This is a genomic window from Streptomyces sp. NPDC050658, assembly GCF_044457025.1.
In the GTDB taxonomy this organism is placed as follows: domain Bacteria; phylum Actinomycetota; class Actinomycetes; order Streptomycetales; family Streptomycetaceae; genus Streptomyces.
Genome location: NZ_JBITGM010000013.1, coordinates 1 through 55,829, shown reverse-complemented (window position 1 = coordinate 55,829; position 55,829 = coordinate 1). Strand labels below are relative to the sequence as shown.

At 71.9% G+C, this 55,829-nt stretch carries 54 protein-coding genes and 2 pseudogenes (1 of these 56 running past the window's edge); 40 read left to right on the top strand and 16 right to left on the bottom strand.

Annotated features, from left to right (window positions below; translation table 11 throughout):
- The 6 genes from ACIBKX_RS34285 to ACIBKX_RS34260 all read left to right on the top strand — a co-directional run.
- A protein-coding gene (locus ACIBKX_RS34285; protein WP_363274473.1) for a M20 family metallopeptidase crosses the window boundary here: on the top strand, window positions 1-959 show its 3' portion. Its footprint begins 334 nt before the window's first position; only the last 959 of its 1,293 coding nucleotides appear in the window; the start codon falls outside the window, past its left edge; its stop codon occupies window positions 957-959.
- Window positions 956-2,410: an aldehyde dehydrogenase family protein gene (locus tag ACIBKX_RS34280; protein ID WP_363274472.1), complete on the top strand. Its 1,455-nt coding sequence runs from the start codon at window positions 956-958 to the stop codon at window positions 2,408-2,410. The genes ACIBKX_RS34285 and ACIBKX_RS34280 overlap by 4 nt, the downstream gene beginning before the upstream one ends.
- A 305-nt stretch (window positions 2,411-2,715) precedes the next feature.
- Complete coding sequence (locus ACIBKX_RS34275; RefSeq protein ID WP_363274471.1) at window positions 2,716-3,492, top strand: SDR family oxidoreductase; 777 nt, start codon at window positions 2,716-2,718, stop codon at window positions 3,490-3,492.
- 75 nt (window positions 3,493-3,567) lie between these two features.
- Window positions 3,568-3,909, top strand: a complete 342-nt coding sequence (locus ACIBKX_RS34270) for a DUF3311 domain-containing protein (protein WP_363274470.1) — start codon at window positions 3,568-3,570, stop codon at window positions 3,907-3,909.
- Window positions 3,906-5,447: a sodium:solute symporter family protein gene (locus tag ACIBKX_RS34265; RefSeq protein WP_363274469.1), complete on the top strand. Its 1,542-nt coding sequence runs from the start codon at window positions 3,906-3,908 to the stop codon at window positions 5,445-5,447. The genes ACIBKX_RS34270 and ACIBKX_RS34265 overlap by 4 nt, the downstream gene beginning before the upstream one ends.
- Window positions 5,444-7,762, top strand: a complete 2,319-nt coding sequence (locus ACIBKX_RS34260; RefSeq protein ID WP_363274468.1) for a penicillin acylase family protein — start codon at window positions 5,444-5,446, stop codon at window positions 7,760-7,762. Before ACIBKX_RS34265 ends, ACIBKX_RS34260 begins: the two co-directional genes overlap by 4 nt.
- Here the strand turns inward: ACIBKX_RS34260 and ACIBKX_RS34255 are convergent.
- The 4 genes from ACIBKX_RS34255 to ACIBKX_RS34240 all read right to left on the bottom strand — a co-directional run bounded on the left by ACIBKX_RS34255 (window position 7,735) and on the right by ACIBKX_RS34240 (window position 12,502).
- Window positions 7,735-8,811 carry a DUF917 domain-containing protein gene (locus tag ACIBKX_RS34255; protein WP_363274467.1) on the bottom strand — a complete coding sequence of 359 codons (1,077 nt, stop codon included), beginning with the start codon at window positions 8,809-8,811 and terminating at the stop codon, window positions 7,735-7,737. The genes ACIBKX_RS34260 and ACIBKX_RS34255 overlap by 28 nt on opposite strands.
- Window positions 8,804-10,399, bottom strand: a complete 1,596-nt coding sequence (locus tag ACIBKX_RS34250; protein WP_363274466.1) for a hydantoinase/oxoprolinase family protein — start codon at window positions 10,397-10,399, stop codon at window positions 8,804-8,806. Before ACIBKX_RS34250 ends, ACIBKX_RS34255 begins: the two co-directional genes overlap by 8 nt.
- A 238-nt stretch (window positions 10,400-10,637) precedes the next feature.
- Window positions 10,638-12,026 (bottom strand): NAD(P)/FAD-dependent oxidoreductase, encoded by a 1,389-nt coding sequence (locus tag ACIBKX_RS34245; protein WP_363274465.1) that lies wholly within the window; start codon window positions 12,024-12,026, stop codon window positions 10,638-10,640.
- Window positions 12,027-12,109: 83 nt separating this feature from the next.
- Complete coding sequence (locus tag ACIBKX_RS34240; RefSeq protein WP_363274464.1) at window positions 12,110-12,502, bottom strand: VOC family protein; 393 nt, start codon at window positions 12,500-12,502, stop codon at window positions 12,110-12,112.
- A 109-nt stretch (window positions 12,503-12,611) separates the two neighbouring features.
- Between ACIBKX_RS34240 and ACIBKX_RS34235 the strand changes: the two genes are divergently transcribed.
- Complete coding sequence (locus ACIBKX_RS34235; RefSeq protein ID WP_363274463.1) at window positions 12,612-13,163, top strand: GNAT family N-acetyltransferase; 552 nt, start codon at window positions 12,612-12,614, stop codon at window positions 13,161-13,163.
- On the opposite strand, the gene ACIBKX_RS34230 is transcribed toward ACIBKX_RS34235, so the two are convergent.
- The 3 genes from ACIBKX_RS34230 to ACIBKX_RS34220 form a co-directional block, all read right to left on the bottom strand.
- Complete coding sequence (locus ACIBKX_RS34230; protein ID WP_363274462.1) at window positions 13,164-13,847, bottom strand: glycerophosphodiester phosphodiesterase family protein; 684 nt, start codon at window positions 13,845-13,847, stop codon at window positions 13,164-13,166.
- Between the two features lie 78 nt (window positions 13,848-13,925).
- Complete coding sequence (locus ACIBKX_RS34225) at window positions 13,926-14,060, bottom strand: hypothetical protein (protein WP_363274461.1); 135 nt, start codon at window positions 14,058-14,060, stop codon at window positions 13,926-13,928.
- A 77-nt stretch (window positions 14,061-14,137) separates the two neighbouring features.
- The gene (locus ACIBKX_RS34220) at window positions 14,138-14,785 is read right to left on the bottom strand and encodes a PadR family transcriptional regulator (RefSeq protein ID WP_363274459.1); all 648 of its coding nucleotides are present in this window, start codon (window positions 14,783-14,785) and stop codon (window positions 14,138-14,140) included.
- A 79-nt stretch (window positions 14,786-14,864) separates the two neighbouring features.
- On the opposite strand from ACIBKX_RS34220, the gene ACIBKX_RS34215 reads away from it, so the two are divergent.
- Window positions 14,865-16,388, top strand: a complete 1,524-nt coding sequence (locus ACIBKX_RS34215) for a phosphatase PAP2 family protein (RefSeq protein WP_363274458.1) — start codon at window positions 14,865-14,867, stop codon at window positions 16,386-16,388.
- Between the two features lie 72 nt (window positions 16,389-16,460).
- The gene (locus tag ACIBKX_RS34210) at window positions 16,461-17,147 is read left to right on the top strand and encodes a M23 family metallopeptidase (RefSeq protein ID WP_363274456.1); all 687 of its coding nucleotides are present in this window, start codon (window positions 16,461-16,463) and stop codon (window positions 17,145-17,147) included.
- A 12-nt stretch (window positions 17,148-17,159) separates the two neighbouring features.
- Here the strand turns inward: ACIBKX_RS34210 and ACIBKX_RS34205 are convergent, their stop codons facing one another.
- Window positions 17,160-18,365 carry a metallophosphoesterase gene (locus ACIBKX_RS34205; protein WP_363274455.1) on the bottom strand — a complete coding sequence of 402 codons (1,206 nt, stop codon included), beginning with the start codon at window positions 18,363-18,365 and terminating at the stop codon, window positions 17,160-17,162.
- A gap of 170 nt (window positions 18,366-18,535) precedes the next feature.
- Here ACIBKX_RS34205 and ACIBKX_RS34200 point away from each other — a divergent pair, with 170 nt between their 5' ends.
- The 8 genes from ACIBKX_RS34200 to ACIBKX_RS34165 all read left to right on the top strand — a co-directional run bounded on the left by ACIBKX_RS34200 (window position 18,536) and on the right by ACIBKX_RS34165 (window position 26,968).
- The gene (locus ACIBKX_RS34200) at window positions 18,536-19,447 is read left to right on the top strand and encodes a LysR family transcriptional regulator (protein WP_363274454.1); all 912 of its coding nucleotides are present in this window, start codon (window positions 18,536-18,538) and stop codon (window positions 19,445-19,447) included.
- Between the two features lie 112 nt (window positions 19,448-19,559).
- Complete coding sequence (locus ACIBKX_RS34195) at window positions 19,560-21,236, top strand: acyl-CoA dehydrogenase family protein (RefSeq protein ID WP_363274453.1); 1,677 nt, start codon at window positions 19,560-19,562, stop codon at window positions 21,234-21,236.
- On the top strand, window positions 21,226-22,452 hold the full coding sequence (locus ACIBKX_RS34190) for a CoA transferase (protein WP_363274452.1): 1,227 nt from the start codon (window positions 21,226-21,228) through the stop codon (window positions 22,450-22,452). Before ACIBKX_RS34195 ends, ACIBKX_RS34190 begins: the two co-directional genes overlap by 11 nt.
- Before the next feature lie 3 nt (window positions 22,453-22,455).
- Window positions 22,456-23,637, top strand: coding sequence for an acyl-CoA dehydrogenase family protein (locus tag ACIBKX_RS34185; protein WP_363274450.1), 1,182 nt, complete (start codon window positions 22,456-22,458; stop codon window positions 23,635-23,637).
- A 145-nt stretch (window positions 23,638-23,782) separates the two neighbouring features.
- The gene (locus ACIBKX_RS34180) at window positions 23,783-24,229 is read left to right on the top strand and encodes an SRPBCC family protein (RefSeq protein ID WP_363274449.1); all 447 of its coding nucleotides are present in this window, start codon (window positions 23,783-23,785) and stop codon (window positions 24,227-24,229) included.
- 47 nt (window positions 24,230-24,276) lie between these two features.
- A complete protein-coding gene (locus tag ACIBKX_RS34175; RefSeq protein ID WP_363274448.1) occupies window positions 24,277-24,711 on the top strand; it encodes a VOC family protein in 435 nt (144 codons plus the stop codon).
- Window positions 24,712-24,816: 105 nt separating this feature from the next.
- A complete protein-coding gene (locus ACIBKX_RS34170) occupies window positions 24,817-25,974 on the top strand; it encodes an MFS transporter (protein ID WP_363274567.1) in 1,158 nt (385 codons plus the stop codon).
- A gap of 82 nt (window positions 25,975-26,056) precedes the next feature.
- A complete protein-coding gene (locus ACIBKX_RS34165; RefSeq protein ID WP_363274447.1) occupies window positions 26,057-26,968 on the top strand; it encodes an N-acetyltransferase in 912 nt (303 codons plus the stop codon).
- Between the two features lie 154 nt (window positions 26,969-27,122).
- Here ACIBKX_RS34165 and ACIBKX_RS34160 read toward each other — a convergent pair whose 3' ends face one another.
- Together ACIBKX_RS34160 and ACIBKX_RS34155 are read right to left on the bottom strand one after the other, a co-directional pair.
- A complete protein-coding gene (locus ACIBKX_RS34160; protein WP_363274446.1) occupies window positions 27,123-28,568 on the bottom strand; it encodes an SPFH domain-containing protein in 1,446 nt (481 codons plus the stop codon).
- 118 nt (window positions 28,569-28,686) lie between these two features.
- The gene (locus ACIBKX_RS34155; RefSeq protein ID WP_363274445.1) at window positions 28,687-29,172 is read right to left on the bottom strand and encodes a hypothetical protein; all 486 of its coding nucleotides are present in this window, start codon (window positions 29,170-29,172) and stop codon (window positions 28,687-28,689) included.
- A gap of 216 nt (window positions 29,173-29,388) precedes the next feature.
- On the opposite strand from ACIBKX_RS34155, the gene ACIBKX_RS34150 reads away from it, so the two are divergent.
- Window positions 29,389-30,453 carry a helix-turn-helix domain-containing protein gene (locus ACIBKX_RS34150; protein WP_363274444.1) on the top strand — a complete coding sequence of 355 codons (1,065 nt, stop codon included), beginning with the start codon at window positions 29,389-29,391 and terminating at the stop codon, window positions 30,451-30,453.
- A gap of 101 nt (window positions 30,454-30,554) precedes the next feature.
- On the opposite strand, the gene ACIBKX_RS34145 is transcribed toward ACIBKX_RS34150, so the two are convergent.
- The gene (locus tag ACIBKX_RS34145; protein ID WP_363274443.1) at window positions 30,555-31,322 is read right to left on the bottom strand and encodes a hypothetical protein; all 768 of its coding nucleotides are present in this window, start codon (window positions 31,320-31,322) and stop codon (window positions 30,555-30,557) included.
- A 341-nt stretch (window positions 31,323-31,663) separates the two neighbouring features.
- Between ACIBKX_RS34145 and ACIBKX_RS34140 the strand changes: the two genes are divergently transcribed.
- Window positions 31,664-32,275 carry a hypothetical protein gene (locus ACIBKX_RS34140; protein WP_363274442.1) on the top strand — a complete coding sequence of 204 codons (612 nt, stop codon included), beginning with the start codon at window positions 31,664-31,666 and terminating at the stop codon, window positions 32,273-32,275.
- A 137-nt stretch (window positions 32,276-32,412) separates the two neighbouring features.
- Window positions 32,413-33,591 carry an acyl-CoA dehydrogenase family protein gene (locus ACIBKX_RS34135; protein WP_363274441.1) on the top strand — a complete coding sequence of 393 codons (1,179 nt, stop codon included), beginning with the start codon at window positions 32,413-32,415 and terminating at the stop codon, window positions 33,589-33,591.
- Between the two features lie 34 nt (window positions 33,592-33,625).
- On the opposite strand, the gene ACIBKX_RS34130 is transcribed toward ACIBKX_RS34135, so the two are convergent.
- From ACIBKX_RS34130 to ACIBKX_RS34120, 3 genes are all read right to left on the bottom strand, one after another.
- On the bottom strand, window positions 33,626-34,675 hold the full coding sequence (locus tag ACIBKX_RS34130) for a universal stress protein (protein ID WP_363274440.1): 1,050 nt from the start codon (window positions 34,673-34,675) through the stop codon (window positions 33,626-33,628).
- Window positions 34,672-35,457 (bottom strand): polyphosphate kinase 2, encoded by a 786-nt coding sequence (ppk2, locus tag ACIBKX_RS34125; protein WP_363274439.1) that lies wholly within the window; start codon window positions 35,455-35,457, stop codon window positions 34,672-34,674. The genes ACIBKX_RS34130 and ppk2 overlap by 4 nt, the downstream gene beginning before the upstream one ends.
- Before the next feature lie 94 nt (window positions 35,458-35,551).
- The gene (locus ACIBKX_RS34120; RefSeq protein WP_363274438.1) at window positions 35,552-36,406 is read right to left on the bottom strand and encodes a universal stress protein; all 855 of its coding nucleotides are present in this window, start codon (window positions 36,404-36,406) and stop codon (window positions 35,552-35,554) included.
- A gap of 466 nt (window positions 36,407-36,872) precedes the next feature.
- Here ACIBKX_RS34120 and ACIBKX_RS34115 point away from each other — a divergent pair, with 466 nt between their 5' ends.
- From ACIBKX_RS34115 to ACIBKX_RS34100, 4 genes are all read left to right on the top strand, one after another.
- On the top strand, window positions 36,873-37,604 hold the full coding sequence (locus ACIBKX_RS34115) for a CBS domain-containing protein (RefSeq protein WP_363274437.1): 732 nt from the start codon (window positions 36,873-36,875) through the stop codon (window positions 37,602-37,604).
- Window positions 37,605-37,620: 16 nt separating this feature from the next.
- Window positions 37,621-38,139 (top strand): flavodoxin domain-containing protein, encoded by a 519-nt coding sequence (locus tag ACIBKX_RS34110; protein ID WP_363274436.1) that lies wholly within the window; start codon window positions 37,621-37,623, stop codon window positions 38,137-38,139.
- A 100-nt stretch (window positions 38,140-38,239) separates the two neighbouring features.
- Window positions 38,240-41,656 (top strand): NACHT domain-containing protein, encoded by a 3,417-nt coding sequence (locus ACIBKX_RS34105; protein ID WP_363274435.1) that lies wholly within the window; start codon window positions 38,240-38,242, stop codon window positions 41,654-41,656.
- A gap of 6 nt (window positions 41,657-41,662) precedes the next feature.
- Window positions 41,663-41,815: a hypothetical protein gene (locus tag ACIBKX_RS34100; protein ID WP_363274434.1), complete on the top strand. Its 153-nt coding sequence runs from the start codon at window positions 41,663-41,665 to the stop codon at window positions 41,813-41,815.
- A 9-nt stretch (window positions 41,816-41,824) separates the two neighbouring features.
- On the opposite strand, the gene ACIBKX_RS34095 is transcribed toward ACIBKX_RS34100, so the two are convergent.
- Window positions 41,825-42,289, bottom strand: coding sequence for a pyridoxamine 5'-phosphate oxidase family protein (locus tag ACIBKX_RS34095; RefSeq protein WP_363274433.1), 465 nt, complete (start codon window positions 42,287-42,289; stop codon window positions 41,825-41,827).
- A 224-nt stretch (window positions 42,290-42,513) separates the two neighbouring features.
- Here ACIBKX_RS34095 and ACIBKX_RS34090 point away from each other — a divergent pair, with 224 nt between their 5' ends.
- The 12 genes and pseudogenes from ACIBKX_RS34090 (at window position 42,514) to ACIBKX_RS34035 (ending at window position 53,517) form a co-directional block, all read left to right on the top strand.
- Window positions 42,514-43,206, top strand: coding sequence for a response regulator transcription factor (locus ACIBKX_RS34090; RefSeq protein WP_363274566.1), 693 nt, complete (start codon window positions 42,514-42,516; stop codon window positions 43,204-43,206).
- Window positions 43,207-43,410: 204 nt separating this feature from the next.
- Entirely contained in the window at window positions 43,411-45,132 is a 1,722-nt protein-coding gene (locus ACIBKX_RS34085) for a GAF domain-containing protein (RefSeq protein WP_363274432.1), read from the top strand.
- A 230-nt stretch (window positions 45,133-45,362) separates the two neighbouring features.
- Window positions 45,363-45,827, top strand: a complete 465-nt coding sequence (locus tag ACIBKX_RS34080; protein ID WP_363274430.1) for a cyclic nucleotide-binding domain-containing protein — start codon at window positions 45,363-45,365, stop codon at window positions 45,825-45,827.
- A gap of 51 nt (window positions 45,828-45,878) precedes the next feature.
- Window positions 45,879-46,100, top strand: a complete 222-nt coding sequence (locus tag ACIBKX_RS34075; RefSeq protein WP_399376841.1) for a CBS domain-containing protein — start codon at window positions 45,879-45,881, stop codon at window positions 46,098-46,100.
- A pseudogene (locus ACIBKX_RS34070) lies at window positions 46,049-46,477 on the top strand (putative PEP-binding protein); the annotation flags it as partial. The gene ACIBKX_RS34075 and the pseudogene ACIBKX_RS34070, both read left to right, overlap by 52 nt.
- Window positions 46,478-46,637: 160 nt before the next feature.
- Entirely contained in the window at window positions 46,638-47,768 is a 1,131-nt protein-coding gene (locus tag ACIBKX_RS34065; RefSeq protein WP_363274429.1) for an LLM class flavin-dependent oxidoreductase, read from the top strand.
- 4 nt (window positions 47,769-47,772) lie between these two features.
- Window positions 47,773-48,765 (top strand): alpha/beta hydrolase, encoded by a 993-nt coding sequence (locus ACIBKX_RS34060; RefSeq protein WP_363274427.1) that lies wholly within the window; start codon window positions 47,773-47,775, stop codon window positions 48,763-48,765.
- An 81-nt stretch (window positions 48,766-48,846) separates the two neighbouring features.
- Complete coding sequence (locus ACIBKX_RS34055) at window positions 48,847-50,262, top strand: DUF6421 family protein (RefSeq protein WP_363274426.1); 1,416 nt, start codon at window positions 48,847-48,849, stop codon at window positions 50,260-50,262.
- Window positions 50,259-51,029, top strand: coding sequence for an SDR family oxidoreductase (locus tag ACIBKX_RS34050; protein ID WP_363274425.1), 771 nt, complete (start codon window positions 50,259-50,261; stop codon window positions 51,027-51,029). The genes ACIBKX_RS34055 and ACIBKX_RS34050 overlap by 4 nt, the downstream gene beginning before the upstream one ends.
- Before the next feature lie 20 nt (window positions 51,030-51,049).
- Window positions 51,050-52,120: a low specificity L-threonine aldolase gene (locus ACIBKX_RS34045; protein ID WP_363274565.1), complete on the top strand. Its 1,071-nt coding sequence runs from the start codon at window positions 51,050-51,052 to the stop codon at window positions 52,118-52,120.
- 87 nt (window positions 52,121-52,207) lie between these two features.
- Window positions 52,208-52,801 carry a transglutaminase family protein gene (locus ACIBKX_RS34040; protein ID WP_363274424.1) on the top strand — a complete coding sequence of 198 codons (594 nt, stop codon included), beginning with the start codon at window positions 52,208-52,210 and terminating at the stop codon, window positions 52,799-52,801.
- A gap of 29 nt (window positions 52,802-52,830) precedes the next feature.
- A complete protein-coding gene (locus tag ACIBKX_RS34035; RefSeq protein ID WP_363274423.1) occupies window positions 52,831-53,517 on the top strand; it encodes a phenylalanine--tRNA ligase beta subunit-related protein in 687 nt (228 codons plus the stop codon).
- Window positions 53,518-53,522: 5 nt separating this feature from the next.
- On the opposite strand, the gene ACIBKX_RS34030 is transcribed toward ACIBKX_RS34035, so the two are convergent.
- Window positions 53,523-54,251, bottom strand: coding sequence for a lysophospholipid acyltransferase family protein (locus tag ACIBKX_RS34030; protein ID WP_363274422.1), 729 nt, complete (start codon window positions 54,249-54,251; stop codon window positions 53,523-53,525).
- A gap of 197 nt (window positions 54,252-54,448) precedes the next feature.
- On the opposite strand from ACIBKX_RS34030, the gene ACIBKX_RS34025 reads away from it, so the two are divergent.
- The 4 genes and pseudogenes from ACIBKX_RS34025 to ACIBKX_RS34010 form a co-directional block, all read left to right on the top strand.
- The gene (locus ACIBKX_RS34025; protein ID WP_399376933.1) at window positions 54,449-54,790 is read left to right on the top strand and encodes a TlpA family protein disulfide reductase; all 342 of its coding nucleotides are present in this window, start codon (window positions 54,449-54,451) and stop codon (window positions 54,788-54,790) included.
- An 81-nt stretch (window positions 54,791-54,871) separates the two neighbouring features.
- Window positions 54,872-54,952 carry a putative leader peptide gene (locus ACIBKX_RS34020; RefSeq protein ID WP_363274564.1) on the top strand — a complete coding sequence of 27 codons (81 nt, stop codon included), beginning with the start codon at window positions 54,872-54,874 and terminating at the stop codon, window positions 54,950-54,952.
- Window positions 54,953-54,995: 43 nt separating this feature from the next.
- Window positions 54,996-55,505: a flavin reductase family protein gene (locus ACIBKX_RS34015; RefSeq protein WP_363274420.1), complete on the top strand. Its 510-nt coding sequence runs from the start codon at window positions 54,996-54,998 to the stop codon at window positions 55,503-55,505.
- 230 nt (window positions 55,506-55,735) lie between these two features.
- Window positions 55,736-55,829 (top strand): annotated as a pseudogene (locus ACIBKX_RS34010) (electron transfer flavoprotein subunit beta); the annotation flags it as partial.

Sequence of the window (55,829 nt, the reverse complement as noted above, 5' to 3'; positions counted from 1 at the left end):
ACGTCGTCACCGAAGGCGACCCGGCGGACTGGAGCGTCGATCCGTACGGCGCCGAGATCCGCGACGGGAAGCTGTGGGGGCGCGGCTCGGCCGACATGAAGTCCGGGGTCGCCGCGATGATCCACGGCGTACGGGCGCTCCAGCTCGCCGGTCCCTTCCCCGGCCGGATCGTCGTCGGTGTGCTGTGCGACGAGGAAGGCCTGATGCTCGGTGCGAAGGCGTTCGCGGCCACCCCGCTGGCGCGCGAGGTCGACGGCGTCATCGTCTGCGAGCCCGAGGGGTACGAGGTCTGCACGTCGGCCCGCGGCGGCATCCGGCTCCGCCTCGACCTGAACGGCGTGATGGCGCACGGCGCCATGCCGCAGGAGGCGAAGAGCCCCATCGTCGCCGGCGCGCGCGTCGTCGACGCCCTCGCCCGCGTCCAGTCCTGGGCCGAGGAGCGGTACGGCACCCATCCGCACGCGGGCAGCGTCACGGTCACGCCGACGGTGCTGCTCGGCGGCGACCCGGACCAGCTGAACGTCATCCCCGCGCGGGGTGTCGTCGGCATCGACGTACGGACGATTCCCGGCACCGACCATGCCGAACTCATCGACAGGATCAAGGAGTTCGCCGTCGAGGCGGCCTCGCGGGTGGGCGTGGGCGTCGATCTCGCCGTCGTCGACGACCGGCCCGCCATCGAGATCCCCGAGGACCACCCGGTGGTCACCGCCCTCGTCGCGGGCCACCGCCAAGTACACGGCTCCGCGCCGCCCTTCGGGGCCGTGCCCGGCACCACGGACGGCACCATCCTCACCCGCGACGCGGGCCTGCCGACGGTCGTGTACGGGCCGGGCGGCAAGTGGATCGCCCACCAGAAGGACGAGTTCGTGGAGGTGTGCGAGATCGTCGAGTACACCCAGGTGTACGCCTCCGCTGCCCGCGCCTTCCTCGAAGGGTCCGCCGGGGGCGCGCGATGACGACGTACCCCGTGGGACTGCCCGAGGGATTGCCCGTGGGCGACGGCTGGGTGGCCGCGCCCGCCGCCCGCGCCGTGCGATTCCCGTACGACGGCGGTGAGATCGGCACGGCGCCCGTCGGCGACGAGGCGCTCGCGGCGCGGGCGGTCGAGCACGCCACGGCGATCCGCGGCCGGGTCGGAAAGCTGACCGCCGGGGTGCGGCGCCAGGTGCTCGCCTCGGTCGCCGTCGAACTGGCCGAAACCGAGCAGGAGTTGGTGGACCTGCTCGTCCTGGAGACCGGAAAGCCGCGGGTCGACTGCGAGGTCGAGGCGCGGCGGACCGTGGCGACGTGGCAGTCCGCCGCCGACGAGGTGGCCCAACTGCACGGCGAGACCGTGCCGTTGGACCTGCATCCTGCCGGGGAAGGCCTCTTCGGCTTCTGGACACGGCGGCCGATCGGGGTCGTCGTCGGCATCGCGGGCTTCAACTACCCGCTCCTGCTGGCCTCCCACAAGATCGCCCCCGCGCTCGCCGCGGGCTGCCCCGTGATCGTCAAACCGGCCCCCGCGACACCGCTCGCCACGCTCCGGCTCGTCCGTCTCGTACGGGAGCGGCTCGTCGCGGCGGGTGCGCCCGCCGGGGCGGTACAACTCGTCACGGGGGACACCGAGGTCGGCCGGACGCTCACCACGCATCCGGAGGTCGCCGCGGTCTCCTTCACCGGGTCCGCGGCCGTCGGCCACCGCATCGCGCGGGACGCGGCGCCCCGCAAGGTGGTGCTCGAACTCGGCTCCAACGCCGCGCTCGTGGTCGCCCCGGACGCCGACCTGGACGCCGCCGCCGACGCGGTGGTGCGGGGCGGCTTCTACGCGTCGGGGCAGGCCTGCATCTCCGTACAGCGGGTGGTGGTGGTCGACGCGGTCGCTGAGGAGTTCGAGAAGAAGCTGGCCGAGCGCGTGCCCGAGGTGGTCGTCGGCGACCCGCGCGAGCCCGGCACCCGTGTCTCGGCGCTCATCGACGAGGCGGCGACGGAGCGAGTGCTCGACTGGGTCGAGCGGGCACGGGCGGCCGGGGCCCGGCTGGTGGCGGGAGGCGGGCGCGCGCCGGACGGCCGGTGCCTCGTCCCGACCCTGCTCGCCGACGTGCCGGACGGCGAACCCGCCTGGGACGAGGAGATCTTCGGCCCGGTCGTCTGCCTGCGCCGCGTACCCGATCTCGACACCGCGTACGACGTGGTCAACGCGAGCCGCTACGGCCTGCACGCCGCCGTCTACACCCGCGACCTGCGGTCCGCGCTGCGTGCGGTGGAGTCCCTGGAGGTCGGCGGCGTCGTCGTGAACGAGGTCCCCGGCTACCGCAGCGACATCGCCCCGTACGGCGGCGTAAAGGACTCGGGCATCGGCCGCGAGGGCCCGCGCTTCGCGATGGAGGAACTGACGGTGACGCGGATGGCGGTGATCCGCCCATGAGCCCCGCGCGCCCTGAGGCCCGCGCGCCGCGCGGGCCTTGAGGTCAGCACGCCGGGAGGCACGGGTGCCCTGACGGTCCGTCGGTCCGGAGTCCCAGGCGCCGCGTGTCCCGCGCGCCGCACCTCCCTTGCACCGGGCAACGCACGTTGCCTGTGCGCGACGTCGCCGGGCCCGTGGCGCCCGCGCCTGTGGGCGTCCAAGCCCAAGGTCTCCGTGCCCACGGCCCCGAGCCCATCGTGCCCCGCCCCCACCCGCTTTCATCCGGGCCCACCCGCCCCACGCCCATCCGAGAAAGGCCCCACCCCATGGATTACGCCAACCTCTTCAGGCTCGACGGGCGTCGTGTCGCCGTCGTCGGTGGTGGCAGCGGCATCGGTCGTGAGTCCGTTCGCGCGCTCGTCGCCCAGGGCGCGCACGTCGTCGTCGCCGACCGGGACGTGGCCGGGGCCGAGCGGACGGCCGCGCTCGCGGGGGACGCCGGTGCGGCCGTCCCGTACGCCCTGGACGTACTCGATCCCGAGGCCGTTCGCGCCGCGAGCGCCGAGTGGGGACCGCTGGACGGTCTGGTCGTCACCGTCGGGGCCAACGTCCGCAAGCGTGTCGCCGACTACACCCTGGAGGACTTCGACCGGGTCATCGCGCTGAATCTGCGGTCCTATCTGACGCTCCTCCAGACCGTGGCGCCCGGCATGGCCGAGCGGGGCCGCGGCAGTGTCGTGGGGTTCGCCTCGATGCGGGCCCTCCAGGTGGAGCCGGGGCAGGGGCCCTACGCCGCGTCGAAGGCCGGCCTCGTCCAGCTGCTGCGGACCGCTGCCGCAGAATGGGGGCCGCAGGGCGTGCGCTTCAACGCGGTCGCGCCCGGCGTCGTCCGTACTCCGCTCACCGACCAGATCGCCGCCGACCCCGCATGGTTCGATGCCTACGCCCAGGCCTCCGCGCTCAAGCGCTGGGCCCGCGCCGACGAGATCGCCGGGGCCGTGGCCTATCTCGTCTCGGACGCGTCCACCTTCGTCACCGGCAGCGTGCTGACCGTCGACGGCGGCTGGACGGCGGTCGACGGCCGTTACGACCCCTCTGTGTGACCACGCACGCCCGCTTGTGTGACCACGCACGCCCGCTCCCTCCCAGTACCCCGCATTCGCTCAAGGAGCCCCCTCATGCCCCCGACCGCCGAAGACAGCGGCGAGCAGGGACCGCCGGCCTCGCCCCTGGACGGTCTGCCCACCCTGCGGGGCGTCGCCCGCCCCTCCCTCTGGCTGCTGCTCGTCCCCGTCCTGCTCTACGGCTCCGCCCCGTTCGTCGCCAACCGCATCGAGCCCCGCGTCCTGGGCGTCCCCTTCCTGCTCGCCTGGGTCATCGCCGCCACCGTGATCAGCCCCCTGGTCATCTGGCTCGCGGCCCGGCTCGACCCCGCCTACCGCACCGGCGCCGTCGAGCCCGTCCCCGCCGATGAACCCGTCGACGCACCCGCCGACGACCGTGAAGGAGACCGCCGGTGAACGGCTCCGCAGCCGTCGCGACCACGATCTTCGCGCTCGCCATGGTCGCCACGATCCTCATCGGCGTCTGGAGCGCCCGCGGCCGATCCAAGGGCCTCGCGGAGTGGTCCGTCTCCAGCCGGGGCCTCGGCGTGCTCTTCATCTGGCTGCTGATGGCGGGGGAGACGTACACGAGCTTCTCGTTCCTCGGGACGGCCGGCTGGTCGTACTCCTTCGGCGCGCCGATCCTCTATCTCGTCGCCTACCTCACCGTCGGCTTCGCCGTCGCCTATGTTGTGGGCCCGGCGCTGTGGACGTACGCGACCCGGCACGGACTCATCTCCATCGCGGACATCGCCGAATTCCGGTTCCGCTCACGGCCGGTGGGCATCCTCGTCGCCGTCGTCGCGACCGTCTTCATCGTCCCCTACATCCAGGTGCAGATTCAGGGCATGGGCGTCGTCGTGAACGCGATGACGTACGACGCCGTCGACCTGAAGGTCGCCGCCGTCATCTCCTTCGTCGTCGCCGAGGTGTTCATCCTCGTGTCCGGCCTGCGCGGTTCCGCGTGGGTCAGCGCGCTCAAGGACATGCTGGTGATCGTCGCCGTCGTGTTCCTCGCCGTGTACATCCCGATGCACTACCTCGGCGGGCTCGGCGACTTCATGCAGCGCATGGTGACGGAGAAGCCCGAGTGGCTGACCTTCCCCGGCCACGCGTCCGGCGGGCGCGACGCCATGTGGTTCCTCAGCACCGTCGTCCTGAACGCCGTGACCATCACCATCTTCCCGACCACCGTGGCCGGTTATCTCAGCGCGAAGAGCCCCAACGCCCTGCGTCGCAACGCGCTGCTCCTGCCCTGGTACCAACTGCTCCTGTTCGTCCCGATGGTGGTCGGCGCCACGGCCCTGTTCGTCATGCCGGCCCTCGGCAACCCCGATCTGGCCCTCTTCGGCCTCGTCACCGATTCGCTGCCCTCACCGGTCGTCGCCCTCATCGGCGTCGCGGGCGCGCTCTCCGCGATCGTGCCGATGAGCGTCTTCATGCTCTCCATCGGTACGTTGTGGGGCCGCACCGTCCTCGGCGGCGGCAACGGAGCCGACCCGCGCGCACGCCGCCGGACGCTCGGCACGTCCGGCGACGCCAGCGACATGCGGAGCAAGCACCTCTCGCAACTGGTGTGTGTCGTCGCCGGGTTGATCGCCCTCGCGGGCAGCCTGTTCTATCCGAACACCCTGGTGGAGCTGTCGGTCCTGTCGTACGAGGGTCTGGCACAGCTCGTTCCCGTGGTGCTCCTCGCGCTGTTCTGGCGGAGGCTGACAGCGCGCGCCGCCGTCGCGGGCATGCTGACCGGGCTCGCGGTGATGACCCTGCTCTGGGCCACCGAGAACGACCCCTTCCACGGCGTGAACGGCGGCATCGTCGCGCTCGCCGCCAACCTCGCCGTGCTGCTCGCGGTCGTCTGGCTGGCACCGGGGCCCGGCCCGGCCGTGAGGGCCACCGATCCGTCCGTACCCGACGAGAGCGCGGAAGCATCCGCCGTCCAGGAGGCCCGATGAACGACGACGTCTTCGAAGTGCCGGGCCTCGCCGAGCCCGTGGAGATACGCGTCGACCAGTGGGGCGTCCCGCACCTGTACGCCGCCTCCCAGGACGACCTCTTCCTCGCCCAGGGGTTCAACGCCGCCCGCGACCGCCTCTTCCAGCTCGACCTGTGGCGACGGCGCGGACTCGGTCTGCTCGCCGAGGTGCTGGGCCCCGCGTACGTCGAACACGACCGCGCGGCACGGCTGTTCCTCTACCGGGGCGACATGGCCGAGGAGTGGCGGGCGTACGGAGCGGACACGGAACGGGTGACGACCGCGTTCGTGCGCGGCATCAACGCCTACGTGCGCCTGTGCCGCAGCGACACCGGTCATCTCCCGGTGGAATTCCGTGAGTTGGGGTACGACCCCGCCTACTGGGACCCCTCCGACGTCGCCCGCATCCGCAGCCATGGCCTCCAGTACAACCTCCGCGACGAGGTCGCCCGCGCCCTCACCCTGCGCGACCACGGACCGGCGGCGGAGGAACTGCGCCGCCGCCGCGAGCCCGCCCCGCACACCCTGCGCGTCCCCGAGGGCCTCGACCTCTCCGTCATCCCGGACGACGTCCTTCGGGTGTACGAGATGGCCACCACGCCCCCATGGGCGGCGGACGCGGCGCCCCGCCAGGGCCTCGACGGATCCAACAACTGGGTCATCGCCCCGTCCCGCACGGCCACCGGACGCCCGCTGCTCGCCAACGACCCGCACCGCGCCATCACCCTGCCCGCGCTGCGCTACCTCGCCCACCTCTCCGCGCCCGGCATCGACGTCATCGGGGCGGGCGAACCGGCCCTGCCCGGCATCTCCATCGGCCACAACGGCCGGATCGCGTTCGGCCTGACCATCTTCCCGATCGACCAGGAGGACCTGTACGTCTACCGCACCGATCCGGCCGACCCGCACGCGTACGAGTACGGGGCCGGCCGGGAGCGGATGACGCGGGTGACGGAGGAGATCCCGGTGCGCGGCGGCGACCCCGTCACCGCCGACCTGTGGTTCACCCGGCACGGCCCGGTGATCCGCGAACTCCCGGAGAAGAACGCCGCGTTCGCGGTCCGCGCCGCCTGGCTCGGCCCCGGCATGGCACCGTACCTGGGCAGCATGGACTACATGCGCGCGGCGGGCCCCGACGCCTTCGTCGCGGCGATGCGCCGCTGGGGAGCGCCCGGCGAGAACCAGGTCTACGCCGCCCCGGACGGCACCATCGGCTGGCGCCCGGCGGGCCGCGTCCCCGTCCGCCGCGGCTGGGACGGCACGCTGCCGGTGCCGGGCGACGGCCGCTACGAGTGGGACGGCTTCCTGGACGTCGACGAACTCCCGGCGGAACGCGACCCGCAGCAGGGCTGGTTCGCCACGGCCAACCAGTTGAACCTGCCGCCCGACTATCCGAACGCCGAGAAGACGGTGACGTACGACTGGTACGCGGGAACCCGCCACGACCGGATCGCCGAGGAACTCGGCTCGCGCACCGGCTGGACGGTCGAGGAGTGCGTCCGCCTGCAGACGGACTACGTGAGCCTGCCGGCGCGCCGTGTCCTGCGGCTGCTCACCGGCATCACGAGCACCGAACCCGCCGTCACCGCCGCGCTCGGCCTCCTCCGCGACTGGGACGCCCGGCTCACCGCCGAGTCACCTGCCGCCGCGCTCTTCGAGCTCTGGTACCGCAGGCACCTGCGCCCCGCCCTCCTGGAGCGGGCGCTGCGCGGTGTCGCGGGGGAGGAGCGGGCCCTCGCCCGGGTGCTGCCGGTGGAGGACGCGGCGGCCGACCCCCGCGTCGACCTCGAACTCCTGGAGGCCGACCCGGACCCCGCACTGCTCCTTCGGACCCTCGCCGCCGCCCTCGACGAGCTCTCCGCGCTGCTCGGACCCGACCCCGCCGCCTGGACCTGGGGCGCGCTCCACCACGCCCACCCGCACCACCCCGTCGCGGCGCTGCTCGACCGCCCCGCCCCGCGGTGGGCCTCCGTGGGGCCCGTGCCGCGCGGTGGCAGCGGGGACACCGTCGGGGCCGCCGCCTATGGGCCCGGCTTCCGGCAGACCGCGGGGGCCACCTTCCGGATCGTCGTCGACGTCGGCTCCTGGGACGAGTCCGTGGCGATGAACTCGCCCGGCCAGTCCGGAGCTCCGGACAGCCCGCACTACGCCGACCTGTTCGGGGCCTGGGCCGCCGACGGCTCCTTCCCGCTCCTCTACTCCCGTACGGCGGTGGAGAAGCACACGCGGCGGACGATCACCCTGCGACCGCCCGCCGCGCCGCGGACTCAGCCGGCCGAACCGAACGGCACGTAGTCCACCTCGTACCCGAAATAGCGCGGACCGGCCAGTGCGAGCCCGCCCGGAGTGATCCAGCGCGGATCGCACCGGGCGGCCAGCACACTGACCCGCAGCCCGTAGCGCAGCCCCTCCGTGGTGACCGGATCGCCCGTACCGCTGTCCAGGACACAGATCAGGTCCGGTGTCGTCACCACCGTCACGCCGTCGCGCACGGCGGCCAAGTGCTCGTTCTGGAAGTGCAGTTCGAGCCCCCGGCCGGAGTCCTTGCCGCTGCCCTCGATGCGGGCCACACCCCGGGCGAAGCCTCGCTCGGTCCGTCTGTGCACGTCCACGACCTTGCCCGTCAGGAGCGCCCTGCCGTCGAGCACGCCCCGCGCCGCCGCCACCGGGTCGGTGTGCGCGGTACGTGCCCCGCGGACCGCCGCGCCGAGCCGCGCGGCGAGCGTGAGCGTCGCGGGGACCAGACCGGCGGCGAGCTGGTCGCCGCGCAGCACGGTGTCCGCGCAGGCGATCTGACAGCCCAGCTCCACACAGACCGCGCGCCCGATCCGCTCGGCCGTGTGGTTGTCGACGGCCTCGACGACGATCGTGTTGCCCTTGTCGTCGGCCAGTGCCATCGGCGAGTTGGGCACCCCGATCAGCCCCGGCAGCACCATCTGCGCCTCGGGGAACGCCCGCCCCATCGCGTCCCCGTCCACGATCGGCAGACCGGCCCGAGCGGCGCACGCGATCGGCAGCATCGAGTTGACCCCGCCGATCTCGATCGGCGCGACATGCGTCGCCCGGCGCCCGATGTGCCGCTCCAGGGCGCGCAGCGCGGTCAGTTCCTCCCGGCCGTTCGGGATGCGCTCCAGGAGCACGGTCGGCGCGCCCATCCCGGAGACGGGGACGACGGTCGCATCGGCGGGCACCTCGTCGATGCCGACGACCCGCACCGGGCCGTGCGCGCGGATGGCCTCGCGGGCCAGCAGCTTCCCGATGTACGGGTCGCCGCCACCGCCGGTGCCGAGTATGCCCGCGCCGCGCGCGATGTCGTCGAGGTTGTCGAGCGTGACCTCACGCATCCGCGCCCGCCCCGCCGCCGATCCGCACCGATCCGGGGATCGCCGCGCGGGTGATGCCCGCCGGATCGAGATCGCCGACCGCCTTCACCCGGATACGGGTCGCGCCGCCGGGCAGATAGGCGAGCGGCACCTCCTCGATGTCGACGACACGGACGCTGCCGGGGCGCGCCCCCGCGTCCAGCGCCCGCCCCACGGCCTCCTCGCGGGCCCCGGCGAGCACCGCGTCCCTGCGCCCTTCCGGCACCTGGAAGACCCGGTCGACCTCACCGCCGACCTGCGTGATCGCCGCCCCCACGGCATTGGCCACATCGAAGTGGCGGGGCCTGCGCACATCGCTGAAGCCCGGCAGCGCGTCCGGCACGAGTACGGAGCCGCCGCCGACGGCCACCACCGGCAGCGCGGCGGCCGAGGTCCGCATCCGGTCGACGCCCTCGGCGAGCCGCCCCGCGATCCGGTCCAGGGCACGCGCGGTGAACTCCCGCCGCAGCTGCGCCACATGACGGCGATCCCCGACCTCCGCACGCCCCGCGGCGACCGCGAGATCCGTCGCCGTGAGGGTCGTGCCGCCGAAGACGAGGGCCTCCTCGGTGAGCCGGTGGCCCACCGAGCGCGGCCCCGTCGCCCCGTCGGACGAGACGAGCGAGCCGCCCCCGATGCCCAGCGAGAGCACGTCGGGCACCCGGAAGTTGGTGCGGATCCCGGCGGCCATGCTCTCGCCGGCCGCCTCGCGCGGAAAGCCACCGCCGAGGACGCCGATGTCGGCCGTCGTGCCGCCCACGTCCAGGACCGCGCAGTCCGCGAGCCCGGAGAGGAACGCCGCGCCCCGCATGGAGTTGGTCGGCCCGGACGCGAACGTCGCCACCGGGTACTCGCGAGCGAAGGCGACGTCCATCAGCGTCCCGTCGTTCTGCGAGAGAAAGAACGGCGCCGTCACCCCCACCTCCGCGAGCGCCTTGCCGAGCGACTCGACCACGACGACCGCGAGGTCCCGCAGCGCCGCGTTGATGATCGTGGCGTTCTCCCGTGCGAGCAGACCGACCCGGCCCAGCTCGTGGGAGAGCGAGAAGTGCGTGCCGTGGCCCAGCTCGGCCCGCAGGATCTGCGCCGCGCGCCGCTCGTCCTCCTCGGCGACCGGCGAGAACACCGACGACACGGCGACCGAGGTGAGCCCGCGCGCCGCGATGTCCGCCGCGGCCCGTTTCAGCTCGTCCGGGTCGAGCGGCGACAGCGGCCGACCGTCGAACTCCCGCCCGCCGTGGCAGAGATAGCCCCGCCCGCCGACGGCGGCGCGCTGCCGCTGGGGCCAGTCCGTCATCGGCGGCAGCGCCGCCGTGGCGGGCAGCCCGAGCCGTACGGCCGCGACGGGAGCGAGCCTGGCGCCCTCGACGAGCGCGTTGAGGAACTGCGTGGTGCCGATCATCACCGCCGAGACGGACTCGACGGGCGGATCGAGCGCCCGGACCGCGGCGCTGACGCCGGAGGTGATGTCGGGCGTGGTGGGCGACTTGGCCGCGGTGAGCACACGGTCGTCGTCCCCGAGGAGAGCGGCGTCGGTGTTGGTCCCCCCGACGTCGATGCCGATACGCATGGTGGTGGTGTCCTTCGTGTGAGGGCAGCTGACGCGTAGTACGGACGTGACGCTCGCCGTGATCAATCGGCCGGAACCAGGCGCCTGCGGACGGCGGTCATCTCCCCTCGGACGTCCACCGCCGCTGTCCGGAGCCCCTCGCACCCCGTCGCACGGGGCGCGGGAAGCCTGAGCGGCGCTACCCCACCACTGGTAGTCGCCGCCCGTGCGCCGGACCAGACGGAATCCCGCTGGTCTGTCAGTGGAACCGGGGCTTCTGAGGAGCCATCGACCGCCCCGCGCCCTCCGCCGTGACCCGCGCGTGGATCTCGTCCGGTGTCAGATAGACGTCGGTCCGCTCGAAGTCCGCGAGCGTGGCGGGCCGCGTGGCCTGGAATCCGGTGCGTACGTAGTCATTGCCGGCGACCGCGTTCAGGCCCCAGTTCGCCGCCGTGCGGAAGCGGGCCGTGAGGGTGCGCAGGGCGCCCAAGTGGTAGCCGCGCGCCACGACTTGCGCGGGCAGCCCCGTCAACTGCACGCCCAGCGGCTTCGACACGGCCTGGATGCCGCCGAGGTCGACGACCAGGCCCATGTCCTTGTGCCGGTAATCGGTCAGCGGCCCGCCGCGCAGCGCGGCCGTGATGTTCCCCGCGGCGGCCCAGCCCTGCCGCATCGCGTGCTGGGCGGTCGGCGGGCAGATCGCGTCGCCGCCCTTGACGACGTCCGGCACGGCCGCCGCGTCGCCCAGCGCGAACACCCCGTCGAGGCCCGGCACCGTCAGATCGGGACGCACCACGAGCCGCCCCCGGTTGGTCTCGGCGCCCAGCGTCGCGATGAGCGGGCTCGGCGCGACGCCCGCCGTCCAGATCAGCGTGCGGCACGGCAGCACGCGTCCGTCGGTGAGCGTGACGGTGTCCTCGGTCGCCTTCGCCACGGAGACCCCCAGCGACACATGGAGGCCGAGGCGCCGGACGATGGCCAGGGCCTTCTCGCCGAGCCGGTCGCCCAGCTCGGGCATCAACTTCGGGGCGACGTCGACCAGATGCCACTTGATCAGCGACGGGTCGAGCCCCGGATACCGCTTGACCGCGCCGCTCGTCAGCCGCTGCAGATAGGCCGCCGTCTCCGTCCCGGCATAGCCGCCGCCCACCACGACGAACTGCAGCCGTGACTCGCGCTCCGCCCGGTCCGATGTCGTCGCCGCCAGATCGAGCTGCGCGATCACGTGGTCACGGATCCACGCGGCCTCGGCGAGCGTCTTCACGCCCACGGCGTGCTGGTCGACGCCGGGGATGTCGAACTGCCGCGTGACACTGCCCGGCGTGAGCACCAGATGGTCGTAACGCTCCACCGTCTCCTCGCCGTTGATCTTCCGTACGACCACGGCCTTGGCGTGCGGGTCCACGCCGATCGCCCCGCCCGGCACGATCGTCGTACGCCGCAGCATCCGGCGCAGCGGCACCGCCACCGACTGCGGGGTGAGCACGCCCGACGCGACGTGCGGGAGCAGCGGCAGATACAGCTGATGGTCCTGCGGGCTGACGAGCCGCAGCTCGGCGTCGGCCGCCTTGAGCGTCCGCTCCAGCTTGTGCGCGCACTCCATGCCGGCGAATCCGCCGCCGACGATCAGGATCCGGGGAGGTTGCATGGGATCTCTCCAGGGGTGGGCAGAGGGGTCCGGTTCATCCTCTGACGGACCGCGCGGCCCCGCATGCCGAATGCGCCGGGCGGTCAGATCCCCGGCCGGTACCGGATCGGATGGTCCGCGGGCACCTCGACCACCACGATCGCCACCCCGTCCGGATCCGCGATCCACATCTCGATCAGCCCCCACGGCTCCTTGACCGGCGGTCGCACCACCGCCACCCCCCGCTCCAGGAACTCCGCGTGCGCCGCCGCCACGTCCGGCACCTGCAGCCAGAGCTGGAGGCCGGGGGCGGGGGACGTCTCGGACCGGCCGGAGACCTCCAGGAAGCCGCCGCCGAGGAAGTAGACGGTGCCGCGCTCGGGGCCCGTGCCGAACTCGCGGTAGACGGCGAGGCCGAGCGCCTCCCCGTAGAAGGCGCGGGAACGCTCGGGGTCGGTCGGGCGGAGAAGGGTCCTGCTGCTCAGTACATGCACCATGCAGCCGCACCTTAGCGGCGGGTTACCCTCGGCGGTGCGTCGCGCGCGCCGCAGCAGAGCCGTACGCGAGCCGCACCAGAGCCGTGTCAGAGAACGGAGAACTCGCCCCATGGACACCGCCCCGCGCACCACCAGCAGCGATCTCACCTTCCGGGACGCCACCGACGCGGACGTGGACACCCTCGTCGCGCTCATCGAATCGGCGTACCGGGGTGACTCCAGCCGGACCGGGTGGACCACTGAGGCGGACATCCTGGAGGGGCAGCGCACCGACCCGCAAGGCGTCGCCGACGTCATCACGTCGCCGTCCAGCAGGCTGCTCACGGTCGAGCGGGACGGCCGGGTGGTGGCCTGCTGCCAGCTCGAACACCGAGGTGAGTACGCCTACTTCGGGATGTTCGCGGTGAGCCCGGAGCTCCAGGGCGCGGGCCTCGGCAAGGTCATCATCGCGGAGGCCGAGCGGACCGTCCGCGAGACCTGGGGCGCCCGCGAGATGCACATGACCGTGATCTCCGTACGCGAGGACCTCATCGCCTGGTACGAGCGGCGCGGCTACCGCCGTACGGGAAAGATGACGCCCTTCCCGTACGGCGACGAGCGCTTCGGCATTCCGCAGCGCGCCGACCTGCAGTTCGAGCTGCTGGTCAAGGAACTGGCCTGATCACGCGGTGAAGCGGCCCGTCCGCTTGATCTCCGGATAGTCGGTGGTCGCGCCGTCCAGCTGGAGCGCGCGCACCAGGCGCAGATCGTCCTGGGTGTTCACGACCCAGCCGATGATCCGCAGGTCGGCCTTCTTGGCGTGCTCGACGATCTCCAGCGTCAGGCGCCGGATGTTGAGTACGAGGGTGGTGGCGCCGACGGCCGTGGCGCGCTCCACGACGTCCGTGCCGTAGCGGCTCGCGACGAGCGCGGTGCGGACGCCGGGGACCAGGCGGGAGATCTCGGCGATCGCGTCGTCGTGGAAGGAGATCACCTCGACGCGGGCCACCAGGTCCCTGCGGTGCATCACCTCGGCCAGGGCGCGGGCGGCGGCCACGTCCTTGATCTCGGCCTGCAGCGGCGCCTTCACGGCGTCCAGGACCTCCTCGAAGACGGGGATGCGCTCACCGCGGCCCGCGTCCAGCTCCCGCAGTTCGGCCAGGGTCTTCTCGGCGATCGGTCCCTTGCCGTCGGTCGTACGTGCCACGTCGGCGTCGTGCATGACGACGAGGGCGCCGTCCTTGCTCAGATGCAGATCGAGCTCGATGAGATCGAGGCCCGCGGCTTGCGCGGCGATGAAGGAGCGGAGGGTGTTCTCGGGTTCGACACCCATCACCCCGCGATGACCGATGGTGAGGAAGTTCAAGGTTCACTCGCTTCCGTCGACGGCGGCTCTGCGGCCGCGGGGCTGAGGACGGAGTGAAGCCCGCGGCAAGGTCGCAGCCTAATGGCCCGCCTCCACGATGGAACCGCCCGTGCGCGGCTGTGGCGAAGAATCGGAATCGTCCGCTCTGCTTCCCACGATGCCGAGGATGAGCCCGGTGATGACGGCGGCGACAAGGACTGCGCGGGTACTCACGGGTGCACTGCTCCAGACGGCGGTGGCGGCTGACCCGTCCCGTCCTACCGGCCGGAGGCCCGGCGCCGCGAGCCGCTTCACCCGTGGGTGGGCGAGTCCTCCAGACGTTGACCGGACGGTGCCGGAGCCGTCCGCTCCGCGAGCTCGCCGAGGCCTTCGAGGTCGTCGAGCATCGCCTCGGCCAGGCCGATCTCCGCCTCCAGGCGCCGCTCGCTCCAGCGCAGCGCGATCTGCGGATGCGTCCACGCCTCGACCCCGCAGGACCGGCCGAGCGCGGCGCGCACCTCGGCCAGCTCGTCCCGCGTCCTGGCGATGTGCTCGCCCACCAGCGCCCGCAGCCCGTCCGGCGCCGCGAGATGCCCGAGCCAGACCCGCAGCAGCAGCGGATGCTTGAGCACCGGCGGCCCCGCGTCCTCGCCGGCCCCCGCCCAGCGGGCCAGCGCGGCACGGCCCTCCTCCGTGATGGAGTACGCCCGCCTGGTGCGCGGCGCCCCGGGCGCCGAGAGACTCGACGTGGCGTACCCGAGGTTCTCCAGGCGGCGCAGCTCGGCGTAGATCTGACTGATGGCGGGCGACCAGTAGAAGAAGCGGAGCGAGGCGTCCGCCCACTTCTTGAGTTCGTAGCCGGTGCGCTCGCCGGGGAAGGAGAGCAGGCCGAGCACGGCCCAGGCGGTCTGCGGCAGCGCTTCGGGCCGCTGGGACGAGGAGGAACCACGGGCTGGCATATGACTGATTGAAGTGAACTCCTGGGCGTCGGCGCAAGAGGTGCGCGGTAGCCGAGGCGTGCCGGGGTAGGAGGGTGACATGAACGAACAGCCCCGGCGGCGCGTCCGCCGACTGCTCGGCGGCACCGACCGCGCCGTCTTCCACCATGTGGCCGCCCGCTCCTGGCCGGCCGCGGAGCCGGTGCTTCCACGGCTCAGCCGGAGCGCCGACCACGGACTGCTGTGGGGCGGGATCGCCCTCGGGATGTGGGCGTTCGGCGGCGCGCGGGGCAGAAGGGCCGCGGTGCGCGGCATCACCTCGCTCGCCCTCGCCTCCGCCACGGTCAACACGCTGGGCAAGAACGCGGTGCGCCGCGCCAGGCCCGTCCTCGACGCCGTCCCGGTGATACGGCATCTGTCCCGGCAGCCGGTGACCAGTTCCTTCCCCTCCGGGCACGCGGCGTCGGCGGCGGCCTTCGCCACGGGCGCGGCGCTCGAGTCGCGCGCGCTCGGCGCGGCCGTCGCGCCGGTCGCCGCCTCCGTGGCGTTCTCCCGCGTCTACACCGGGGTGCACTACCCCAGCGACGTCCTGGTCGGCGCCGCCCTCGGCGCGGGCGCCGCCTACGCGGTGCGCGGCCTCGTGCCCTCGCGCGCGCAACTGCCGTCGCCCGCACGGCCCCGCACGGACGCGCCCGCCCTGCCGGACGGCGACGGACTCGTCGTCGTGGTGAACCCGTCCTCCGGGGCACAGCCCCAACTCGTCGATCCCGTACGTCAGTTGAAAAGCTCCCTGCCGCGTGCCGAGGTGATCCTGTACGAGCCCGACGCGGGACCGCTGCCCAAGGTGCTCGCGGCGGCCGCGGGGGAGGCGGCCCGGCGCGGCGGCGTCCTCGGCGTGTGCGGCGGCGACGGCACTGTGAACGCCGCCGTCGCCCCGGCACTGCACGCCGATGTGCCGCTCCTGGTGCTGCCCGGCGGCACCTTCAACCACTTCGCCGCGGACCTCGGCGTCGACACCGTCGCGGACGCCTGCGCCGCGCTGGCCGAGGGCACCGCCGTGCGGGCCGACGTCGGCCGGGTCCGGCCGCTGACCGCCGCGGGCCCGGACGGCGCGGCGTACGCCGACCCGGTGTACTTCCTCAACACGTTCAGTCTGGGCGCCTACCCCGATCTCGTACGCATCAGGGAGCACTGGTCGCCGCGGATCGGCGGACCGGCCGCCGCGCTGCTCGGCGTCGCCCGGATCGTGCGCACGGGGCGACCGCTGCGCGCGGTGGTCAACGGGCGCCGCCGCTCGCTGTGGCTGCTCTTCGCGGGCAACGGCGCCTACCGCACCACCGGCATCGCACCCGTCCGCCGCTACGACCTGGCCGACGGCCTGCTCGACGTCCGCGTCGCGCACGGCGGCCACTTCGCGCGCGGCCGTCTCCTCACCGCCGCGCTGGCCGGACAGCTGGCCCGCACCCGGTTCTACGCCTCCGCGCGGCCCCAGCGGCTCGTGGTCTCCGGGCTGCCCGACGACACACCGATGGCGTACGACGGCGAAGTCGCCCCCGCTCCCTCGGCGCTGCTCCTCGACAAGCTCCCCGAGGCGCTCACCGTGTACCGGCCGGTGCCCGACTGACCGGACGCGGCCGTTAACCCATGCGGCGCACTCGGCGTGCGCGCGCGGCCCGCCACCGTTGTGCTGTCGGGCATGGGCTACGACATAGACGGCCCGCGAGAAGCGGGCAGCACACGACGTGACGTACTGAGCGTCGCCGCGGTCCTCCTGGCCGGCGGCGCCTTCACCGCGGCGGGTCCCGCGCCGCACGCCGCCGCGGAGCCGGTGGAACCGGTTGAGCCATCGGAGCCGGTTGAGCCGGACGGCGGCTGCGGCGTCGGCGCGTACGACGAGGAGTTCGAGGCGGCGCTGGCCGAGGCCGACGAGGCGATCCCGGAGGACCGGGCCCTCGCCCCGCAGGGCCCGCCCGGAAAGTTCGCGCTGCCGCTGCGCAGGCGCTACCGCGTCACCGCCCGCTACGGCATCCGCGGCAACTGGCTCGCAGGCCACCACACGGGTATCGACCTCGCGGTCCCGCAGGGCTCCGCGGTGCACGCCGTCGGCGCGGGCACCGTCGTCCTCGCGCGCTGGTCGGGCGCGTACGGGAAAGCGGTGACGGTACGGCTGCGGGACGGGCACTACGCGGTGTACGCGCATCTCTCCCGCATCGCGGTGCGCCAAGGGGCCCGCATCGGCACCGGCGACCGGCTCGGCAGCAGCGGCGCCACCGGCCGTGCGACGGGCCCGCACCTCCATCTGGAGATCCGGGCCCGGCGCGGCTACGGGTCGGACATCAACCCGGTCACCTATCTGGCGCGGCGGGGGGCCCGGCTGCTGTGAGGGCCCCCGCGGTCACTGGCCCGCGGCCACGGCCGCCGAGGTCGTCGTGGAGTGGGCCAGGCGGGCGGTGCGGGTGGCGACGTCGACCGTGTAGGCGTCCACTGTCATCTTCTGCCCGGAGACCTTCAGGACCATGAAGCCAGCCGAGGAGAAGTCCTGCCAGACGGCGGGGTGGCCGAAGTGCGCCTTGCCGTCACCGGACTTGGCCGCCGCGCCGCAGACGATCTGCCGGGTGCCGCCGGTGCGGGTGGTGGGCTCCAGGATCTGCAGGGTGTGGTCGTGCCCGGACAGGATCAGGTCCGCCCGGCCGCACACCACCTCCTCGTACAGCTCCTTGAGGTGGATCCCGCTGGTGTAGTTGCCGATGATGAACCCGTCGTACGAACCGGCGCTGCCGTGCTTGCCGTTGTTCAGGTACGGGTGGTGCCCGAGGACCACCTTCCAGCGTGCCCGCGACGCGGCGAGCGCGGAGTCGAGCCACTCCCGCTGGGCGCGCATGTAGGGGCCGTCCCACTTGTAGTGCGGCTGCGTCTGGGCGACCGTCGAGGCCACGGGGTTGGTGTCGAGGGCGAAGAACTCGACCACCGGGTCGCCGCCGCCCGCGGACGGCAGGGCGACGTTGTAGTAGCGGCTCGGCATGTACCAGCGGGGCGAGGTGGCCGCGTAGGCGACCTCGCGGTCGCCGCGCGAGGGGTCGCCGCCGCTGCCCGGTATCAGGCCGGAGCAGTCGTGGTTGCCGAGCACCATCAGCCAGGGGACGTCGATGCCCGTGTTGGGCGTCTCGAACTTCGTGACGAACTCGGAGTCGTGGTCGGACTCGGGCCCGTTCTCGTAGATGTTGTCGCCGAGGCCCACGGCCACCGAGACGCCCTCGCTCCGGCACACCTGCCGGGCGGCCTCGGCGACGGCCAGCTGCGCCTCGCCGCCGGTGCCGGCGTCGCCGGTCAGCAGGACGGCGAACTCGCCGTTCGCGTTCGGGCTGCGGGGGAAGGGGAACTTCTCCACGGTCTGCGCGGCCGCGGCGGCGCCCTGCGCGCCGAACGGCAGCACGGCGAGCGCGGCTCCGGCGGCCGCGCCGCCGAGGAGGGTGCGGCGGTGCAGTGTGAGGGGCGGCCTGCCCTGCCTTTCGGCGAGGTCATCGGCCAGTGGGGGGTCGGTCCGCAGCCACTGCCGCTCGGTCAAGTCGGCGTGGGGAGGGATCAGTTCGTCATCGCACATCAGAGCGTTCTCCCACATCAGGGCGGACAGCGGAAGACGCTCAGGCAAATTGCCGGGGGCAATTTCGGGGGCGGTTCCGGCGAAGGGTGCATACCTCTCGGCGGCGGGGCGCGGGCAGCGCGCTCGGGCCGTGTCCCGGGCCCCGGCCGCCCGCGACGTATCGTCACCGCGTGGAGCTCAGACACCTCTCCGGATTCGTCGCCGTCGCCGAGGAACTGCACTTCGGCCGCGCCGCCGACCGCCTGCACATCGCCCAGTCGCCCCTGAGCCAGCAGATCAAGCTCCTGGAGCGGGACCTCGGCGTCAAGCTGTTCGACCGCACCACCCGCACCGTCCGCCTCACCCCCGCGGGCCGGGCGCTCCTGGAACCGGCCCGGCGGCTGCTCGCCGACGCATCGGCGGTACGCCGCACGGTGCGGGCCGCGCACCTGGGCGAGATCGGCCGGGTCAGCCTGGGCTTCGCCGGGGCCAGCAGCTACTCGGTCCTGCCGCTGCTCACCCGCGCCGTCAACTCCCGGCTCCCCGGCATCGAACTCGTCCTCGAGGGCCAGATGTACACGGGCGAGGCGCTGCGCCGCCTCGCCGACGGCACGCTCGACCTCGGCTTCGTCGCGCTGCCGGTGCGGCGCGGCATCACCGCCCACGTCGTCCGCATGGAGCGGCTCGTGCTCGCCCTGCCGGACAGCCATCCGCTGGCCGCGCGCTCCGAGGTCCCGGTGCGTGAGCTGGCCGGCGAGCCGATCGTGACGTTCCCGCTGTCCCGCGAGTCCGCCGTGCGCGAGGCGATGGTGCAGGCCTGCCACGACGCGGGCTTCGCGCCCCGCATCGCGCAGGAGGCGCCGGACTCGTACAACATGCTGGCCCTGGTCGGCGCGGGCGTGGGCCTCGCGGTCGTCGTCGATTCGGCCCGCGACATCCACCTGGAGCACGTCGTCTTCCGCCCCCTCGCGGGCGACGACGTCCCGGTCCTGCCCATCGCCCTCGGCTGGCGCACCGGCAACCGCTCGGCGGCCCTGGAGGCGGTGCTGCGGGTGGTCGAGGAGGTACTCCCGGTACCGGACGACGCACCGGGACAGGATTGAGCTGGATGGCGTCTCAATAGCCTCGGCCATTGGTCTTGGACAGCTCCTAATGGCGGCGGGCAGAGTGATCCACGGATCCGCCGCCACGCAGTGCGTCCTTCAGGAGCCGTCCGTGCCCACCGTGCCGCCCATGAACTTCGCCGACCGCGACCCCGTCCTGCGTCCCCTCCTCGACCGTCTCCTCTCCGCCGACGACCGCGCCCGCGTGGAGCCGCTGCTCGCCGAGCTCGGCGAGCTGGCCGCGGGCGAACTCGACCGGCAGGCCGCGCTCGCCGACGCCCACCCGCCACGGCTGATCCCGTACGCCCCCGACGGCACCCGTGTCGACGCCATCGAGTACCACCCGGCCCACGACCGCGCCGCCGCCATCGCCTACGAACGCCTCGGGCTCGCCGCGATGTCCCACCGGAGCGGCGTCCACGGCTGGCCCACCAAGATCCCGCACACCGTCAAGTACGCCCTCTCCTACCTCTACGTACAGTCCGAGTTCGGCATGGCCTGCCCGCTGTCGATGACCGACTCGGCCGCCCGCGTCCTGCGCCTCTTCGACCCCGGGCGGTACGCCGCCGAGATCGCCGCACTGACCTCCACGGACCCCGGACTGCGGTCCACCGGCGCGATGTTCATGACGGAGAAGCAGGGCGGTACGGACGTCGGCCTGACGGAGACCGTCGCCACCGACCGGGGCCCGCACTGGACGCTCAGCGGCAAGAAGTGGTTCGCGTCCAACCCCGCCGCCGACGTCATCCTCACCCTGGCCCGCGTCCCCGGACAGGGCGACGGCACCCGCGGCCTCGGCATGTTCCTCGTCCCGAGGCTGCGCCCCGACGGCACCCGCAACGCGATCCGTGTCGACCGTCTCAAGGACAAGCTCGGCTCGCGCTCCATCGCCAGCGGTGAGGTGACACTGGAGGAGGCGTACGCGACCCCCGTCGGTCAACTCACCGACGGATTCCGGCAGATGGCCGAGATGCTCAACGTCTCCCGGCTCTCCAACGCCATGCGCGCCACCGCCCTGATGCGCCGAGCCGTCCGCGAGTCCGTCGACCACACCCGCGTACGCCACGTCTTCGGTCAACCCCTCTTCGACCAGCCCCTGATGCGCGCCACGCTCCTGCCGCTGATCCTCGACACGGAAGGCGCCCTGCACCTGGTGCTCGAATCCGCGGCGCGGCTCACCGCCGCCGACGAGGGGGACGCCGGGGCCCGCGCGCTGGTCCGTGTCCTCACCCCGCTCGCCAAACACACGCTCTGCAAGCGCGCCCGCACCGTCACCGGCGAGGCCATGGAGATCAGGGGCGGCAACGGCTACATCGAGGACTGGGTCAACCCGCGGCTCGTGCGCGACGCCCACCTCGGTTCGATCTGGGAGGGCTCCTCCAACGTCATCGCCCTCGACGTGCTGCGCTGCATGCGCCGACACGGCGCACACCGCACCCTCGCCGACACCTACGGCGGCCGGGGCCCGACGAAGGACCGCTGGGAGACCCTCCGCAAGCGGGGCGAAGCCCTCCTCCAACTCCCCGCCGACGAACAGGAGATGACGATCGCCCGGTACGCCGACACCCTCACCCGCACCGTCATGGCGACGCTCCTGTACGACCAGGCCGAGTACGCGGAGCGGACCACCGGCGACGGCCGCGCGCTGCTCGTCGCCCGCGCCTACACCGCGCTCCTCGACGACCCCGACGCGCTGCCCCGCACCGCCCTGGACCACCTGAACGAACTGGCCGACGGTGGCAGCATCCCGCTCGCCACGGCCAAGGAGGCCCCCGCACATGCCCGTTGAGCCCCGCCCCGCGTCCCCGCTGGCCGGAATGAAGGTCGTCGACCTCTCCAAGATCCTCGCCGGCCCCTACGTCACGATGTCCCTCGCCGACCTCGGCGCCGACGTCATCAAGGTCGAGCACCCGCGCGGCGGCGACCCCACCCGCGCCTGGGGCCCGCCCTTCAACGGCCCCGACGCCACCTACTACTTGGCGGCCAACCGCAACAAGCGCTCGGTGACCCTGGACCTCAAGTCCCCCGGGGGACAGGAGGCCGTCCACCGGATGCTCGCCGACGCCGACGTACTCGTGGAGAACTTCCGCCCCGGCAGCTCCCTGGCCGATGTCTTCGACTACCGTGTGCTCAGCGAGCGCTACCCCCGCCTGGTCCTGCTGCACATCTCGGCGTTCGGCGACACGGGCCCCCTGCGCGACGAACCCGGTTACGACATGGTCGCCCAGGCCAGTGCAGGCCTGATGTCCCTCACCGGCGAACCGGACGGGCCGCCCGTCAAGGCCGGTTACGCGATGGGCGACCTCGGCGCCGCCCTGTTCGGCCTCATCGGCGTCACCTCGGCCCTCGTCGAGCGGGAGCGCACGGGACGCGGCCAGTACGTCACGACCTCCCTGTACGAGTCGCAGCTCGCCCTGCACATCAACTGGGCCACCGGCTACTTCGCCACGGGGGAGCGGCCGTCCCGCCTCGGCTCCGGCCACCCGAGCCTCGTCCCGTACCAGGCCTACCCGGCATCCGACGGCCACTTCGTGATCGCGGTCGGCAGCGACGCGCTGTTCCGCCGGCTGAGCGACTCCCTCGGCCACCCCGAGTGGGCCGACGACCCCCGCTTCGCCACCAACCGCGCCCGCGTCACGCACCGCACGGCCCTCAACGCCAAGCTGGAGGCGGTCCTCGTCGACGAGACCGTGGCCCACTGGTGCGCGCTGCTCAAGCCGCGCGGCGTCCCCGTCGCCCCCATCCGCTCGCTCGACGAGGTCTACGACTGCCCGCAGACCGAGGCGCTCGGCATGGTCCAGAAGGTCGACCACCCGGACGTGGGCCCGCTCCGGCAGGTCGCCTTCCCCGTCAGCTTCCGCGGCGAGCGCCCCGCCATGCGCACCGCACCGCCCACCCTCGGCCTGCACAGCCGCGACGTCCTGGCCGAACTCGGCTACGACGACGCCGAGATCGACCGACTGCTCGACCACCCGCAGCACCCGCATGACGCACAAGGAGCCTGAACCATGCCGTTCCCCGCCCTCGACGCCGTCGACCCGCTGAACCTGGAGGCGCTGCTCACCGACGAGGAGCGCGCCGTGCGCGACACGGTCCGCCGGTACCTCGACGACAAGGTGGAGCCGCACATCGCCGACTGGTTCGAGTCCGGCGAACTGCCCGGCCTGCCCGAACTGGCCCGCGAACTCGGCAAGATGGGCCTGCTCGGCATGCACCTGGAGGGCTACGGCTGCGCCGGGATGTCGGCCCGCGCGTACGGAATCGCCTGCCGCGAACTGGAGGCGACCGACTCGGGTCTGCGCTCCTTCGTGTCCGTACAGGGATCGCTCGCCATGTTCGCGATCCACCGCTTCGGCTCCGAGGAGCAGAAGCGGGAGTGGCTGCCGCGGATGGCGGAGGGCACGGCGATCGGCTGCTTCGGCCTGACCGAGCCCGACCACGGCTCCGACCCGGCGTCGATGACCACGCGGGCCCGCCGCGACGGCGACGACTGGATCCTCGACGGCCGCAAGATGTGGATCACGAACGGTTCGGTGGCCGCCGTCGCGGTCGTCTGGGCCCGCACGGAGGACGGCGTACGCGGCTTCGTCGTACCGACCGACACCCCCGGGTTCTCGGCCCCCGTCATCAAGCACAAGATGTCCCTGCGCGCCTCCGTCACCAGCGAACTGGTCCTGGACGGCGTCCGGTTGCCCGCCGCCGCCCTGCTCCCCGGGGCACGCGGCGTCGGCGCCCCGCTGACCTGTCTGAACGAGGCGCGGTACGGAATCGTCTGGGGTGTCACGGGCGCCGCGCGTTCGGCGTGGCGCTCGGCGCGCGACTACGCCCTGCAGCGCGAGCAGTTCGGCAGGCCGATCGCGGGCTTCCAGCTGACCCAGCAGAAGCTGGTGGACATGGCCCTCGAACTCCACAAGGCGACGCTGACCGCCCTGCACCTGGCCGCCCTGAAGGACTCGCCGACCGGTGTCCACCCGGCACAGATCAGCTTCGGCAAGCTGAACAACGTACGCGAGGCCATCGAGATCTGCCGCACGGCCCGCACGATCCTCGGCGCGAACGGCATCTCCCTCGAGTACCCGGTGATCCGGCACGCCAACAACCTGGAGTCCGTGCTGACCTACGAGGGCACGAGCGAGATGCACACCCTCGCCCTGGGCCAGGCCCTGACCGGCCACGCGGCGTTCCGCTGACGGCGGGGGCGGTCGGGGGCGGTCGGGGGCGGTCGGCGGCGGTCGGGGGCGGCTGAGGGCGGCCGGGGTCACTCGATCCACCGTCCCGGAGGGCGGCTCGGGCGGCGCGGTGGTAAATATCGGGACCGGAAGGAGCGTGGTCGCCGTGTCCCGGAACCGCAGCCTGATCCTGAGCCCGCCCTCCGAGGTGTGGGGCCTGCTCTCCGACGGCCACCGGTACGGGGAGTGGGTGACGGGCACCCAGGAAGTCCTCGCCGTGGACCCGCACTGGCCGGCGGTGGGCGCCCGGCTGCGGGTCCGCGTGGGCGTCGGCCGGCTCACCCTCGACGACACCTGTGTCGTCCGCATCTGCGAGCCGGGGCGCCGCCTCGAACTGGAGGCGAAGGCGGGCTCGCTCGGCGCGGCCCGGATCGCCATGACGCTGATCCCCTGGGGCGGGCACACCCTCTTTCTTCTGGAGTGGCATCCCCTGCGCGGCCCCGGCACCAGGATGCACGGGCTCCCCGTCGACTACTTGGTCGCGATCCGCAACGGCATGATGCTGACGAAGCTGGCGCGGATCGCGGTACGGGAGCACGGCGAGCGGCTCTGAGCACCCCGGAGTTCCGCCGGGCGGCAGCCGTCCCCTACGGTGACCCGATGACTGCGACGAAGATCAAGAAGTTCCAGGTCACCTTCGACTGCGCGGAACCCGAGCGCCTCGCCCGCTTCTGGTGCGAGGTCCTGGGCTACGTCGTGCCGCCGCCACCGCAGGGCTCCGCCACGTGGGACGAGTACTGGCAGACGCAGCCCCCCGAGGAGCGGGACGCCTGGTTCGCCTGCGTCGACCCGTCGGGCGAGGGCCCGCGCCTGTACTTCCAGCGCGTGCCGGAGGGGAAGGCGGTCAAGAACCGGGTGCATCTCGACGTGCGGGTGGGCACGGGACTCGTCGGCGAAGAGCGCCTCGCCGTGCTGGAGGCCGAGCGCGCACGTCTGGAGCCGCTCGGGGCGGTGCACGTACAGACGCTGTACGACGGGGATGAAGCGTGCATTCCGATGCTGGACATCGAGGGGAACGAGTTCTGCATCGACTGACGTACCGGGCACGGTGGCTGGGAGCGGCGGTGATCCGCGGACGCGGCAGCTGTTACCTTCATCGCCGTGACGCTCGACGAAGGCAGGGCGCGGGGCCGGCGGGCCATGTGGCCGCTGTACGCGGCGGGGTTCACCACCGCGTTCGGCGCCCACGGCATCGCCGCCACCCTCGGTGGCTCCTCCGAGGACGCCGTCACCTCGCTCCTCGTCCTGGGCGGACTGCTCGCCCTCTACGACGGCGCCGAGGTCGTCCTCAAGCCCGTCTTCGGTACGCTCGCCGACCGCGTCGGAGCCAAGCCCGTCCTGCTGGGCGGTCTCGTCGCCTTCGCCGCAGCCTCCTTCTTGTACGTCATCGCCGACAGCCCCGGCTGGCTGTGGGCCGCGCGCCTCGGCCAAGGGGCAGCGGCCTCCGCCTTCTCCCCGTCCGCCTCCGCCCTGGTGGCCCGGCTCAACCCGGCCGCCAAGCACGGCCGCGCGTTCGGGAGTTACGGCTTCTACAAGTCCATCGGCTACACCCTCGGCCCGCTCCTCGGCGGCGTCCTGGTCTGGGCCGGCGGGCTGCGCCTGCTGTTCGCGGTGATGGCGGCCTGCGCGGCGGTGGTCGCCGGATGGGCCGCGCTCGCCGTGCCCGCGGTGCCGCCGCTGCCGAAGTCGCGGCAGACCGTGGCCGATCTGGCCCGCCGCCTGGCCGACCGCTCCTTCCTGGCCCCCACCGCGGCGCTGGCCGCCGCCACCGCGGCGCTCTCCGTCGGCGTCGGCTTCCTGCCCGTGTCGGGGGCGGTGGCGGGCCTGGGCACGGTCGCGACCGGCGCCGCCGTCTCCGTACTGGCCGCCACTGCCGCCTTCGTCCAGCCCAAGGCGGGGCGCGCGCTGGACGCGGGGCGCCTGAGCACCCGTACGGGCCTCGGCGCAGGGCTGCTGATCACGGCGGCCGGCCTGGCTGCCGCGACGCTTTCCGGGCCGGCCGGCGTCCTGACCGCCGCCGCGCTCATCGGCTGTGGCACCGGCCTGATCACCCCGCTCGGCTTCGCCGCCCTCGCCGCGGGCACCCCGCCCGAACGGCTCGGCCAGACCATGGGCTCGGCGGAACTCGGCCGTGAACTCGGAGATGCGGGCGGCCCCTTGCTGGTCGCCGCCATCGCCACCACGGCGACCCTCACCTACGGCTACGCGGCCCTCGCCCTCCTCCTGGCCGTCCCCGCGCTCCTGACCCTCACCTCCGGGCGACGCCGATCGGCCAAGCCGCGCAGAGCGGAGGCATGACCGGGGGCCGGGTGTGTACGCTTCTCGGCATACCGCATCGCATGGCGGCCTCCCGACAGGACTTACCGACCGGAGGCCCCGCATGCCCGCACTCACGGTGCGCCCCTTCCACCGCGACGACCGCGACCAGCTCACCGAACTGGTCAACCAGCACGTCGCCGCCGTCGTCCCCGGTGTTTCCGTCTCGGTCAACACCGTGCTCAGCAGCCTGGAACGGCAGCCGGACGAGTTCATCACCGACTCCTGGGTGGCCGAACGGGTCACCCTCGTCGCCGAGCAGCGCCACTCCGTGGTGGCCGCGGCCCACCTGCTGCGCTACCGCGCCCATGCCGACGTGGGCGAGGACTACCGCGACGCGGGCGGGATCAACTGGTTCGTCTGCCGCCCGGCGGCCTCCTTCTGGCCGGACTCCGGCGAGGCTGCGCAGCTCCTGATGTCCGCCTGCCTGGCCCAGCTGGCCCGCTGGAACGTCCGTACCCGCCACGCCTCCGGCGACCTGCCCGCCCCCGCCGTCTACGGCCTGCCCCGCAACTGGCCGCACATCCGCGCCCTCTACGAAGACGCGGGCTTCCGGCACGTCGGCGACACGGAGGTCATCCTGATCGCCCACACGTCCGACCTGCCGGCACCCGAGCCCCGCCCCGGAGTTACGGCAGAGCGCACGCTGGGCGAATCCGGCACACGCTGCACCGCGTACGCCGACGGGCAACCGCTCGGCTACATCGAGGTGGACACGGCGTTGTCCCGCCCGGAACGCCACACCCGCCCCACGGGCCTTGCCGACATCGGCAACCTGCACATCGCCGGGACCCACCACGGCCAGGCCCTGGAACACTGGCTGCTGGGCCAGGCGGCCCACTGGCTCCGCCTTTGCGGAGCGGACCGCCTCATCGCGTACGAGAGGTCCACCGACCAGACGGCGATCGACCTGCTGCTCACGGCGGGCTTCCAGGAACTGACCCGCACCGATCGCGGCTGGGAGCACTCGACGTGACCCCGGACAGGACGGAGCCGTCGGCTCCTCGGGGCCGGGCACGTTCCAGCTCGGTGTCGTGGAAGGAACGCGGTGCCCGCACGGCCGAAGCGCCCGACCGCCGTAGCGCGTGGCGGTCGGGCGCCTGAAGCGTCGGCGCGGCCGGGGCGCAGGGTCAGTCCGTCACCTCTATCTTGTCCATCTTGCCGTTGAGCCGGGCGGACGGGGCGCTCGCGCTCGCCTGCGCGGCGGACTGGCCGCCCGTCACCCCCTTCAGAAGCTCGGCCAGGTCGACTCCCGTGGTGGAGCTGAGGAGTTCGACGCCCTGGGCGACGTTGTCGGCGACCGTCCGCGACAGCCGGCTCGCCCCGTCCGTCGAGATCACCGTCATCTTGTCCACCGCGCTCAGCGGCTCGGACGCCTTGGCGACCACGCTCGGCAGGACCTCCACCAGCATCTGCAGCACCGCCGCGTCGCCGTACCGCTCGAAGGCGTCGGCCTTCTTCTGCATGGCCTCCGCCTCGGCGGCCCCCTTCGCCCCGATCGCGGCGGCCTCCGCCTCGCCCTCCAGACGTACGGCGTCGGCGAGTGCCCCGCGCTGCGCCTTCTCGCCCTCACCGGTGAGCCGCGCGCGCTCCGCATCCGCCTCGGCCTGCTTGACCAGCGCGATACGCCGGGCCTCGGCCTCCTGCTCGGCCTGATAGCGGGCGGCGTCGGCCGGCTTGCGGACCTTGGTGTCCAGCTCGCGGTCGGTCAGCGCGGCCTGGCGCTCGGCGACCTTCTCCTGCTCGGCGAGGACCTCCTGCCGGCGGGCCGCCTCCGCGAGCGGTCCCGCGGCCCCGGCACGCGCGGCGGCCTCGTCGGTCTCGGCCTTGATCTCGGCCTGCTTGAGGGAGAAGGTCCGCTCGGCGACGGCGATCTCCTCCGCCGCCTTCAGCCGGGCCTCCTCGGCCGCGCGCCGCGCGACTGCCTCGGCGATGTCGGCCTCCTGCTTGGCGCGGGCGGCCTCCGGGCGTCCGAGATCCTCCAGATAGGACCCCTCGGTGGTGATGTCCTGGATCTGGAAGGCGTCGAGGACCAGGCCCTGCCCGGAGAGACTGGCCTCCGCCTCCTCGGCGACCTGCCCGGCGAACGCCGCGCGGTCACGGATGATGTCCTCCACCGACATCCGTCCCACGATCGAACGCAGCGCTCCGGAGAGCACTTCCTGGGTGAAGCCGACGATGCCGCCCTGCTGGGCGAGGAACCGCTGGGCGGCGGCACGGATGGAGTCCTCGGTGCCGCCCACCTTCACGATGGCGACGCCTTCGAGGTTCGCCTTCACCCCGCGCAGCGTGACCGCGCCGCGCACGGAGATCGGGATGTGCCGCGAGGACAGGTCGAGCGTGAACTTCTGCTGGACGAACGGCACGACGAAGACGCCACCGCCGACCACGACCTTCTGGCCGCTGTTGTCGGTGAAGATCCTTCCGGTGTCGGGATCGGTGGCCTTCTTGCCGCGCCGCCCGGTCACGATGAAGGCCTCGCTGGGCCCGGCGACCTTGTAGCGGGTCACGACGACGAGCGCGAGCAGGACGAGCAGAACGATGAGGCCGATGACGGCGGCCAGGACTGGACTCATGGTGAATTCCCCCTCTGCCTCCCGGGGGGACGGCAGATCGGTTACGTGGTACGTGAATGAAGCGATGTCGGACGTGAATGAAGCGATGTCGGACGTGAACGCGGCGCCGTGACGGCGGTCAGCGCTGCACGGGGCGGACCGCGACCGAGGTCGGCGAAAGCGCCGACTCCACCCAGATCTCGGTGCCGCGCGATACCTCCACCGCGCTCCTGGCCGAGAACTTCACCGGCTGGCCCGCCAGTTGGAGCAGCACCTCGCCGTACCCGTCGGCCGGGATCGCGGTGACCACGGAGCCCGCGGTGCCCACGAGGTCGTCGCCCCGCGGCGTTGCGGCGGTCTGATCCCGCATCAGGGCCCGGCTGCCCTTCCAGGTGAGCCAGCCCGCGCCCACACCGGCGGCCGCCCCCGTGACGGCGGCGGTGCCGGCGCCGAGCCCGGTGGTGCCGAGCACGATCGCGCCGCCGAAGCCGAGCGTGGCGACGAACCCGGCGACGACCGGCAGCGAGAGCAGCCCGTCGAAGAGGCTTTCCAGTACCCCGTCGAAGACGAGGGTGAGGACCAGCAGCGCGATTCCCGCGATGCCGAGTCCGAGAAACAGAGTCACCGGAACACCTCCCCGTCGTGCCGTCCTGCCGGATGTCTCGGTGGGAGGGGATCGTCGCACGGGAAACGGACGGCGCACATTGCCTGGTTCCGGCAATCTTTACGGTTCGTTGATGCCGTTCCGCGGCGCCCGGACACCCGATCCCGGACGATGCGGTAAAAAGGGGCGCTGACAGCGTTAACAATGCATCAGGAAATCAGGGAATCAGGGGCGGGCATGGCAGCAGGTGGGGTATCCGAGGAATTCCTGGAGGGGTATGCCCGCATACTCACCGACGCCGCGGCGACCGGCCGCAGGCTGACCCGCGACGAACTGGACGCGCGCCGCACCCTGGGGAAGCGGGCCGCCGAGGCCGGCCTCGGGCTGCGCGCCCTGGTGGGCGCCCACTTGGCGGCGACCCGCGCCCACTGGCCCGTGCAGGCCGGTCCCGCCTCCAGCGACGCGGTGCTCGCCGCCGTCGAGCAGGCCGTCGACGGTTTCGCCGAGGGCTATGAGCGGGCCCAGCGGCTCGCCGTACGCCAAGAGGAGGCGGCGCGGCGGGAGTTCATCGACGACCTGCTGTACGGACGCAGTGACCTGGGGCTGCTCGCCGAGCGCGCCGAGCGGTTCGGCCTGCTGCTCTCGTACGCGCACGCGGTCGCGGTCGCGCAGGGCACGGTCACCTACGAAGAGGGGGACGCCGTGCCCCGCGAAGTGGAGCAGGCGCTGATCGGCCGCTTCGGCGACCGCAGCATTCTGCTCACCACCAAGGACGGCCGCCTCGTGTGTATCGCGCCGGGCGATCAGGAAGAGGTGCTGCGGTACTTCGCCAAGCAGGCGTTCGCGGCGACCGGCGGCGGGCGGGTGACCATCGGCCGCCCGCAGCCCGGCGCGGGTGGCGTCGTCCAGTCGTACGAGGAAGCACTGAACGCCCTCGACCTGGCCGAGCGCCTGGAACTCGACGACCCCGTGCTGCTGGCGGCCGACCTGCTCGTCTACCCCGTACTCACACGCGACCGGCAGGCCATGGCGGATCTTGTGCTGAGCACCCTCGGCCCGCTGACGCGCGCCCGCGGCGGTCCCCAGCCGCTGCTCGACACGCTCACCGCGTACTTCGACTCGGGTTGCGTGGCGGCGGAAGCGGCCCGCCGCCTCTCGCTGAGCGTGCGCGCCCTCACGTACCGACTGCAGCGCATCCACGAGCTGACCGGAGCGGACCCGGCGGACCCGGTGATGCGCTACACCCTGCAGACCGCGGTGATCGGGGCGCGGTTGCTGGACTGGCCGGCGCAGAAGTTCTGACGACGACCACCCGTCCAGGGGCGGTGATCAGGCGACGGCCGGTGATGAGGGGACGGCCGGTGATCAGGGGACACGGCCGGTGATCAGGGGACGGCCGGTCCTCAGGAGACGAAGCCCCGTGTGACGTGCGTTCCCGATCCGTCGTCCTCGGCGTGGTAGTCGGATTCGCCGACGCAGTCGCTGTACTCGTGGCTGGCCCTGGTCGTACCGCTCAGGCCGCCCGCGTCGGTCGAGGTCGGGCCGCCGAAGACACCGTCGGTCCGGGGCATCTCGGCGCAGCTGGGGATTCCGGCGTAGTACTCCACGAACCCGACCTGCGACCCTTGGAGGTTGCCGCTTCCCGCGGGAAGCGTCCAGGCCCCGAGGTGCGTGGACTTGCCGGTGACGGTGTCGGTCGCCGTCCCCTTCCAGGTGTCGGTGCCACTCCGTTCGACCTTGATGTCGTAGCGATGGCCGTATACGCCGTCGAAGTCCACCGCGCAGGTGACTCCGGGACCGCCGTCCGCGCCCTCGTGGCAGAGCGGGTCGGAGGTGCTCGCTCCGGCGGTGAAGGTGGAGAAGCGGGCGGACAGCCGCTCGGTGTCGCCGTTGTTCTCCCGTGGCTGGAGGCCGGTGTATCCCATGGCGTCGGCGAAGTCGTACTGCTGGGCGAAGTAGGTTCCCGCCTTGTGGGCCGTGGCGGGGTTCACGGTGATGGGGAAGGTGATGTTGGTCAGACCTGCCGACGGGGTGCCGGGGATCGACCAGTTGACCAGGACGTTCCCGCCGCCCACGGCGGCGCCGGCCGGCGTGGGGGAGAGGGCGAGTAGCAGCCCTGCCGCTAGTCCGGCGGGCAGGGCACTTCGGCGCAGAGTCGTGACTCGTGACATGTCCTGTTGCTCCCTTGAGTGGGGGGAGGAGTGGGGGAGAGGAGCCATTGCCGCCTGTTGCCACCCGTTGCCACCCGGGGGGCTGGTGGCGACGGGTGCAGGTGTTTCCCGATACCGAACTAATAGGCGCGACCGGCGACCGGCGCCATGGACGAACGGGAGGTCGGGCTTGGACTCTTGACGGCGATCGTGCCGGTCCGTCCGGCCAACTGCATGCGGTTGCGTCGAAGTGGGCAGGCGTACGTCATCTACGTGGACATGCGAGCGTGGTGACGTCGTGTCGGCGGTGGTTGGTGAGCCGTTCCTCGACACCCGGGCTTCGCGTGGGTTGGAGTTCCGGAATGCTGAGTGCCCGCGAGGTCGGTGAGATCGTCGCTCTGCTCGAAAAGATGGCGGAGCGCCACCCGGATCAAGAACTGAGCAGGTCGGCGCGGCGGCTGGCGACGGTCCTGTGGGCACGCAGTTCGCAGGCGGCGCTGCTGCAGGTCGCCCAGGAGAAAGAACGCAAGGCCGCTGAGGACCGAGACCGGGCGGCCGACGAGCGCGACCTTCATGCCGAGCGGCGGGACGCGGAGGCGGAGCAACGGGATTTCCAGGCCTCGGAGCTGGACCGGGCCGCCGATATCGGTGCGCAGCGGCTCCACGACCTGCTCCTGGCCGCCGCGCGACTCTATCAGGTGATGCCCCGGCGGGCCTCCGGCAACGGCTGGGGCGGGCCCGAGGCGGTGGCGCTGCGAGAGCAGGCGGAGCTGGACCGGGAGTTGGCCGTCACCGATCGGACCCAGTTCCGCTTGGCTCTGTCCGAGGCGCAGGCGGGGCGACGGGCGGCATTGCGTGACCGGTATTCCGCCGGTGCGGACCGCCGGGCCGCACGCAGGGATCGCAGGTTGGCGCAGGCTGACCGCAAGGCGGCGGCTGCCATGCGGGCCGACGGCCGGGAGGGCTCGGAGTGACTGCGGCGCAAGAACGCCTCTGACGTCAACAGTCGGGCATCTAGGGCGCGTTGGAGTCCTGGAGCCTGGAGTCGCCGGACCGGCATGTCCGGCGTGCGTGAGACGATCGGGGGACAGGCCACAGGGAGAGGGATTTCATGGGGGACAAGGGGCGGCTGCACGTCAGTGCCGAACTGGCGGGGGTGCTGGAGCGGATCGACGCGCTCGGCGGGATGCTCGATGAACGGGCCGATGCCGCCGAGGAGTTGGGGAGGCTGCCGGAGGACACGGCCCGGGCGCTGCTCGAGACGGGGATCGTACGGGCCGAGCTGCCGCTGAGCCTCGGTGGGTACGAGTTCGCGCCGCGGCAGCTGATCGAGACGGTGGAGCGGGCGAGCTACCACGACGCCTCGGCCGGGTGGACCATGTTCGCGCTGCAGATGGTGACCGGGACCACCGCGGCGTATCTCGCCGGGGACGCGGCGGCCGAACTCTTCCCGGACGTGCCGAACGGGAAGTACGCGCTGCTCGCCGGGCACGGCACGCGCCCCGGCCGGGCAGTCCCCGAGAAGGGCGGCTACCGGGTCAGCGGCCAGTGGCAGTTCGCCTCCGGCATGGCGCACGCCACCCACATCCACAGCGCGATCCAGGTCGAGGACACCGGTGAGCTGCGGGTCCTCGCGATGCCGAAGTCGAAGGTGGTCCTGGACGGCAACTGGGACGTACTCGGGCTGCGCGCGACGCACAGCATCGACTACCACTGCACCGATGTGTACGTACCGCACGAGTACACCTACGTGGCCACCACCGACACCCCGGTCAACGGCGGCGCCATCTACCGCATCGGCCTGGTCAACATGTCCGCGATCGGGCACACGGGCTGGGCCCTCGGCGTAGGCCGCCGACTCCTGGACGAGCTGAAGCGGATCGCCGCGGCGCGGACCGGTTCGCGGGGTGCCCCGGTCGACACCTCGCAGTTCCACGCCGAGTTCGCGACGGCGGAGGCGAGGCTGCGGGCGGCCAAGGCCTGGGTGAACGAAGTCTGGCAGGACATCGAACAGACCCTGGACCAGGGCGCGTTGCCGACCACGGAGCAGGACACGCTGATCCGTCTCGTCCTGAACCACACGACGTCGACCGTGCACGAGGTGGGCCGCACCGTGCACCGCTGGGCAGGCTCGGCGGCGATCCGACGCGGCCCGGTCGACCGCTTCTTGCGCGACCTCGGCACGGGCACGCAGCACATCACGTCGAACCCGGTCGTGCTCCAGAACTGCGGCAGGTGGCTGAGCGGCGCTCAGCCGGAGGCCCGGTGGAGTTTCCTCGACTTGACCTGACGATTCGGGGGAGGGGGCCGGAGCCGCTCGGGACTCACCCCGCCGGCCAGGACCCGCCGGTCAGGAGCCCGCCGGCCAGGACGAGACGGGTGAGCGGGCGGATGCAGCGCCTGACGGCTCTCCGTGGCAGACGCGAAAGGCGGCTGACGCCAGGTCGCCGCTGCGGGCGGTGGTACGGAACCGACCTCGGTACGGCGACAACGGGGCATCGGGCACGGCGAAGCGCCCGGTCGAGGACCGAACGGAACAGCCGGCCGGTCCGGCGGCCGTGACCGGGGGTGCCGACGACGAGGCCCAGCGTGTGTGCGGACTCGCGAGTCAGTACCTGGGCCGTGTGACCGCGGACCACCGCGTGGTGCGCGGCCACGGTCGGGTGAGCGACCTGGAGGCCCGCCACCGTCTCGGCCAGGATGCGACGGCACTCCCGCAGGGCCGCCCGCTCGTCCAGGACGCCGAGGAGCGGAGGGCGCCACACGTACAGGACCCGCAGCGCCGCACCGTGACGGGCGGCTGCCTCGAAGGCATGGTGGACGGCTGCCGCGGAATGGCGGCGGCCGTCCCAGCCGATGTCGGCGCCCACGACGAAGAACGGCCGCCGTCTGACGGAGTGGTCGGGGTCGGGCACGACCACCACGGGGCAGTGGGCGCGTGCGATGACCGGAAGCGCGACGTCGGCCGCGGTGAACCGTGCCTCCCGGCTCCCCGATGACAGTGGGCCGAGGACGACGGCCGCGGCCGTGCGGGTCTGGGCGCACAGCACCGGCACGGGCGCATCCGGCGTGAGCAACGTGGAGATCTCCAGGTGCGGGTGCCGGTTCCGCACGAAGGCGATCGCCTCGCGGAGCGTCTGTTCCGCGGAGTCAGGGAGGGCGCGGGTCCGTCCGCCGCCACGAAGACGCATGGGTGCCGACAGGCCTCTGCGGGCCGACTCGACGCGGGCGACGACCAGGCGGAGCGGCAGGTCGCGCCGCCGGGCCTCGTCGGCGCCCCATGCCAAGGCACCGCGGTGGCGGGCATCCGCGTCGACGCCGACCACGATGGGCGTGGGTGCGGTTGCGGGCTCGGTCGGGCGAGGAGCGCTCACCGGTCCAGCCCTGCGGCGTGATCGGGGACGTACGACTGGAGGTCACGTGGTGGCCGCTGGTACCCGGTGTTCGGCGGCCGGGGCGGAAGACTGAGTTCGGGGGGCGGGACATCGCGGTACGGGATGGTCGACAGCAGGTGGGCGATCATGTTCAGGCGTGCGCTGCGCTTGTCGTCGCTCTCGACGACGTACCAGGGTGCCTCCGGGATGTCGGTGTGGACGAACATCTCGTCCTTGGCCCGCGAGTACGCCTCCCACCGAGTGATCGACTCCAGGTCCATGGCAGAGAGCTTCCAGCGGCGGGTGGGGTCTTCGAGGCGGCGGCGGAATCGCTGCTCCTGCACCGTGTCGCTCACCGAGAACCAGTACTTGCGCAGCAGCACGCCGTCTTCGGTCAACAGCCGTTCGTAGAGGGGGCATTGGTGGAGGAAGCGCTGATGTTCGGCCTTGGTGCAGAAGCCCATGACGTGCTCGACACCCGCGCGGTTGTACCAGCTTCGGTCGAAGAGGACGATCTCGCCCGCGGCCGGGAGATGCTCCGTGTACCGCTGGAAATACCACTGGGTGCGCTCACGCTCGGTGGGCGCGGGCAGCGCGACGATGCGCGCGACACGGGGGTTGAGGTGTTCCGCCACGCGCTTGATGGTGCTGCCCTTGCCCGCCGCGTCGCGCCCCTCGAACACCACGACGAGGCGCGCGCCCTCGGCCCTCACCCACTCCTGGAGCTTCACGAGCTCCGTCTGCAGGCGGTACAGCTCGTGCTCGTAGGGACCCTTCTTCATGTCCGCGCACCGCCTTCGGACTCGAACTCCTCTGTCCCATGACGACATTACGGAGTAATCCGGGATGTGTCGCCTCCGGCGGGGAAGGGGCCGGTCAGCTGTGCGGAATGACCGCGACCGGACACTTGGCGCGGTGAATCGCCGAGTGCGCGGTAGGTCCGAGGCGTCCCCCGGCGGGTACTCGTCGGCCGACGACGAGCAGATCGGCCCGCGAGGCCGCATCGACCAGATGGTGCCCCGCAAGGCCGCGCACGAGCCGTTCGGTGACCCGGGTCCCGGGGAACTTGTGCCGCCAGGGAGTGAGTGCGGCCGAGAGAGTACGGGACTTCGCCGATGCGGGGTCCGTCGCGTCGGCGGTGGGCACCAGAGGAATGGTCCACGTGTGCATGACGCAGAGGGGCGCGTGACGGACGGCTGCCGTGCGGAAGGCGAACTCCAGCAGCTCGTCGCAGGGATGCTCCACGTCGAGGCCGAGCACGATCGGGCGTTCCGATGGGGCTGTGGGGCCCTCTCGTCCGCCGTCGGGGTGCTCGACTGCCCGCACCAGCACGACGGGGCAGACGGCCCGGGCGGCGACGGCCAGGGCCACCGATCCGACCAGGGCGCCGGTCAGCGCGCCGAAGCCGCGCGAGCCGACCACGAGCAGGGCCGAGGACTCGGCCGCCGACAACAGCGCTTGCACGGGAGGTCCGTTGACCGGCTCGTCGAGGATGCCGAGGGCGGGACAGGCGTCGGAGAGCCGCAGGACGGCGCGGTCGAGGGCGCCGCGCTCCCGGTCGAGCGGGACTTCGATCTCCGGCAGATGGGTTGGCTCGGCGGGCTGGTCATAGGCGTGGACGAGGTGCAGCGGCAGGTCGCGGAGCAGGGCTTCGCGAGCCGCCCAGTCGGCGGCGGCGAGGCTCTCGGGCGAGCCGTCGATGCCTGACGTGATGGTTCGCTGTGCGGGCATGGTGCGCACCTCCGCGGTGCGGTCGGCGAATCAGTCTTCGGGACTTCTTCCGCGTACGGGAGCCCACCCCCCGACCCCGCCGCGTCGGCGCGGCGGCACTCCGTGCGATGGGGCCACGTCCACGGTGACACCGCCTTCGGGCGGGCCCCTGGAGGGGCTCTGCTTCGGACCGTTCCACAGAGGAGGCCGCCCGGGGGAGAGGCGAACGGGCCCCGCTGGGGGACATTCGGCCCCTACCGGGGCTGCTGCGGCCTCCGCACAGTGGCAGCACGGCCCGACGGACGACATCGTGCGGCACCGGAGTGCTGCTGCGCGTGGCTGAGTGGGGTGGCCGCCTGGGAGCGCACACCACGTGGGGTCGGCCGGCCCTCGGAGGACCCTGCACGGACGGCACGCACTGCGTGGACTGCACGGACTGCACGGACTGCACGGACTGCACGGACTGCGCGGAGGAGGAGAGGCAGACATGAAGCACAGCAAGATCGGTTCCGTGATGACCGGTGACGTCGTCAGCGTCCGGTACGGCACACCGTTCAAGGAGGTGGCACGGCTCCTGTCCGAGTACCGCATCAGCGGTCTGCCCGTGATCGACGCCGAAGACAAGGTGGTCGGGGTGATCTCCGAGACGGATCTGCTCGTCCGCGAGGTCGAGGCACCCGACCCGTACCGCAGGCGGCGCCGCCTCAGGATGCCTCGGATGACCGCCGCCGCGCGCAGGGGCCGGTCCAAGGCCACGGCACGGACGGCGGGCCGGCTGATGTCCACGCCGCCCGTCTGTGTGCACGCGGACAACACCATCGCCGAAGGCGCCCGCCGCATGGCCCGGGACAGGGTCGAGCGGCTGCCCGTCGTCGACGACGAGGAACGCCTGGTCGGCATCGTCACCCGGCGCGACCTGCTCCAGGTCTTTCTGCGCCCGGACGACGACATCCGCCACGAGGTGATCGAGGAGGTCCTGGTGCGCACCTTGTGGCTGGCACCCGGGGCCGTCACCATCAGCGTGCACAACGGCGTCGTGACCCTCGACGGACGCCTGGAGCGCCGCAGCGAGGTATCCGTCGCGCTGCACATGGCGCGTGAGGTCGACGGAGTCGTCGCCGTCGTGAACAAGCTGAGCCACCGCCTGGACGACTCCCACCTCCAGCCGACCGACCAGGCTCTGCGGGGCGTGGCCGACGACTGGCTGCGCAAGCTGTGAGAAGGGACAGATCGCCATGACCATCAAGGTGCTCGTCGCCTACGCGACGAAGAACGGGTCCACGGCCGAGATCGCCCGCACCATCACGGAAGTCCTGCGCAAGGAGGGCCTGGAACCCGGCATGCGGCAGATCTCCGCGGCCGGGAACGTCCAGTCGTACGACGCGGTCGTGCTCGGCAGCCCGATCTACGGGGGCCGCTGGCACAGGGACGCCCGCCGGTTCGTCGGCCACCACGCCCAGTCGCTGGCGAAGCGGCCGGTGTGGCTCTTCAGCAGTGGGCCCCTCGACCCGTCGGCGAGCGAGCGCGACATCCCGCCGGTCCCCTTCGTCCGCCGCATCCTCATCCGCATCAACGCCAAGGAGCACATCACCTTCGGCGGCTGCCTCCGGGAAGGCGCGAGGGGCCGCGTTGCCCGCATGATCATCAAGTCCGGCAAGGGGGGTGACTTCCGCGACTTCGAGCAGATCACCGCCTGGGCGCAGGGCATCGGCGCCCGGTTGCGGGACGAGTTCGCGTTACGGGACGGACGCTGATGTCATGGTGGACCGGCAGTCGCCCCTGAGCCCCGACTCAGCTCCGCTCTGGGGCTTTTGACGTAGTGACAGGGTCCGTGCCCGGCCGGACCATCGGACCATGCCAGGGCGCGCCCCGAAGTCGGCCGCCTGGAGGGAACATGCCAGGCGGTTCGCCCTGCCCGTGCTCTTCGCCCTGTGCGTGGGTACGGCCGTCTCGTTCGGGGCCGGACTGGACGTGCCGGAGGCCGGCACCCTTGTCCTGACGCTCGCGGCGGTGGTCATCTCACTGGTGGCTCTCCAGGCCGGCCACGAGTCCGGGCGGCGGAGCGGCTCGCTCACGGCTGCGGCCGAGTACCTGCGGGCCGAGGCGCTCGAGCGCTGCCGGAAGCAGGAACGGGAAGGGCTGCGGCAGTTGGGCGAGCGCCGCCTGAGGGTGTCGTGGACCGCGCCGGACCCGGAGGACGACAGGCTTCGGGACGACCTCTTCGACGAGTGGAGCAAGCTTGTCGCGAGGGCGCTGTCACCGGACTGGCGGCATGCCGACCGCACGGGCTCGTCGGAATGGGCGTCCGGCCCCGAGCAACTGGCCGGCTCCGACGACGACCCGGTCGGCGTTCTCGACCGCGTACCCACCCGCAGACTGGTGTTCCTCGGGGAGGCGGGTGCGGGCAAGACGACCCTCATGATCCGCCTGGTGCTGGCCTTGCTGGAGCGCTGGGAGGCGGGTCGGCCCGTGCCGGTACTGGTCCCGCTCGCCTCGTGGGACCCGACCAGCACCGGGGGCCTGAAGGCGTGGCTGGAAGGCTTTCTCACCGACACGTACAAGCAACTCGGCGAACCCGCACCGCACCCGCACCCGGCCAGATGCAGCAAGGCCGAGGCGCTGCTCAGGGAGGCTCTCGTCCTGCCTGTGCTGGACGGGTTGGACGAGATCCCCGAGGCGGTGCGCGGACTGGCTGTGAGCCAGATCAACAAGATCCTGCGCCCGGGGATGGGCCTGGTCCTCACCAGCCGCATCGACCCGTACGTGCGGATGGTGCGCCCCGGCGCCAGGCGGCCAGTGGTGAAGCTGAGCGAAGCGGCGGGTGTGGTCCTCCGTGCATCGGAGGCGGCGGATGTCGAGAGGTATCTCAAGGAGGGGGCCGGTGCGAGGCATGCGGAGCCCCGCTGGGAGCCCGTTGCCTCCGCACTCCGCGTCGGCGCACCGCTGAGCAGGGCACTGCGCAACCCGCTGATCGCCAATATCGCGGACCGTGTGTACAACGCCCCACCCGGCCTGGACTCCTGGGACCAACCACTGAAGGACCCGGCCGAGTTGACCGACACCGCCCGCTTTCCCACCAGGGCGGCAATCGAGCGGTACCTGCTGGACGCCTTCGTCCCGGCCGCCTACGGGACACCTGCCCCTGACCGACGCGCGTGGGGCGAGCGCCGACGAGCCCGCAGGGCCGAGAGGGCACTGCGATTCCTCGCCCTGCACCTGGAACGCCACCTCGGCGACGGTCGCAGCATCGCCTGGTGGGAGCTGCGCGCCGCGGTGCCCATGCCCCTGCTCGCGGCGGCCGCCGGGCTTGTGGTCGCCGGGGCCGCAGCGGCTGCCGGGGCCCTTGTGGCGGTCCTTGCCTACGGCGTGGCCCCACACGGACCCGGCCCGGGCCAATCCGGGCTCGTAGGGGACAGCGCCCTCGGGCTGAGGTTCTTCTCGACAAAGCGGGTTTGGATCATCGCTGGCGGGGCGGGGCTCTGCGCGGCACTCATGATCTGGATCTACGGGCGGCAGAATCCGGTACGCGGTTGGCGAGTATGGGAGTACGGGTACAGAGGGATTGTGCGGCTGTGGGTGGGTGTCGTGTTCGCGGGCGCACTGTCAGCGGACGCGCCGTTCCACCGTGCTGTTCAGGCCGCCCTCTACGTGGCACTCGTCTGCCTGTTCCTGGTCCCGGCCGCACCGGTCGCTCCGGCGGCAGGAGGAGATCCCCGAGAGCTCCTGCGCCGTGACCGGCGCACGTTCTCGGTCACAGCTGTCGTCGTCGGTATGACTGCGGGTGCGGCGGCCGGCATGAACGCCGCCTCCCAGACCGAGGCTCAACTGGGGCTGGCCGTAGGGGTGTTCGCGGGAACGGGCGCGGGTCTGGTGGCGGGGTGCGGCAATTCCGCCTGGGTGCCGTACACCCTCGCGCACTGCTGGCTGGTGCTCAGGCGCCGCCTCCCGTGGCGGCTCATGGCCCTGCTTGAGGAGGCCCACAAGCGGGAGGTGCTCCGTCGGGAGGGCACGGTCTATCAGTTCCGTCACCTCAAGCTCCAGCACCGGCTTGCCGAGCAACAGCCCGGCGTGCGCAGCAGCGCGCCGGGCAGGACCGGCAACCGACAGCTGCGACGGTCGCCGCAACGGGGCAGCATTCCGGCAAGAGCCGTCTCCTGGTATCGCCTCCGGTCCGCCATCGCCGGGCGCCGGTTGGCCGTCGTCTGGTGGCGGGCATGCGCGCGTATCGCCCCGGCCGCCTGCACCTTCCGACTTGGCTACGCCTTGCAGGAACTCGGGATTCGGTCAGGGAGCGCGAACCGTGAGAGTGAGGCGCTGGGCGTGCTGAGCGAGGCCCTCCGTGTGCTGCGTCAAGGCGGGTACGACGACACCGCTGAGGTGGCGGGAGCGCTCGTCAACATCGGTGACATGCTGCACCGGCTCGGCCGTGTCGAGGAAGCTCTGCCGCATACCGAGAAGGCCATACGCATGCATCGGCGCTGGGAGGCTCGTGGAACCTGCTCAAACGGTCCCTCAGCCGTCGCCCTCGCGTTTGTCCTCGCCATTTTTGCCAATCAGTTGGCCGAGGCCGGACGTGGCGAGGAAGCCCTGGCCGCCGCGGGAGAAGCCGAAAGCAGAATCAAGCAGCTGACTCCCGAGCAACAGCGGCGCCACGAGCTGTATTTCGCTCGCATGCTGCTGGACCACAGCCACCACCTGTGGGAGGCAGGGGATTTTGAGCAGGCACGGGACAAGGCTCTGGAGGCGGACGGGATCTACCGGCGGCTCGCCGAGCGGAATCCCCGTACGTACGAACCCCGGCGGGCCGAGTCCCTCACGGAGTTGAGCGAGCGACTCTGGTCAGTGGCGTCCGACGAGCAGGCGATAGACGCGATGGAGCAGGCAGAGGAAATCTACCGACGGCTCGCCGGGCGTGATCCCCTCACCTACGAGCCCGGCCATGCCGACTGCCTCACCAGGCTGGGACACCAGCTCTCGCAACTGGACCAGCGCACGGCCGCCTTCGTCGTCACCGGTGAAGCAGTCGAGATCTACCGGCGGCTCTCCCGGTCCGACCCCGGCCACCATGAGCCCGATCTCGCCCGGGCCCTGACCACCTACGCCGCCGCCCGGCTGCATGCCCGGGCCGAACTGGAGGAGGCGGCAGCCGGCATCGCCGATGCCATCGGCATCCTGCGACGGCTGGACATCGAGACCGCCGGTGGATACGAGGAGGAACTCGCCGATGCGCGAGAAACCGCCGCGCGTCTGTCCGAGTCGCTGGGGCACTGAGCGGAGGTGGCCGTTCCACTTGGCGGCGACCGCTGCGGCTTCGCGAACGGCATCGTGCCCTGGTCGGCCACCGGCGAAGGACCATCGACCCCTGCCTCCGTCCTACCGGTCGAGATCACCGGGCGCATGATCCGGGAGCGTTCCTTCGGCGGCGGATGACCGGGTCTGTCAGGAGCCGAAGGACTCGTCGGCAGCGGTGAGCAGGACTCCGGCGATCAGATCGGGGTGGATGCGGACGGCGTAGTCCATGCACTGCCGCACCCAGGGACGCAGCATCGCCCGGTACCGGGCGAGATCGCGCGGGTCGGTCACCAGGTGGGCGTAGCCGGTGACGACGACGCTCCAGCCGAGATGGGTGACAGGGTCGATGGTGTCGGCCTCGTACGCGACGACGACCCCACTGCCGTCGGCCTGGCGGGTGTGCGAGGTCAAGGCCGCTCCCTCGTGGGTGCGGATGACGATGTCGCCCGCGTCCAGGACATGATTGACCGGGCGGATCGTCGGCAGCGCCTGTCGGGTGAAGGCGACCCTTCCCAGGGATACGGTGCCAAGGAGCCGCAGGGCTTCAGAGGGGGCCAGCTCCACGCTCTGACGTGGTGCGGCCGGGGGCGGGTGTGTGTTGTCGACGGTCATGACGGACTTCCGTGGGGATGAACGGACCGGAACGGCATCTTCGGCCTCCGCCCTGCTGGAAGACCGGCCGCTGTGGACACATCGATGCAACGCCGGTTGATCCCCGAAGGCCAGGGGCCATTCGGCCCTGGCCTTCCGGCCCCCGTGCGAGAAGGATTCGGAGCGGAAGCCGACAAGCGCCCATGACCGGAGAGCAGCGTGGGCCGCAGAGCGGGGAGCATCTGATGATGGACAGCGAGCAGGCCGCCCCTGACCGCCCCGTCCGGGTCTTTCTGCTGGACGATCACGAGGTGGTGCGGCGCGGGGTGCGCGACTTGCTGGACGACGAGCCGGACCTCACCGTCGTCGGTGAGGCCGCCACGGCGGAGCAGGCCCTGGTGCGGGTGCCCGCGCTCCGTCCCCAGGTGGCGGTCCTCGACGTCCGGCTGCAGGACGGCGACGGCGTGACCGTGTGCCGGGAGCTGCGTTCGCGGATGCCGGACCTGGCCTGCCTGATGCTGACCTCGTTCGACGACGAGGAAGCACTGCTGGACTCGATCATGGCCGGCGCGTCGGGGTACGTGCTGAAGCAGATCCAGGGTTCGGACCTGGTGTCGGCGGTCCGCACGGTGGCCCGGGGCCAGTCATTGCTCGACCCCAGCGCCACCACCAAACTGATGGCCCGGCTCCGCCATGAGCAGCGACCGGCGGCGGAGCCGAACGCGTTGCCGGGCCTGACCGACCGGGAGCGGGCGATCCTGGACCTGATCGGCGAGGGGCTCACCAACCGGCAGATCGGCCAACGGCTCTATCTGTCCGAGAAGACGGTCAAGAACCACATCTCCCGTCTCCTTGCCAAGCTCGGCGTCGAGCGCCGCATCCAGGCCGCCGTCATCGCCACCCAGGCCCAGGACAGGCTCCGGCAGGACGGCCAATAGCGCGCGCTGCAGGGGCAGTCGGGGACGGTCCCACACCTCGACGAATACGCCGCAGCCCGCCTCCCACGCGGCTGAGCGTCGCCCGCGGGCCGACCCCGGCCACTGCGACCTCATCCCGTACCGCCCGCCGTGCGGGACCGTTACCGTGGCACATGACCGCCATGGTGGACAGTCGGCGTCGCGAGGCGATCGGGAGGGACACGGGTGGGAGGCTCCGCGGCCGGAGAGGCCCGGGTACGGCTGCCGCAGCTGAGGCTGGACGAGTTGTTGGACGAGCTGCAGGCCCGCCTTGACGCTGCCCGTGGCACTCGCGACCGGGTGCACAGCCTTCTCGAGGCGGTGCTCTCAGTGGGCCGCGAGCTGGACCTCGCGCAGGTGCTGCGCGGCATCGTCGAGGCCGCCGCGGTGCTGGTCGACGCGGAGTACGCCGCCCTCGGGGTGATCGGCCCGGACGGCAGGCGGCTTTCCGAGTTCCTCACGGTGGGCATGAGTGACGAGAAGATCGCCGAGATCGGCCCGTTCCCGGAGGGCCACGGCATCCTGGGCGAGCTGATCAGCCACCCCGAGCCCCTGAGGCTGCCGAAGATCTCCGAGCACCCGTCCTCGTACGGCTTCCCGCCGCACCACCCGCCGATGAACTCCTTCCTCGGCGTCCCGATCAGGGTGCGTGACCAGGTCTTCGGCAATCTGTATCTGACCGAGAAGCGGGGCGGAGCGCAGTTCGACGAGGAGGACGAGTCGGTGCTCGCCACATTGGCCGTGGCGGCGGGTGTGGCCATCGACAACGCCCGTCTGTACGAGGAGTCGAGGCTGCGGGAGCGTTGGCTGCAGGCGAGCGCGGAGATCACGCACAGCCTGATGTCCGGCAGCGCCCGCAGTGAGGTCCTCGGGCTGATCGCCGAACGGGCCCGGCAGATCACCGGCGCGGCCTTGGCCGTCGTCGCGGTGCCGATGAAGGGCACCGACTCGCTCACGGTGGAACTGGCCATCGGGCAGGCGGCGGAGGCGCACCGCGGGCTGGTGCTGCCTGTCGAGGGCAGCCTGATCGGTGAGGCCTTCTCCGGCGGCGTTCTCGTGTCGACCCCGGACATCTCCCACGACGAGCGGGTCTCGTCCGATCCGCCGCGCTTCACCGGCCTCGGCCCGGCCGTGGCCGTCCCCATCGGTTCCGGCGACGGCGTACGAGGTGTCGTCCTGCTGGTCAGGGAAGCGAACCGGACGGTGTTCTCCGGGAAGGAGACGGAGCCGCTGCAGGGCTTCGCCGCGCAGGCCGCGATCGCGATGGAACTGGCGGAACGCCGACAGGACGCCGAGCAGATCGCCGTGCTGCAGGACCGTGACCGGATCGCCCGGGACCTGCACGACCTGGCGATCCAGCGGCTGTTCGCCACCGGCATGACGCTGCAGAGCGCGGGCCGCTTCGTCCAGCACACGGAGGCGAGGGAGCGGGTGCTGCGGGCGGTGGACGACCTGGACGAGACGATCAAGATCATCAGGTCGACGATCTTCGGTCTGCGCTCCCACGATCAAGCCGCCGGGCCGGGCCTGCGGGCGCGGGTCGTGCGGGTGGTCGGCGAGGCCGCGCCGGTCCTTGGGTTCGCCCCCGGCCTGCGCATGGAGGGACTGCTGGACACCCACGTACCGAAGGAGACCGGTGATCATGTGGTGGCCGTCCTCTCCGAGGCCCTGACCAACATCGCCCGGCACGCGGACGCCGGTCGTGCCGAGGTCGAACTCGAGACCGATGGCCGGGAACTGCGGCTGACGGTGTCGGACAACGGTGTGGGCATCCCCGCCGGCGGTCGCCGCAGTGGCCTGCGCAACATGGCGGAGCGGGCCGAACGGCTCGGCGGCTCCCTGGAGCTGGGCGACACGTCCGGCGGCGGAACGACGTTGGTGTGGCGGGTGCAGGTTGCGGAGCGATAGGGCGCCGTTCGGAGCCGGGCCGGCGGAGCAGCAGTCGTACGACGCCTGCCGCGTGTACGGACGCGCGGCCCCAGGCAACCGAATCGGCCCGCCCCGCACGAGAGCCCAACGGAACCCGTGAGGGGGCCACTCGGCCCATGCCTTTCGCGGGTTCGTGGCCGACCCTGAAGGCAGGCGTCGCACGGCGGCGGCAACGGCCGCCGGCGGACGGCGCACGAGGAGGCAGAGCCATGACCACCGCGACAACGCCCCGCGTGACCAAGACGCTCTCCGCCGAACATCGCGGCAGCCTGATGGCCGTCGCGCGCGAGGTGAGCTTCCCGCAGGGCCTCCGCCTGTTCAACGAGGGAGGACGGGCCGACCGCTTCTGGATCATCAGGTCCGGCAGCGTCGCCCTCGACCTGCGGGTGCCCGGACGGCGCCCGGCCGTCATCGAGACACTCGGCTCCGGAGACCTCGTCGGCTGGTCCTGGCTGTTCGCACCCCACGTATGGCAGCTGGGCGCGGACACCGAGACCCCGGTGCGAGCCTGGGAGTTCGACGCCGAGACCGTTCGTGAGCTGTGCCGGGCCGACCCCGCGATGGGAGCGGCGGTGGCGCGCTGGATCGGCAAGGTGCTCGCCCACCGACTGGCCGCCGCCCGCACCCGTCTGCTCGACCTGTACGCCCCCTACGGCAGCGGCCGGCCGGCGTGAATCGTGCTCGATCCCTCCGGGGACCGTCCCTGACCAGCACGGGAGGACACCATGCACGGCGCCCCGCACCTCGTGGGTGATGTGATGACCCTCCAGCCGTGGAACATCAGCGCCCTGCCCGTCCTGGAGGAAGACAACCGTGTGGTCGGCGTGGTGTCGGAGGCGGATCTGCTGCCCAAGGAGGAGTTCCGCGACGGCGACCCGGACGACCTGCTGCCGCTCAACGGGACGACTTCACCGGCATCCTCAGGGCCATGGACGGGCTGCCGGTGACGATCCGGCTCATCGACCCACCCCTGCCGACCCACCCCTGCACGAGTTCCTTCCGGATCGCACGGATCGCCTCCGCCTGGCGACTGCCGCCCATTCCGACGCGTACGACCGTGAACTGCTCGACGCCGTCGAGCCGATGCACGGGCAGCGCCGACTTCTTCTCCTTCGGCACGAACGATCTCACCCAGACGACCTGGGGCCTGTCCCGCGACGACGCGGAGGCCCCCTTCTTCCCGCTGTACCTGGAGAAGGGCATCTTCGGGGCATCACCCTTCGGCACCACCGACCAGGAGGGCGTCGGCAGGCTGGTGGAACTCGCCGTCGAGGCCGGGCGCACCGCCAACCCCGGTATGGAGACCGGCGTGTGCGGCGAGCACGAGGCGGCTCGCGATGGTGCGGCGGTTGGGCGGCGACAGCAGGTGAGAGGGCCGGGAAATGAGCGTGCAGAAGCCCTTGCTCCCTTGAGACCTGACGGCTAGTCATATAGCTAATCGAAACAAGGGCTCCGCCACCCCGGTTCAACCCCCTGGAGGGCACGTGAAGTTCTCCGTCATATTCGAGGCCCAGCTCGCCGACCCCACCGTCGAGCGCGAGCACCAACTCATCCGTGACAGCGTCGAACAGGCCGTACTCGCCGAAGAGATGGGGTTCGACCGCATCTGGGCGGTCGAGCACCACTCCCTGAAGTGGTACGCCCACATGAGCGCCCCGGAGATCTTCCTGACCTGGGTCGCCGCGCGCACCAGCACCATCCGGATCGGACACGGCGTGGTCTGCATGCCGTTCAACTTCAACCATCCGGCCCGCGTCGCCGAGCGCGCCGCCATGCTCGACCTGCTCTCCGGCGGGCGGCTCGACCTCGGCGCGGGGCGCGGCGGCACCTTGCAGGAGACCTCGCTCTGCGGTGTCGACAAGGAACGTACGACGCAGGAGGTCGAGGAGGCGCTGCGGATCATCGGGAAGGCCTGGGAGAGCGAGGAGCTGGAGTACCACGGGGAGTTGATCGACATCGATCCGCACCCGATCCTGCCGCGCCCGAAGCAGACCCCGCACCCGCCCCTCTTCCTCGCCTGCAGCAGGACCGAGACCCTCACCCAGGCCGCCGAACTCGGCATCGGCGCACTGGTGATGGGCTTCGCCGGGCCCGATTCCATCGCCGAGATGCGTACCGCGTACGACGCCGCGATCGCCGCCCGCACCGACGCGCGCTTCGTGTCGAGCGCCGTCAACGACCACTTCTCCGTGCTCTGTCCGACCATCGTGCTCGACGACCGCGAGGCCGCGCGCAGCGTCGGCATCCGCGGGCAGCGGTTCTTCGCGCAGTCCATCGGGCACTGGTACGGCGGCGCCGGGATCCCGGACGAGGCCGTCGTCGAGGGGGCCGACGAGGCCGCCGCCATGCGTGAGGCCGCCGAGCAGGTCGTCGCGCGGCTGCACGAGCACAGCATTCCGGTACGGCCGACCGCCACGGCCACCTTCAACGCCGATCACGCCTATGGGACCGCCGACGACGCCATCGCGTACGTGGAGCGGCTCCGCGACGCCGGGGCCGACGAGATCATGTGCCTCGTCCAGATGGGCACCGTCCCGCAGGAGGCCTGCATGGAGACGCTGCGGCAGTGGGGCGAGAAGGTCATCCCGTACTTCCGGGCGCAGGAGGAGGGCTGAGCGCGTGACCGTCGAGAGCGATCGCCTGGCCCCCGAGGCGCGGCCCCTCGTCGCGGCCCTCAGCGCCGCCTTCCCCGACCTCGGGGGCGCCGTCACCGACGCGGCCGAGGCCCGCCGCGCCCTCGCCGCCAAGCCCGCGAAGGACGCGCCCGCCGTGGGAACGGTCGAGGACCGGCTCATCCCCGGTCCCGCCGACGCCCCCGACCTGCCCGTACGCGTCTACCGCCCCGAGGGCGCGCGGCACGCCCGCCCCACCGTCGTCTTCTTCCACGGCGGCGGCTACACCATCTGCGGCCTCGACAGCCACGACGCGACGGCGCGCACGCTCTGCGCGCGGTCCGGCGCGGTCGTCGTCTCCGTGGACTACCGGCTCGCCCCCGAGTCCCGCTTCCCCGCCGCCGCCGAGGACGCGTACGCGGCGCTGTGCTGGGCCGCCGCCGAGGCCGCGGCCGGCGGGCTCGGCGGTGATCCGGGTGCGGTGGTGACCGCGGGGGACAGCAGCGGGGGCGGACTCGCCACCGCCGTGACGCTGATGGCCCGGGACCGCTCGGGCCCGGCCGTCGCGCTGCAGGTGCTGATCTACCCGATGCTCGACGCGGGGTGCGACACCGGGTCGTACACGTCGAACGCGACCGGCTACTTCCTCACCGCGGCGCACCTGCGCTGGTTCTGGCGGCAGTACCTCGGCCCGGACGGCGACGGCGGGCATCCCTACGCCTCGCCCCTGCGGGCCGACGTCACGGGGCTGCCGCCCGCGCACGTCGTCACGGCGGGCTGCGATCCGCTGTGCGACGAGGGCAGGGCGTACGCGGCACGGCTGCGCGCGGCGGGGGTCGTGGTGACCGAGGGGCACCACCCCCGGATGTTCCACGGCTTCGTGGGCTTCCCGCGGCTGCTCGGGGACGCGGCGGCGGCCGTGGCGGATGTGGCAGAAGCGGTCGCCCATACGGTGTCGGACAGGAAAAACAGCGGTGAAGGCGGGGGTGCCGCAGGATAATTTCCGGAGCCTCCCCTTGTGGTGGAGAACCTCGCACGCATACGGTGTCCATACGCGAGGTTCTCCCGTGGAGGTTGACAAGTGACGGAAATTCTTGTGCAGAAGGCGACGGAGGGGACTGTTCCTCCCGCGAGTGGGGGTGCCCCCACAGGAAGGGTTGTGGAGCACCCGGCTTGGCCGATGCTCAAGGACACCGTGGAGGAGATCCGGCCCTGGCAGTCCGCCGACGGCTCGATCGACCTCGACGCGGAGGGCGCCCCCGCCCGGTCCGTGGCCGAGCTCGCGGTCGACCGCGCGATATCCGCGATCGAGCAGCTCGCCCCGCTGCTGCCGCACGACGCCGCGTACCACGAGGCGCTCGTCGCGGACCTGCGGCGCTGGGCCGACGGCGGCTTCGAGGTGCCCGACTTCCTGGACTCGCTGCTCGCCTTCCAGCCCGCGGCGCACCGCGAGGACGGCCTGCAGCACCTCGTGGTCTTCCCGATGTACACGCAGAACGGCAACCCGGACCGCAACTTCGAGGCGGTCGTGCTGCGCATGGTGTGGCCTGAGTGGCTCGCCGACCTCGAGCGCACGCGCTACGACAACCCGCTGTTCTGCGGCATCACCTTCGAGGACTTCACCGCCGGGTACGACACGAACTCGGCCGTCCTGTTCCCCGAGACCATCGCCGTGCGCGAGGCCCCCGAGCGCTTCTCCTGGGGCGGCATCTTCTGTGACCGCGAGGCGGCCCGCTTCCGCCGCGTCACGGAGGCCTCCGTCGACATCCTCGGCCTCGAACTGCCCGACGACATCCGCGCGATGATCGGCGACCAGGACCGCTGCGAGCAGGCGTTCGTGCTGTGGGACATGGTCCACGACCGCACCCACAGCCACGGCGACCTGCCGTTCGACCCCTTCATGATCAAGCAGCGCCAGCCGTTCTGGATGTACGGCCTGGAGGAGCTGCGCTGCGACCTCACCGCCTTCAAGGAGGCCGTGAAGCTGGAGGCCGAGGGCGTCCCGCAGGCGCGTGACGTGCAGTACGCGGTCCTCTTCGACCGGATGTTCCGCTTCCCGGTCACCGGCGACCGCGTCAAGAACTACGACGGGCTCGGCGGCCAGCTGCTCTTCGCGTACCTGCACAAGCACGACGTCGTCCGCTGGACGGACAACAAGCTCAAGATCGACTGGGTGCGCGCCCCGCAGGTCACCAACCAGCTCTGCGCCGAGATCGAGGAGCTGTACCGCGCGGGCATCGACCGCCCCAAGCTCGTCCACTGGTTCGCCGCGTACGACCTGGTCTCGCAGTACCTCGCGCCGCACCCCGGCTCGCGCTGGGCCAAGGGCCCGGACGCCCTGGACACCTCGCTGCCGCCGCGCAAACTGGTCGACGAGGTGCTTCCCGACGAGTTTCCGCTCAGCATGTTCTATGAGGCGCTCTCCAAGAAGCTCAAGAACGTGATCGCCTCCACCAAGGGGATCACCGCGGCAGACGCCGAGCAGGTCGCCGCATGAGCGACCGCACCAAGGAGGCGAGGACGATGTCCGCACTCGATGGAGCCGTGGTCGCGGTCGCCGGAGCAGCGGGTCCGGCGGGCCGGGCAACGCTGCTGAGGCTGGCCGAGGCCGGTGCCACCGTCGTGGCGTCCGACGCCGACGCCGCACGCCTCGCGGAGGCCGTGGACGCCGCCCGGTACGCGCACGGCGGGGCCACCGTCGTCGGTGACACGGTCGACCTCCTCGACCTGGACGCGACCCGCGCGTGGGCCGAGCGCACGGAGAAGGAGTTCGGGCGGATCGACGGCGTGGTCCACCTCGTCGGCGGCTGGCGCGGCAGCAAGACGTTCACCGACGTGGACCTCGCCGACTGGGATCTCCTGGAGAAGCTCCTGATCCGCACCGTCCAGCACACCTCGCTCGCCTTCCACGACGGCCTGCTGCGCAGCGACAGGGGTCGCTACGTGCTGATCAGCCAGTCCGGCGCGCACAAGCCGGTGGCCAACAACGCCGCGTACAACGCGGGCAAGGCGGCGGCCGAGGCGTGGACGCTGGCCATGGCCGACTCCTTCCGCAAGGCGGGGGGCGAGGACGGCCCGACCGCGGCGGCTGCGATCCTGGTGATCAAGGCACTGGTGCACGACGCGATGCGCGCCGAGCGTCCCAATGCGAAGTTCGCGGGCTTCACCGACGTCAGGGAGCTGGCCGAGGCCATCGCCGGAGTCTGGGAGCGGCCCGCCGGTGAAGTGAACGGAAACCGCCTGTGGCTGACCGAGAAGCCGTGACCGCTCGCGACAAGGACGCCGTGAACCCTCCGAAGACCGACGCGCGCCGCCACCACGACCCGGACGTGCGGGGCTTCGCGAGCGACAACTACGCGGGCGCCCACCCGGAGGTGCTCGCAGCCATCGCCCTCGCCAACGGCGGTCACCAGATCGCGTACGGCGAGGACGACTACACCGCCAACCTCCAGCAGGTGATCCGCGGGCACTTCGGCCCCACCGCCGAGGCGTTCCCGGTGTTCAACGGCACGGGCGCCAACGTCGTCGCGCTCCAGGCGGTCACCGACCGCTGGGGCGCGGTGATCTGCGCCGAGTCAGCGCACATCAACGTGGACGAGGGCGGCGCCCCCGAGCGCATGGCCGGCATCAAGCTGCTCACGGTGCCCACGCCCGACGGCAAGCTCACCCCCGAGCTGATCGACAAGCAGGCGTTCGGCTGGGACGACGAGCACCGGGCGATGCCGCAGGTCGTCTCGATCGCGCAGAACACCGAACTGGGCACGCTCTACACGCCCGACGAGATCCGCGCGATCTGCGACCACGCGCACAAGCTCGGCATGAAGGTGCACCTGGACGGCTCGCGGATAGCCAACGCGGCGGCCGCGCTCGACGTCCCCATGCGGACGTTCACGAACGCGGTCGGCGTGGACATCCTGTCCCTGGGCGGCACGAAGAACGGCGCGCTCTTCGGCGAGGCCGTCGTCGTGATCAACCAGGACGCCGTCAGCCACATGAAGCACCTGCGCAAGCTGTCCATGCAGCTCGCCTCCAAGATGCGCTTCGTCTCCGTGCAGTTGGAGGCGCTGCTCGCCAAGGACCTGTGGCTGCGCAACGCCCGGCACGCCAACGAGATGGCCCAGCGCCTCGCCGAGGGGGTGCGCGCCGTCCACGGCGTGGAGATCCTCTACCCGGTGCAGGCCAACGCGGTCTTCGCGCGCCTTCCGCACGACGTGAGCGAGCGGCTGCAGAAGCAGTACCGCTTCTACTTCTGGGACGAGGCGGCCGGCGACGTCCGCTGGATGTGCGCGTTCGACACCCGCGAGGAGGACGTCGACGGGTTCGTCGCGGCGCTCAAGGAGGAGATGGCGCGCTAGTCTCCGCCGTCCACAGTTCTGCATAGATATGCGATCGACCGTAAAAGCATTGACTGACGGTCGGTCGCATTTCTATGCTCCCGGATCATGCAGCTGATCCAGGAAACCCCTGACCTGTCCGCGTACTTGGCCGCCGACGAGGTCATCGACCATCACCACCCGCTCGTCCGTGAGACGGCGGCGCGCCTCGCCGCCGACTCCGCCGATTCATACGCATACGCCCGCGCCGCCTTCGAATTCGTGCGCGACACCATCCCGCACTCCGCCGACAGCGGCGATCTCCGCGTGACCTGGCGCGCCTCCGACGTCCTCGCGCGGGGCACCGGCATCTGCCACGCCAAGTCCCACGCGCTCGCCGCGCTGCTGCGCGCCGAGGACATCCCCGCCGCACTCTGCTATCAGCGCCTGACGCACGACGCGGGCACGGGCCATGTCCTGCACGGCCTCGTCGCCGTCCGCTTCCAGGGGGCCTGGCACCGGCAGGACCCCCGGGGGAACAAGGCCGGTGTCGACGCGCAGTTCTCGCTCGGCGCCGAGCGGCTCGCGTGGGTGCCGGACGTAGAGTCCAGTGAGATGGACTATCCAGTACTCTATGCTGTACCGCATGCGGCGGTGCTCAGTACCCTGCGGGAGGCCCCGGACCGGCCGTACCTGTGGGAGCACCTGCCCGACGCGCTCTGAACCGCCGTACCCCGAACGCAAGGCAGACGATGAGCTTCCAGATCACCGTGACCGACGAAGTGCGCGCCCTCGCGCCCGACTTCACCCACGTCGCCATCGAGGCGTACGGACTCGTCAACGGGCCGAGCACCGAGGCGACCTCGGCGCTCCTCGACGACGCCGCGCACCGCCTCGCGCAGCGACTCGACGGCCGCGCCCCGCACGAGGACCCGCACATGACGGCCTGGCGCGCCGCCTACACGGCCTTCGGCGCGAAGCCGTCCCGGACCCGCAACTCCGCCGAGGCGCTCGCCAAGCGGGCCCTCGCGGACGGCGGGCTGCCCCGGATCAACACCCTGGTGGACGTCTACAACGCGATCAGCGTCGCCCGTCTCATCCCGGTCGGCGGCGAGGACCTGGACCACGTCAAGGGCGGCATGCGCCTGCTGCGGGCCTCCGGCGCCGAGGACTTCGTGACGATGGCCGCGGGGGAGCAGTCGGTCGAGCACCCCGACGCGGGCGAGGTCGTCTGGTGTGACGACGCGGGCGTCACCTGCCGCCGCTGGAACTGGCGCCAGGGCCCGCGCACCCGCCTCACCGAGGAGTCGGTCAACGCCATCTTCCTGCTGGAGGGCATGGGCCCGGACTCCGGAGCCGAGGCGGCAGGCGCCGAACTGGCCGAACTGCTCGAGAAGTTCAGCCCCGGCGCGCGACTGACCGTGCACGCGCCGGAGTAATCGATTCAGCTCGCCTCGGCGGCCTTCACCTCGGCGGGAGTCGGCGCGGTGCCGCCGAGGTGCGCCGGCATCCACCAGGTGTCGTCCGGACCCTTGGGCCGTACGGGATAGGCGCGCTGGGCGGCTTCGAGCAGCTCCTGGCAGCGCTCGCGAAGACGCCGCGTGATCGCGCCCGCGTACTGGTCCTTGGGCGCCTCGACCGGCTCGCCGACCCGGATCGTGATCGGGATGTGGCTGCGCTTGAAATTGCGCGGGTGGCCCTTGGTCCACAGCCGCTGCGTGCCCCACAGGGCCATCGGGATCAGCGGGACCCCGGCCTCCTGCGCCATGCGCGCCGCACCCGACTTGAACGACTTCAGCGTGAACGACTGCGAGATCGTCGCCTCGGGGAAGACCCCGACGATCTCCCCGGCGCGCAGCGACGCGAGCGCGTGCTGGTACGCCTCCTCGCCCTGCTTGCGGTCCACGGGGATGTGCTTCATGCCGCGCATCAGCGGGCCGGAGATCTTGTGCCGGAACACCGACTCCTTGGCCATGAAGCGCACGAGCCGCTTCTGCGGCAGCGCGGCCAGACCGTCGAAGATGAAGTCCAGGTAGCTGATGTGGTTGCTGACGAGCACCGCGCCGCCGGACCGAGGGATGTTCTCCGAGCCCTTGCAGTCGATCTTCAGGTCCCATGCCTTGAACAGGGTTTTCGCGGCACCGATGACCGGAGTGTAGACAAGCTCTGCCATGGGTGGGGAGGGCCCTTCGTTTCTGCCTGGGGAGGGGGCTCCCGGCGGGAAGTTACGCAGCCGTAGGTTTTTCGGCGTTGCGCAGATCGTGCCCCAAGAACGGGCGGCTGGCCAGCCTTGGTGCCTCCTGGTGGGGAGATTCTCATCACGTCGGGGAATCTTTCCCGGTGTTACCGCGCTGAAGTCGGGGACGGTCGATTCATGCGGAGGGGCGGGAGGCTCAGGTGCGCGTACGCGACGCCGGAGGGTGGCCGGAAGTCGGCCGGCTGGGGGAGCGGGCCACGCTCGTGCAGTTCTCCAGCGCCTTCTGCCAGCCCTGCCGGGCCACCCGCAGAGTGCTCGCCGAAGTGGCCGCCATGGTCCCCGGCGTACGGCACGTGGAGATCGACGCCGAGGCGGAACTGGATCTCGTACGCGAACTGCGCATCGCCAAGACGCCGACGGTGCTGGTGCTCGACGCCGAGGGACAGATCGTGCTGCGGGCGGCGGGACAGCCGCGCAAGGCCGATGTGATCGCCGCGCTCGGCAAGGCCGTGTGACAGGTGAGCCAGGGATTCCGGAGACTTTCACATCGCGGAACGGACTTGACTGTACGCGTCACCTTTCGTCAGCCTGCTGCCATGCCCCCGGAGCTCCTTCTCTATGAGCGCGTCCACGTGGACCTCGCACGTCATGCCAGTGCGTGCTGTCCGAGCTGCTGAGCAGCCACGGACCCGCTCGTACCTCCTGCAGAAGGACAACTCCATGACGGCCACGCCCGATCTCCGCACCCCCCAGATCGCCTCGCCCGAGCTGCTGCGCTCCGTCTTCCGCCGGCACGCCGCGGGCGTCGCGGTGATCACCGCCCAGGGCCCCGCCGGCCCGGTCGGCTTCACCGCGACCTCGCTCGTCTCCGTCTCCGCCGAACCGCCGATGCTCTCGTTCGGCATCGGTACGGGTGCCTCCAGCTGGCCCGCGATCTCCGAGGCCGAGCACGTCGGCGTCCACATACTCGGCGAGCACCAGCTGGAACTCGCCACGACGTTCGCCCGCAGCGGCGCCGACCGGTTCGGTGCGCCCACCCGCTGGTACGAAGGCCCCGAAGGCGTCCCCGTGCTCGACGGAACGCAGGCCTGGCTGGTCTGCCGGATCGCCGCGCGGGTCCCCGCGGGCGACCATCGGATCGTCCTCGCGGAAGCCGTCGTGGGAGACCCCGGAGGGGCGGGCCGGCCGCTGCTGTACCACCAGGGGCGCTTCAACGCGCTGCGCGACTGAGAGTTCCTGAATGTCCTTCTCTGCGCCCGATTGCAGGGCGTTGGGAAGGTCACAGTTCAAAGCGCTTGCTTAGTGGGAACGTACTGGGTGTACTGACGAGTAATATTTCGGTCGGAGCGCGGGCCGCCCCGATCGGGATCCGCCGCTTCAGGCGCCTATGCTGCCTGCAAGAAGGCAGTGGCCAGAGCTAGGCAGCAGCCCAGTAGAGACGATGCAGTAGGAGAGTCGGCGTGAGCTTGAGGATCGTTGTCACCGTGAAGTACGTGCCCGACGCCACGGGCGACCGGCACTTCGCCGATGACCTGACCGTCGACCGTGATGACG

Bases quoted from the DNA above. Each gene is read 5' to 3' on its own strand.
- ACIBKX_RS34245 (WP_363274465.1), bottom strand. From the start codon at position 12,026: ATGCAACCTCCCCGGATCCTGATCGTCGGCGGCGGATTCGCCGGCATG.
- ACIBKX_RS34120 (WP_363274438.1), bottom strand. From the start codon at position 36,406: ATGCCCGCACAGCGAACCATCACGTCAGGCATCGACGGCTCGCCCGAG.
- ACIBKX_RS34170 (WP_363274567.1), top strand. From the start codon at position 24,817: ATGTGGCCGCTGTACGCGGCGGGGTTCACCACCGCGTTCGGCGCCCAC.
- ACIBKX_RS34215 (WP_363274458.1), top strand. From the start codon at position 14,865: ATGAACGAACAGCCCCGGCGGCGCGTCCGCCGACTGCTCGGCGGCACC.
- ACIBKX_RS34050 (WP_363274425.1), top strand. From the start codon at position 50,259: ATGAGCGACCGCACCAAGGAGGCGAGGACGATGTCCGCACTCGATGGA.
- ACIBKX_RS34250 (WP_363274466.1), bottom strand. From the start codon at position 10,399: ATGCGTATCGGCATCGACGTCGGGGGGACCAACACCGACGCCGCTCTC.
- ACIBKX_RS34150 (WP_363274444.1), top strand. From the start codon at position 29,389: ATGGCAGCAGGTGGGGTATCCGAGGAATTCCTGGAGGGGTATGCCCGC.
- ACIBKX_RS34030 (WP_363274422.1), bottom strand. From the start codon at position 54,251: ATGGCAGAGCTTGTCTACACTCCGGTCATCGGTGCCGCGAAAACCCTG.
- ACIBKX_RS34095 (WP_363274433.1), bottom strand. From the start codon at position 42,289: ATGACCGTCGACAACACACACCCGCCCCCGGCCGCACCACGTCAGAGC.
- ACIBKX_RS34185 (WP_363274450.1), top strand. From the start codon at position 22,456: ATGCCGTTCCCCGCCCTCGACGCCGTCGACCCGCTGAACCTGGAGGCG.
- ACIBKX_RS34220 (WP_363274459.1), bottom strand. From the start codon at position 14,785: ATGCCAGCCCGTGGTTCCTCCTCGTCCCAGCGGCCCGAAGCGCTGCCG.
- ACIBKX_RS34040 (WP_363274424.1), top strand. From the start codon at position 52,208: ATGCAGCTGATCCAGGAAACCCCTGACCTGTCCGCGTACTTGGCCGCC.
- ACIBKX_RS34255 (WP_363274467.1), bottom strand. From the start codon at position 8,811: ATGCGTGAGGTCACGCTCGACAACCTCGACGACATCGCGCGCGGCGCG.
- ACIBKX_RS34210 (WP_363274456.1), top strand. From the start codon at position 16,461: ATGGGCTACGACATAGACGGCCCGCGAGAAGCGGGCAGCACACGACGT.
- ACIBKX_RS34160 (WP_363274446.1), bottom strand. From the start codon at position 28,568: ATGAGTCCAGTCCTGGCCGCCGTCATCGGCCTCATCGTTCTGCTCGTC.
- ACIBKX_RS34205 (WP_363274455.1), bottom strand. From the start codon at position 18,365: ATGTGCGATGACGAACTGATCCCTCCCCACGCCGACTTGACCGAGCGG.
- ACIBKX_RS34080 (WP_363274430.1), top strand. From the start codon at position 45,363: ATGACCACCGCGACAACGCCCCGCGTGACCAAGACGCTCTCCGCCGAA.
- ACIBKX_RS34145 (WP_363274443.1), bottom strand. From the start codon at position 31,322: ATGTCACGAGTCACGACTCTGCGCCGAAGTGCCCTGCCCGCCGGACTA.
- ACIBKX_RS34015 (WP_363274420.1), top strand. From the start codon at position 54,996: ATGACGGCCACGCCCGATCTCCGCACCCCCCAGATCGCCTCGCCCGAG.
- ACIBKX_RS34090 (WP_363274566.1), top strand. From the start codon at position 42,514: ATGATGGACAGCGAGCAGGCCGCCCCTGACCGCCCCGTCCGGGTCTTT.
- ACIBKX_RS34140 (WP_363274442.1), top strand. From the start codon at position 31,664: ATGCTGAGTGCCCGCGAGGTCGGTGAGATCGTCGCTCTGCTCGAAAAG.
- ACIBKX_RS34280 (WP_363274472.1), top strand. From the start codon at position 956: ATGACGACGTACCCCGTGGGACTGCCCGAGGGATTGCCCGTGGGCGAC.
- ACIBKX_RS34115 (WP_363274437.1), top strand. From the start codon at position 36,873: ATGAAGCACAGCAAGATCGGTTCCGTGATGACCGGTGACGTCGTCAGC.
- ACIBKX_RS34270 (WP_363274470.1), top strand. From the start codon at position 3,568: ATGCCCCCGACCGCCGAAGACAGCGGCGAGCAGGGACCGCCGGCCTCG.
- ACIBKX_RS34175 (WP_363274448.1), top strand. From the start codon at position 24,277: ATGACTGCGACGAAGATCAAGAAGTTCCAGGTCACCTTCGACTGCGCG.
- ACIBKX_RS34075 (WP_399376841.1), top strand. From the start codon at position 45,879: ATGCACGGCGCCCCGCACCTCGTGGGTGATGTGATGACCCTCCAGCCG.
- ACIBKX_RS34190 (WP_363274452.1), top strand. From the start codon at position 21,226: ATGCCCGTTGAGCCCCGCCCCGCGTCCCCGCTGGCCGGAATGAAGGTC.
- ACIBKX_RS34035 (WP_363274423.1), top strand. From the start codon at position 52,831: ATGAGCTTCCAGATCACCGTGACCGACGAAGTGCGCGCCCTCGCGCCC.
- ACIBKX_RS34235 (WP_363274463.1), top strand. From the start codon at position 12,612: ATGGACACCGCCCCGCGCACCACCAGCAGCGATCTCACCTTCCGGGAC.
- ACIBKX_RS34020 (WP_363274564.1), top strand. From the start codon at position 54,872: ATGCCCCCGGAGCTCCTTCTCTATGAGCGCGTCCACGTGGACCTCGCA.
- ACIBKX_RS34275 (WP_363274471.1), top strand. From the start codon at position 2,716: ATGGATTACGCCAACCTCTTCAGGCTCGACGGGCGTCGTGTCGCCGTC.
- ACIBKX_RS34240 (WP_363274464.1), bottom strand. From the start codon at position 12,502: ATGGTGCATGTACTGAGCAGCAGGACCCTTCTCCGCCCGACCGACCCC.
- ACIBKX_RS34110 (WP_363274436.1), top strand. From the start codon at position 37,621: ATGACCATCAAGGTGCTCGTCGCCTACGCGACGAAGAACGGGTCCACG.
- ACIBKX_RS34135 (WP_363274441.1), top strand. From the start codon at position 32,413: ATGGGGGACAAGGGGCGGCTGCACGTCAGTGCCGAACTGGCGGGGGTG.
- ACIBKX_RS34260 (WP_363274468.1), top strand. From the start codon at position 5,444: ATGAACGACGACGTCTTCGAAGTGCCGGGCCTCGCCGAGCCCGTGGAG.
- ACIBKX_RS34165 (WP_363274447.1), top strand. From the start codon at position 26,057: ATGCCCGCACTCACGGTGCGCCCCTTCCACCGCGACGACCGCGACCAG.
- ppk2 (WP_363274439.1), bottom strand. From the start codon at position 35,457: ATGAAGAAGGGTCCCTACGAGCACGAGCTGTACCGCCTGCAGACGGAG.
- ACIBKX_RS34105 (WP_363274435.1), top strand. From the start codon at position 38,240: ATGCCAGGGCGCGCCCCGAAGTCGGCCGCCTGGAGGGAACATGCCAGG.